Source organism: Pseudomonadota bacterium, assembly GCA_039193195.1.
Lineage (GTDB): Bacteria > Pseudomonadota > Gammaproteobacteria > Steroidobacterales > JBCBZW01 > JBCBZW01.
Genome location: JBCCWS010000036.1, coordinates 1 through 57,671, shown reverse-complemented (window position 1 = coordinate 57,671; position 57,671 = coordinate 1). Strand labels below are relative to the sequence as shown.

General features: G+C 64.3%; 39 protein-coding genes and 3 tRNA genes (1 of these 42 running past the window's edge). 27 read left to right on the top strand and 15 right to left on the bottom strand.

Annotated elements, in window-relative coordinates; translation table 11 throughout:
- Nucleotides 1-203, top strand: the 3' end of a protein-coding gene (locus AAGA68_21065) for a PLP-dependent transferase (GenBank protein MEM9387557.1). 937 nt of this gene lie to the left of the window's left edge; the window shows 203 of its 1,140 coding nt (coding positions 938-1,140); the start codon falls outside the window, past its left edge; the stop codon is at nt 201-203.
- Here AAGA68_21065 and AAGA68_21060 read toward each other — a convergent pair.
- Together AAGA68_21060 and AAGA68_21055 are read right to left on the bottom strand one after the other, a co-directional pair.
- On the bottom strand, nt 200-1,624 hold the full coding sequence (locus tag AAGA68_21060) for a hypothetical protein (protein ID MEM9387556.1): 1,425 nt from the start codon (nt 1,622-1,624) through the stop codon (nt 200-202). The genes AAGA68_21065 and AAGA68_21060 overlap by 4 nt on opposite strands.
- Before the next feature lie 65 nt (nt 1,625-1,689).
- Nucleotides 1,690-3,027, bottom strand: a complete 1,338-nt coding sequence (locus AAGA68_21055; protein ID MEM9387555.1) for a VCBS repeat-containing protein — start codon at nt 3,025-3,027, stop codon at nt 1,690-1,692.
- A gap of 334 nt (nt 3,028-3,361) precedes the next feature.
- On the opposite strand from AAGA68_21055, the gene AAGA68_21050 reads away from it, so the two are divergent.
- Nucleotides 3,362-4,291: a GGDEF domain-containing response regulator gene (locus AAGA68_21050; GenBank protein MEM9387554.1), complete on the top strand. Its 930-nt coding sequence runs from the start codon at nt 3,362-3,364 to the stop codon at nt 4,289-4,291.
- On the opposite strand, the gene AAGA68_21045 is transcribed toward AAGA68_21050, so the two are convergent.
- The 6 genes from AAGA68_21045 to AAGA68_21020 all read right to left on the bottom strand — a co-directional run bounded on the left by AAGA68_21045 (nt 4,288) and on the right by AAGA68_21020 (nt 15,239).
- Nucleotides 4,288-9,135, bottom strand: coding sequence for a CHAT domain-containing protein (locus AAGA68_21045; protein ID MEM9387553.1), 4,848 nt, complete (start codon nt 9,133-9,135; stop codon nt 4,288-4,290). The genes AAGA68_21050 and AAGA68_21045 overlap by 4 nt on opposite strands.
- Nucleotides 9,132-10,907, bottom strand: a complete 1,776-nt coding sequence (locus tag AAGA68_21040) for a ShlB/FhaC/HecB family hemolysin secretion/activation protein (GenBank protein MEM9387552.1) — start codon at nt 10,905-10,907, stop codon at nt 9,132-9,134. Before AAGA68_21040 ends, AAGA68_21045 begins: the two co-directional genes overlap by 4 nt.
- A gap of 8 nt (nt 10,908-10,915) precedes the next feature.
- Nucleotides 10,916-12,673 carry a caspase family protein gene (locus AAGA68_21035; GenBank protein MEM9387551.1) on the bottom strand — a complete coding sequence of 586 codons (1,758 nt, stop codon included), beginning with the start codon at nt 12,671-12,673 and terminating at the stop codon, nt 10,916-10,918.
- Nucleotides 12,674-12,684: 11 nt separating this feature from the next.
- A complete protein-coding gene (locus AAGA68_21030; GenBank protein ID MEM9387550.1) occupies nt 12,685-13,623 on the bottom strand; it encodes a zf-HC2 domain-containing protein in 939 nt (312 codons plus the stop codon).
- Between the two features lie 27 nt (nt 13,624-13,650).
- Nucleotides 13,651-14,514 carry a sigma factor-like helix-turn-helix DNA-binding protein gene (locus AAGA68_21025; GenBank protein MEM9387549.1) on the bottom strand — a complete coding sequence of 288 codons (864 nt, stop codon included), beginning with the start codon at nt 14,512-14,514 and terminating at the stop codon, nt 13,651-13,653.
- A gap of 248 nt (nt 14,515-14,762) precedes the next feature.
- Nucleotides 14,763-15,239: a MarR family transcriptional regulator gene (locus AAGA68_21020; protein ID MEM9387548.1), complete on the bottom strand. Its 477-nt coding sequence runs from the start codon at nt 15,237-15,239 to the stop codon at nt 14,763-14,765.
- Between the two features lie 253 nt (nt 15,240-15,492).
- Between AAGA68_21020 and AAGA68_21015 the strand changes: the two genes are divergently transcribed.
- The 4 genes from AAGA68_21015 (at nt 15,493) to AAGA68_21000 (ending at nt 21,476) form a co-directional block, all read left to right on the top strand.
- Nucleotides 15,493-16,143 carry a hypothetical protein gene (locus AAGA68_21015; protein MEM9387547.1) on the top strand — a complete coding sequence of 217 codons (651 nt, stop codon included), beginning with the start codon at nt 15,493-15,495 and terminating at the stop codon, nt 16,141-16,143.
- Nucleotides 16,144-16,204: 61 nt separating this feature from the next.
- Nucleotides 16,205-17,560, top strand: coding sequence for a ribonuclease J (locus tag AAGA68_21010; GenBank protein MEM9387546.1), 1,356 nt, complete (start codon nt 16,205-16,207; stop codon nt 17,558-17,560).
- Nucleotides 17,561-17,844: 284 nt separating this feature from the next.
- Nucleotides 17,845-20,439, top strand: a complete 2,595-nt coding sequence (locus AAGA68_21005; GenBank protein MEM9387545.1) for a hypothetical protein — start codon at nt 17,845-17,847, stop codon at nt 20,437-20,439.
- Between the two features lie 8 nt (nt 20,440-20,447).
- Entirely contained in the window at nt 20,448-21,476 is a 1,029-nt protein-coding gene (locus AAGA68_21000) for a hypothetical protein (protein MEM9387544.1), read from the top strand.
- Nucleotides 21,477-22,024: 548 nt separating this feature from the next.
- Here AAGA68_21000 and AAGA68_20995 read toward each other — a convergent pair.
- Together AAGA68_20995 and fusA are read right to left on the bottom strand one after the other, a co-directional pair.
- Nucleotides 22,025-22,603, bottom strand: a complete 579-nt coding sequence (locus tag AAGA68_20995) for a biotin transporter BioY (GenBank protein ID MEM9387543.1) — start codon at nt 22,601-22,603, stop codon at nt 22,025-22,027.
- Between the two features lie 14 nt (nt 22,604-22,617).
- Nucleotides 22,618-24,702: an elongation factor G gene (fusA, locus tag AAGA68_20990; GenBank protein MEM9387542.1), complete on the bottom strand. Its 2,085-nt coding sequence runs from the start codon at nt 24,700-24,702 to the stop codon at nt 22,618-22,620.
- Nucleotides 24,703-25,197: 495 nt separating this feature from the next.
- Between fusA and AAGA68_20985 the strand changes: the two genes are divergently transcribed.
- The 11 genes from AAGA68_20985 (at nt 25,198) to AAGA68_20935 (ending at nt 36,435) form a co-directional block, all read left to right on the top strand.
- Nucleotides 25,198-26,391 (top strand): sulfotransferase, encoded by a 1,194-nt coding sequence (locus AAGA68_20985; protein MEM9387541.1) that lies wholly within the window; start codon nt 25,198-25,200, stop codon nt 26,389-26,391.
- Between the two features lie 13 nt (nt 26,392-26,404).
- Nucleotides 26,405-26,893, top strand: a complete 489-nt coding sequence (rraA, locus tag AAGA68_20980; protein MEM9387540.1) for a ribonuclease E activity regulator RraA — start codon at nt 26,405-26,407, stop codon at nt 26,891-26,893.
- A gap of 99 nt (nt 26,894-26,992) precedes the next feature.
- Nucleotides 26,993-27,077: transfer RNA gene (locus tag AAGA68_20975), tRNA-Leu, on the top strand.
- 40 nt (nt 27,078-27,117) lie between these two features.
- Nucleotides 27,118-28,398, top strand: coding sequence for a trigger factor (tig, locus tag AAGA68_20970; protein ID MEM9387539.1), 1,281 nt, complete (start codon nt 27,118-27,120; stop codon nt 28,396-28,398).
- A gap of 33 nt (nt 28,399-28,431) precedes the next feature.
- Nucleotides 28,432-29,067 carry an ATP-dependent Clp endopeptidase proteolytic subunit ClpP gene (clpP, locus tag AAGA68_20965; protein ID MEM9387538.1) on the top strand — a complete coding sequence of 212 codons (636 nt, stop codon included), beginning with the start codon at nt 28,432-28,434 and terminating at the stop codon, nt 29,065-29,067.
- Nucleotides 29,068-29,269: 202 nt separating this feature from the next.
- The gene (gene clpX, locus AAGA68_20960; protein MEM9387537.1) at nt 29,270-30,580 is read left to right on the top strand and encodes an ATP-dependent Clp protease ATP-binding subunit ClpX; all 1,311 of its coding nucleotides are present in this window, start codon (nt 29,270-29,272) and stop codon (nt 30,578-30,580) included.
- A gap of 143 nt (nt 30,581-30,723) precedes the next feature.
- Nucleotides 30,724-33,165 (top strand): endopeptidase La, encoded by a 2,442-nt coding sequence (lon, locus tag AAGA68_20955; protein MEM9387536.1) that lies wholly within the window; start codon nt 30,724-30,726, stop codon nt 33,163-33,165.
- 124 nt (nt 33,166-33,289) lie between these two features.
- Nucleotides 33,290-33,365, top strand: a tRNA-Val gene (locus tag AAGA68_20950).
- 13 nt (nt 33,366-33,378) lie between these two features.
- A tRNA-Asp gene (locus AAGA68_20945) sits at nt 33,379-33,455 on the top strand.
- A gap of 241 nt (nt 33,456-33,696) precedes the next feature.
- A complete protein-coding gene (locus tag AAGA68_20940) occupies nt 33,697-34,296 on the top strand; it encodes a PEP-CTERM sorting domain-containing protein (GenBank protein ID MEM9387535.1) in 600 nt (199 codons plus the stop codon).
- A 240-nt stretch (nt 34,297-34,536) separates the two neighbouring features.
- Nucleotides 34,537-36,435 carry a SurA N-terminal domain-containing protein gene (locus tag AAGA68_20935; protein ID MEM9387534.1) on the top strand — a complete coding sequence of 633 codons (1,899 nt, stop codon included), beginning with the start codon at nt 34,537-34,539 and terminating at the stop codon, nt 36,433-36,435.
- A 56-nt stretch (nt 36,436-36,491) separates the two neighbouring features.
- Here AAGA68_20935 and AAGA68_20930 read toward each other — a convergent pair whose 3' ends face one another.
- Nucleotides 36,492-37,277 carry an enoyl-ACP reductase gene (locus AAGA68_20930; GenBank protein ID MEM9387533.1) on the bottom strand — a complete coding sequence of 262 codons (786 nt, stop codon included), beginning with the start codon at nt 37,275-37,277 and terminating at the stop codon, nt 36,492-36,494.
- Nucleotides 37,278-37,423: 146 nt separating this feature from the next.
- Between AAGA68_20930 and AAGA68_20925 the strand changes: the two genes are divergently transcribed.
- The 7 genes from AAGA68_20925 (at nt 37,424) to AAGA68_20895 (ending at nt 46,518) form a co-directional block, all read left to right on the top strand.
- Nucleotides 37,424-38,179 carry a methyltransferase domain-containing protein gene (locus AAGA68_20925; GenBank protein MEM9387532.1) on the top strand — a complete coding sequence of 252 codons (756 nt, stop codon included), beginning with the start codon at nt 37,424-37,426 and terminating at the stop codon, nt 38,177-38,179.
- The gene (gene rnhA / locus AAGA68_20920; protein ID MEM9387531.1) at nt 38,176-38,634 is read left to right on the top strand and encodes a ribonuclease HI; all 459 of its coding nucleotides are present in this window, start codon (nt 38,176-38,178) and stop codon (nt 38,632-38,634) included. The genes AAGA68_20925 and rnhA overlap by 4 nt, the downstream gene beginning before the upstream one ends.
- Nucleotides 38,635-38,765: 131 nt before the next feature.
- Nucleotides 38,766-39,518: a DNA polymerase III subunit epsilon gene (gene dnaQ / locus AAGA68_20915; protein ID MEM9387530.1), complete on the top strand. Its 753-nt coding sequence runs from the start codon at nt 38,766-38,768 to the stop codon at nt 39,516-39,518.
- On the top strand, nt 39,484-40,983 hold the full coding sequence (nhaB, locus tag AAGA68_20910) for a sodium/proton antiporter NhaB (protein MEM9387529.1): 1,500 nt from the start codon (nt 39,484-39,486) through the stop codon (nt 40,981-40,983). The genes dnaQ and nhaB overlap by 35 nt, the downstream gene beginning before the upstream one ends.
- A 146-nt stretch (nt 40,984-41,129) precedes the next feature.
- Nucleotides 41,130-42,440: a Vi polysaccharide biosynthesis UDP-N-acetylglucosamine C-6 dehydrogenase TviB gene (gene tviB / locus AAGA68_20905; GenBank protein ID MEM9387528.1), complete on the top strand. Its 1,311-nt coding sequence runs from the start codon at nt 41,130-41,132 to the stop codon at nt 42,438-42,440.
- A 41-nt stretch (nt 42,441-42,481) separates the two neighbouring features.
- Complete coding sequence (locus AAGA68_20900) at nt 42,482-43,489, top strand: NAD-dependent epimerase (protein MEM9387527.1); 1,008 nt, start codon at nt 42,482-42,484, stop codon at nt 43,487-43,489.
- Between the two features lie 203 nt (nt 43,490-43,692).
- Nucleotides 43,693-46,518 carry an SLBB domain-containing protein gene (locus tag AAGA68_20895; GenBank protein MEM9387526.1) on the top strand — a complete coding sequence of 942 codons (2,826 nt, stop codon included), beginning with the start codon at nt 43,693-43,695 and terminating at the stop codon, nt 46,516-46,518.
- 21 nt (nt 46,519-46,539) lie between these two features.
- Here AAGA68_20895 and AAGA68_20890 read toward each other — a convergent pair whose 3' ends face one another.
- The 3 genes from AAGA68_20890 to AAGA68_20880 are packed head-to-tail and all read right to left on the bottom strand — an operon-like array spanning nt 46,540 to nt 50,731.
- Nucleotides 46,540-47,901 (bottom strand): phosphomannomutase, encoded by a 1,362-nt coding sequence (locus tag AAGA68_20890; GenBank protein ID MEM9387525.1) that lies wholly within the window; start codon nt 47,899-47,901, stop codon nt 46,540-46,542.
- A 2-nt stretch (nt 47,902-47,903) separates the two neighbouring features.
- On the bottom strand, nt 47,904-49,337 hold the full coding sequence (locus AAGA68_20885) for a mannose-1-phosphate guanylyltransferase/mannose-6-phosphate isomerase (protein ID MEM9387524.1): 1,434 nt from the start codon (nt 49,335-49,337) through the stop codon (nt 47,904-47,906).
- A gap of 59 nt (nt 49,338-49,396) precedes the next feature.
- On the bottom strand, nt 49,397-50,731 hold the full coding sequence (locus AAGA68_20880; protein ID MEM9387523.1) for a UDP-glucose/GDP-mannose dehydrogenase family protein: 1,335 nt from the start codon (nt 50,729-50,731) through the stop codon (nt 49,397-49,399).
- Between the two features lie 158 nt (nt 50,732-50,889).
- Between AAGA68_20880 and AAGA68_20875 the strand changes: the two genes are divergently transcribed.
- The gene (locus tag AAGA68_20875) at nt 50,890-52,932 is read left to right on the top strand and encodes a hypothetical protein (protein ID MEM9387522.1); all 2,043 of its coding nucleotides are present in this window, start codon (nt 50,890-50,892) and stop codon (nt 52,930-52,932) included.
- Nucleotides 52,933-52,960: 28 nt separating this feature from the next.
- Here the strand turns inward: AAGA68_20875 and AAGA68_20870 are convergent, their stop codons facing one another.
- Nucleotides 52,961-55,369 carry a prolyl oligopeptidase family serine peptidase gene (locus AAGA68_20870; protein ID MEM9387521.1) on the bottom strand — a complete coding sequence of 803 codons (2,409 nt, stop codon included), beginning with the start codon at nt 55,367-55,369 and terminating at the stop codon, nt 52,961-52,963.
- 181 nt (nt 55,370-55,550) lie between these two features.
- Here AAGA68_20870 and AAGA68_20865 point away from each other — a divergent pair, with 181 nt between their 5' ends.
- A complete protein-coding gene (locus AAGA68_20865; protein ID MEM9387520.1) occupies nt 55,551-56,369 on the top strand; it encodes a VOC family protein in 819 nt (272 codons plus the stop codon).
- Between the two features lie 135 nt (nt 56,370-56,504).
- A complete protein-coding gene (locus AAGA68_20860; GenBank protein MEM9387519.1) occupies nt 56,505-57,305 on the top strand; it encodes a polysaccharide deacetylase family protein in 801 nt (266 codons plus the stop codon).
- Nucleotides 57,306-57,671 lie beyond the last annotated feature (366 nt).

The following is a 57,671-nucleotide window of genomic DNA, read 5'->3' as shown; positions in this document are numbered from 1 at the left end:
GGGCCGCGCGACTGATCACGCACGCAACGAGCCTAGGCGCCGTGGAGAGTACGATGGAACGGCGAGCCGCCGTGCCAGGACAGGGCGACTTGCCCCCTAGCCTGATCCGCTTAAGCGTCGGCATCGAGAACGGCGAGGACCTTTGGCGTGATCTGGCGCAGGCTTTGGCGGCTGGCGAGTCCGCGCGGACAGGCACGAGCTAGCTCGGCGGGGTATCGTCAGGCGGCGTCCGCGTCCGTGAGCGTAGGCCACGCAGCCACTCGCGCGGTCCTTGCAGACGTGGGCTTGCCTTCGGCAGCGGTGGTGTCACACCCGCTTTTGACGTAACGGCGAGGCGGTCATGCAGTTCATGCACCCAGTCGGCGAGCCTGCCTTGAGTGAGATCGGCCTTCGTACGCTCACAGTGCTCGTGTAGCTCTTCCGCGATTCGCTCGCGCTCGCTCGATGTGAGCAGGTTTTCCATCAGGGCGGCTTGCATGTCGATCGCTTGCTTGGCGCCCAGTTGGCGCAGGAGCAGGAGGCGATCGAACTCGTGGCGCAAGGGAAGCGTACACAGGGTGCGCATCGCCCGGTCTCGGCCGCGGTAGTCGTCCTCGCGCAGCAACTCTAAGTTGACCAGCTCCGCGCCGAGGAACCAGTTTGCATCGCGCCGGCGAAAGCCGCCGCCGTACACCATCGCCACCTCGAAGGCGATCACTCGGATCGCGTCACTTAGCAACTGCAGCACCTGGCGGTGGACCAGCTGCTCGGTGACCTTCTGAGCACCCTGAGCCGCGAGCTTCCCGGCCATCCAGCTCGCGCCTACCGCCACGGGGTTCGCGCCGAGGGCGAATCGCGCCACTTGCAGCACACTCAGGCCAACGTCGAGATAGGGCTTCACCTGCTTGTAGGTGCCGTAGTAGTCGGCGGCGCGGCGCAGGGTGCGATACATGGAGGCGGCGTTGTAGGACTTTAGATCCAGCGGTAGGGCGTCGACCACCAAGAGAAGGTGCAGGGCCGTGCTGCTGGCGGCCTTGGCCACCAGCTCGAGCTCCGTCTCCAGCAGGGGATGGCGCGCGTCTGGTTGGTAGAGGCGGGCGACCGTCTCGACGAACTCGCCCACATCCTTCCACACCAGCGACATGTCCAAGCTGCCCTCTTCGGCCGCGTAGCGATTGGCGAGGATATCCTCGAAGGCCTGCTGGCTGCGCCGCTCGATCAGCAGGAGTAGCTCGCGATCGTTGCGGACCAGGCGCTCGATCGCCTGCGGTGAGAGTTCCGAGTCGACGGCGTCCACGAAGCGCTCATGATCTGCAAGCTGCAGTACCCGCAGCCGGCGTGACAGGCGCTGCTCGCGAAGCTCCAGCCGGTCCGCCCGCTGGCGTAGCAGCGCTTCCTGTCGGGTGAGGGCAGCGCTACGTTCCTGCTCCGCGTTACGGGCCAATTCCTCGAGGGTTGCGGGCTGCCGCGCCCGGCGTGCAAAGGCGAAGTGCGCAGCGAGGGAGGCGAAGCTCAGGGCCAAGGCGCCGATGAGGGCTGCGAACACGGCTGGCTGGCCGGCTGGCGAGCTCAGCAGGGCCACGCACAGCAGAGCGACGGCCGCCAGGGAAGCGGCCGCGAACCAGAGGTGTGTGCGGGAGCTCATCACCCGCGAAGCGTGCCGTATCCGGCAGCCTATGGCCACCGGATACGGACGAATAGCGCTGAGCCCTACTCCTCGGCGACGCAGCCGTTGTTCATGAACACCCGCCAGCCCTCACAAAGGCCCATCACCATGTCGACGCAGCCATTGCCGTCGATATCGATGAAGGCGAAGTCGTGGGGATCGAGGCTGAAGTTGGCATTGTCCGGGAACTCGTTGTCGCGCAGACCGGAAGCACCGATATTCTCCCATAGGGTGAACTCGGTGGAGTCGCCGCAGTTGGCGATGTCTACGTCAATTGGTGCAAGACCCACGTCGAGGTCGCCATCGTTGTCCACGTCTGCAGCCTTGACGTTGCCACCGAACTGATTGGTTCGGCCGAAGGGCAAGGGACGTGTGTCGTACTCGATGGGACCGTCGGCGATCAACCCACGGGCCGTGACCAGCTCATCTCGCGAGTCTTTGACGATATAGACATCGAGGGCGCCATCTAGGTCGTGATCGTACACTGTGAACATGTACGGGTCCGTGTCGGCGATCTGCTGGTACGGCACCGTATCGAACTGGCCGTTGCCGTCGTTGAACAGGATGAACACGCCATGGGGGAAGACGGGATTGTCGAACAGCGCATTGAGCTTGACGATGTCCTGGTCGCCGTCGCCGTCCATGTCGTGGATCTCTGCGCTGGTGCCGAAGCTGATGCGTGCGTAGTCACCCAAACGGCTCTGCTCCAGATTGAAGTTGCCCGTGCCGTCGTTGATGAGAAGCAGGTCACGGGTGCCGGGCACCTCGTTATAGTTGGACAGGTAAAAGTCGACGAATCCATCGCCGGTAACATCGCCCGCGGCAACGGCGCAGATTTGAATCGTGTTGATGTCCGTCGGCACGTCGATGGTGGGCAGCCGGAACGACTCATCGGCCAGACCTCGCCAGCGGCCGTCTTCGCCGCGACCGAGGTTACGGTAGAGCTTCGGCGGTTCTTCGAAGGTATTGGCGATGAAGACGTCCGGCCAGTCATCGTTGTCCACATCGACGATAGTGACGTCTCGTGCGTCGGTGAAGTTAGTCAGAAAGCCCGGTGCGTAGCGCGCGGTCAGATCGATCAGGCGGCCACGAAAGTTCAGCAAGAGGAGGTCTTGGCGAGCGCCAGCGTTGGAGAACGGCTCCTTGCGCACGACCACCATATCGTCACGGCCATCGCGGTTGAGGTCGCCCACGGCGAAGTCCTTCTCCTGAGCATCGGTGGCGATCGTGCCCGTGCCGTCCGCGAAGGGACGTACGCGCAGGCGCGTGGCCGTCTCATCGCTAAAGCTCACCCACTGAGCGTGCACACCGGTGGTGGCCAGCAATAGCGCGCTCAGCGTGGCCAGCGCGGCGGGTCGAAGACGAGTGTTTGCGAGTGTCATGCAAGCTCCTTAGTGCTGCGTTTTTTTATATATGGCGGTTCGGCAACGTTCGGATGGGTTGTCGCCCGCATCGCCGGCCTCGGCGATGCCTCGATTCTCGTCTTTGGTACCGCCGATTTCTAGCGCTATGACAAGTCGAGTAGCGCACCGCACTGCACAAGGTGCGACTGATCGGGGGGGAAGTTGACTATGCATCGAACTCTCAAAGCTCACGAGCCGCGAACTAGAAGGTACTCGCAAGGTGATGTAGCAATAGTGCCGGGGTCGTCACACCTGTGCTCGGAACGCCGCAGTAGCGTGCTCTTAGTGTCTGCGCATCTGTTGCCGAGAGAATATGACAAGAGTGCTGCTTGTTGAGGACGATGAAGTCGATGCCCACTGGGTGCGTCGTGCATTGGCCTTGGGCCCGGAGCCGACGGAGCTGTTGCGGGCGGCGAGTGTCGCTGAGGCACGCGAACGGCTGCGTCACGCGACCTTCGATGTTCTGGTCGTGGACCTGACCCTGCCAGATGCCGCCCCCCGTGAAACGCTGCCCATGCTCTTGGCGGGCCACCAGGACCTGCCTGTGGTAGTACTGACGGGCTGTCTCGACGATGAGTTCGCCTCTGCGGCGGTAGCGACCGGTGTGCAGGACTACCTGATCAAGGGCGAGGCGGCGCCCGGCGCTCTTCGCCGTGCCCTCAGCTTTGCCGTGACCCGTTCGCAGCGCCATGCGCAGATGGCGGCGATGGCGATGAACGATGGCTTGACCGGCGTACCCAACCGCATGAGCTTCGAGCACCGGTTGGATACGATCCTCCTCGAGCGCAGCCCGACCGATGCATCCCTGCTGGGTGTCGCGCTAATCGACGTCGACGGCTTCAAGCCCATGAACGACTCGCGAGGCCATGCCTTCGGCGATAGTGTGCTGCAAGCCATCGCGGAGCACTTGGTGGCAAGCGTGCGCCGTACGGATACGGTCGCTCGCCTTGGGGGCGATGAGTTCGTCGTGATCTTGCGTGAGCTGATCGATCTCGACCACGCTCACCAGTGGATGAATCGCTTGTACGACTCCCTGCGCGATGGTCTCCTGGTCGACGGAGAGTCGGTGCCGGTTCAACTCTCGACAGGGCTGGCGCTCGCCCCGCTGCACGGGATGGAGCGGGGCGAACTCGTCGACGCCGCGGACAAGGCTATGTACGCCGCTAAGCGCGCGGGCCGTGGACGTTGGTTGCTCTCGGATGCGGTGCGCGTGCCAACATGTCTATCAGGTAGCGCCCACTAGGGCGCCAGCGCGAGGGTCGTCGCGGCGGGAATGTCGGTAGGCGACCAAGCGATGCCGTTTCGGATTATCTGAAAGCCAGCCCAATACGCTGGGTGCGCGTAGCGCTCTGCGGCGATGAGCTTGCGTTGCGCCGAGGTCAAGGCCCACCCAGGGTCGTTCCGGGCTGGCCCTTGGAGCGCTGCGTAGAAGGCGCTAAACAGCTGCGCCGTACCGTCGTCAGGCACAGGCCATAGGGACCCTGCGGCGTGGGCGGCGCCCGCGCGAAGAGCCACGCCAGCCAGCCCGATCGAAGAGCGTTCCACGCCCACCGCCGTGTCGCAGGCACTCAGCACTACTAAGGCCACTGGTTGCTGTTGGGCGGCAAGCCGTTGCAAGGGTGCAAAGAGCTCGGCGATGCCCAGTTGCTCGCCGTCTCCGGTCACCAGGTAGGACCGCTCCAAGGAGCCCGCGAAGGTACCGTGGGTGGCAAGGTGCACCACCTGTGGCTGTTTCCTACGCAGTGCTTGCGTGAAAGACAGTCGCGTGAACTGCTCGTCCCGGAGCACGCTTCGAGGCCCGCGCCAGGCAGCACCCACTCCGGCCAGCTCCTCAGGCACGAAGGGGAGGGCGCGTCGCTCGTCGCTGCCGAAGCGACTGACGCCGGCGAGCAGAGCACTCGGCGTGCCGCTCGCGGGCTGCCCAAGGCTTGCTGAGGGCGCCAGACGCTGCATGATCTCGACGGTCACCCGTTGCGCCAGCCATCGCTCACCGTCATGCAAGGCGCCGAAGGGCAGGGATCGCAGGGGTCCGTCGGGCACCACGATTAGCCGGCTAATTCGAGGATTCTCCGCGAGCAGCTCGTGCAAATCTCTGAAGGCCGTGCGGTAGAGGGCTTGGGAGGCCTCCCGACTCGCTGAACGTCTGGGGTCGCGCAGCTGCTCCCTCACGCTCGCCACCTGTTTGCGAAGTGCTTCGCGACCCAGCGGTATACTGCGCCCGCGCTGAATCCCTCGATCGGTTTGCATCAGCAGCTCCACGCGGTCGTCAAACACCACGGGGAACAGCACCGCGGTGTCGCTAGGCAGACGTAGGCGACGGGTGTCTGGCTGGGCGTCGGTACTACAGGCCTCGTCCAAGTAGTCGCGAATCTCCGCCGCGTGTAGGCGGTTGACGACCTCCCGCGCATCGAGCAGATGTTGCTGATAGAACTGGTCGTGTCCGCGCTCGGCCAGCGATAGCAAAAGGTCGGCGTACTCGAGGTAGACGGGAGCGATCTGCCTCCGAAAGTGGGCCTCTCGCGTCTGCGATCCTCGTGCGTCGCCTGCTGCCCGCGAGCTGAGGGTCATGGCACGTGCGTAAAATGCGAGCGCTTGGTCGGTCTCGCCACTCTCCCGACTCAGGCGCGCAACCTGCCGATACCAGCGGTAGGCATCGACCGTGTTCTCGCCAGCTGCCAAGGCACGATGGGCGAGCGTCATGGCGTCATCGAAGCGCTGATCTATCGCGTAGAGTTCGCTCAGTGTCCCCAGGCTCCAGGCGAGCAGATCCGCTCGGTCACTGATGCTCTGGGCCGTGGCATGCGCATCACGCAGGGCGGTCAGGGCGCTCAAGCGCGGCCAGCCAGCCTCCGCGCCGGGCAGGCCGGTTGCGCTCATCCAGGTCTGACCCACGTGCAGCATCAGCAGTGCTCGCTCGGCGCCCACGGCAAGTCGGCTAGCCAAGGACTGCGCCTCACGCAAGCGCTCTAGCGCTCGGTTGGGGTCACCGGCTAGCAGCCACGCGCGCGCCGCGTTGGCGCGCGCGCGCGCCAGAAGTGTCTCATCCTTTCGCCGTGCTGCTAAGCGAGCGGTCTCGTCGAAGGCTTTCGCTGCCGCTAGGTAATCGGCGCGCGCGTAGTCGACCACCGCTTTGGTGGCTAGGGTCTCGGGCGTCTTGGTCAGCTTGATCGCCCGATGAGCCAGGTGTTCGGCGTCGCGTAGGTCATCGGCGGCGAGGGCCGCGCGCACGGACCGGGTGCTGAGCGTGTCGGCGAGGACGAGGGATCGGCTGTGCGAGGGGGGCGATTCGGCGCTGGCGTTCAACGGCTCGGTGGCGTCCCGGCTCATGGCCAGCAGCACGCTCGCCGGAGACTCTGGCGAACCCGTATGGCGCACCCAGAGGGAGCCGGTGTGTGCTGATCGGCAGGCGCCGATTTGGGTGGAGGGGTCGATCGGCTCAGGCGCTTCGGTCACCGCGTCGATCTGCGTATTGGGGCTTTGCTCCCGCACCAGCACGGAGCCGCTCAAGCCGGCTCGATTGGATGCCGCCAAACGTGTGCCGCTGTCGCGAAGGACCGTGCCCGCCTCCACCAACACGTTACCTGCAGCACCGCCATCAGCGTTCGCGAGAAGCTGGGAGCCACTGATCACGACCGTCGAGAGATCGGGTTGTCCGCCCTGCACGACGATGCTGCCCGCCTGCTCATCGCCGGTTTGCGTCTCAGCGGAGAGTACGCTGTCGCGAATCACCGCCGGTGAAGAGGCGCCGAAACCGATCTGCAGACTTCCCCCGCCGGCCGCCCCGGAACTCGCCGTTACGGTGGCGTCGATCAAGCTTAAGGAGTCGTTCGCTTGCACCTGCACGTTGCCGCCGCTCCCGGCGCCGCGTGCCTGAGCACTGAGGACGCCGCCGGTGACACGAACGCTATCTCCGGCGAGCTGGATGCTGCCGGCGTCGCCCGAGCCCTCGGAGACAGTTGAGATGATCGCCTGCGATCCGTTCAGGTCGATCTGAGGCGCCGTGAGCGCGATGCTACCGGCGTTGCCGAGGCCCAGGCTGTTGCTGCTCACCTCGCCCCCGGTGAGGCGAATGCTCTCGTGCGCTCGAATGGCGATCTGACCGGCGTTACCGGTAGCGCTAGGTGCCGTGTCTTCCAGGAACCGCCCGGCGTCGGTGACGATTGCTGCGTCACCGGTCAAGGTCACGCGATCCGCGTCGACTCGGATGTCGCCGCCATCCGCATCGCCGAGGGCGGTGGCACTGATCAGCCCGCCATCGCCTATCTCCAGTGCACCTACCTCGATGACCAGGTCACCGCCCTGCCCCCCTAGGGCGTCCGAGGCGACGACAGCCTCCAAGGCGCCGAGCTGCGCCTGCAGCAGTCGTACCGCGCTCTCATCTTCATCGAAGGTATCGGCGGTGCCCTCCCCGAGCCCGGCCAGCCACTGGGTGAATAGTACTTCGTCGATGGGTGCGCCGGCGCCGGCGATACGCAATCGATCCGCGCGCAGCGTGAGTGTGCCGGCATCGCCACTGCCCAAAGAGTCAGCGCGGATGCTGCCGCCGTCCAGGATCTGGATGTCGGGCGCGATCACTTGGGTGTCGCCAACGCTGCCAAGGTCCGAGGCCAGTACCCCGATCAATGAACTCAATAGCGATGAGCTACCCCGCACGGTTACGCTCTCGGCGGCTTCGACGCGGACGTTGCCGCTGCGGCCGGTGCCGAGAGCGCCGGATTCGATGCGTCCTCCATCAGCGACGAGCAGGCTGATCGCCTGAACGCTGATATCGCCAGCCCGGGCACTGCTCTGGGTCTTGCTGACGATGCCCATGTTGAAGCCGCTGAGCGGAGCGCCATCGGGGATCGCGCCGGCCATCACCAGTGGCCCCTGCACGTCGATCTCGATTCGACCGCCGTCGCCGACGCCGCGCTCTCGCGCAACCGTCGGGCGGGCGAAGCTGGCGATCAGCGTTTGCGGTCCTAGGTGCATGCCTCCCTCGCCGATCAGGTAGCGCTGACTGCCGCCTTCGCCGCTGGCGGCACCCGCCAGGACGATGGCGGCGCGGTCGGTCATGGTGAACCGGTTGGTAAGGACCGTGAGGTTACCGCCGTTGCCCCCGCCCCGGGCGCCGCTGCCAATGGCGGCGAAGCGCTCCACGGGACCCTCCGGTGAATCAAGTTCGATCAACCCACCAAGGCTTATCTGATCGCGTGCCTCGAAGTGCATGTCGGCACCGTTCCCGGGCCCTAGGGTCAAGGACTGCACGGCGCCGGCGTCGAAGCTGATCAGTGGGGAGGAGAGGCGAATCGCATCGGCGTTGCTCGCGCTCCAGTTGAACGAGTTGACGTTCCCAAGGGTCGCGCTAGGCAGGCCGTTCAGTTCGATTGCACGGTTGGCCAGCAGCCAGAGCGGTCCGGGTGTGCGAGCGCGGCGGGCCGGAGGCGGTACCGTTCCGGTAAAGGGGCTCGCACCGGCCACCAGGGCGCCCTGATCGAAGGTGATTCGGTCGGCGAGGAGGAACGCGCCGCCGTCCACCTCGAGCACCGCCTCGACGCGGATGCTCCCCGATAGGGGGGCACCGTAGTCGTGCCACGCGGCAGGCGGTGCAGCGCTCAAGTTCGGTAGCGGGCCGCTCGCCGGGAGCGTCGAGCCGTCGCTGAAGGGGATGGCGTCGCCCGTACTCACGATGAGACTGCCGGGCACGCTGATGCGCGCTCGCTCTCCGAAGATCACGCCTGCGGGGTTAAGCAGGAAGAGGTTGGCGTCGTCTACGAGCAGGGACAGCTGACCGTCGATGCTGGTGACGTTCCCGCCCGTGACGCGCAGCAACACGTTGCTGATCGTGGATGAACCCGTGAGAAACAGCCCCTCCCCCTCGTCGATCTGAAGCTCCAGAAGCGAGTGGAATAGGTTGTCGCCTCGCCGCAAGCCCAGACTCTCATCGAGGATGAATTGCGGGCCGGTCAGCTGTCTGGGCAGTGAATTAGGTGTGGTGCTGCCATCGAGGATGGCGCTGCCCGCTAAACATATTGTTGATGCCGTGCCGGTGAGGCCTGCCAGCAGCGCTTGGGCGAGCCAGTAGCTTGGCTTGCGGGGGTGCTTCATCGTGCCGTCCTAATGCTCAGATGAATACCATCGTCCTGCAGAGTACCCTCTTCGGCGGTGGGCCGCGAAGATAGGGCCTGACCAGCGTAGAGGGAGACCGTGACCCTTGGGTGCTCCCAGCGCAAGCCCGCCCCGATACTCCACAGCGCATCTTCCTGCTCATCTCCTACGTCCCAAACCCGCCCTGCGTCGCTGAAGAACGCCAAGGCGAGGCGATGGGGGCCGCGCCTCAGTACGGGGATTTGCGCTTCGACGCCGGCGCTGATGCCGCTGTCGCGGATCAGTTGATTCTCCCGGTAGCCGCGCACGCTGTTGATGCCCCCAAGAGTGAACGCTTCGAGCCCGAAGAGTGGATCGCCAGCGAGCTGGAGTTCGCCGCGAACCGAGAGCAAGGTGCCGCGCCAGGGCAGGGTACGTGCCCACTGAGTCTGCCCGCGCCAAGCGAGGAAGTTGCCGTCCGGCGCGCCGTTCTGGGTGCGATCGGTGGCCTCGAGTAGCCCCGTGCCGACGCTGAAGGTAGAGCGCCAGGCGATCGCCTGGCGGGCGGAGCGGCGCAGCCAAGACTGTGATGCCCGCACGATGCTCAGGCGGTAGGCGCCGTCGTCCCCTCCGTCCGTGAAGGCGAAGGGATCGCCGAACACGAACGCACTGCTGGAACGCTGCACGAGGGCGAAGCCCAACAGTAGAGATCGGTTTGGTGATGCCCCTTGCACGGGGACGTCGAGGCGCAGCTCAAAGGTGCTCGTTCGACCGGTGAGATCGAGTGCATCGAATGGCGCTTCGACTACCTCACTCCAGCCCCCTCGTGCCGCGAGTACGAGTCGCGACCGCCCGCCTAGGACGGGACGACTATAGGTGCCCTCGGCCGTAAACAGTCCTTCAGAGGCGCTCACGGTGGCGGACAGCGCGTCTCCGCGGCCGGTCAGATTTAGGTGCTCGACGGTGGCGCCGCCGAGCAGTCCGCCCAAGGACGGCGATACGGTGTTGCCGAGCTCGCCCGAGAGGCGCCAGGGCGTTGTTTCCCAGACTAGAAGATCGAGCTTGGCGTCGCCGCCCGTTCCCGGTGTCAGGGCCGCATCCAGACGTTGTACCCGCTCATCGCCTTGCAGGCTGGTTAAGGCCGTGCGCAGCGTATTGATGTTCAGGGCGCCGTCCTCGGGACCCGGCAGTCGCGCGCGCACGTACTCGGGGCGTAGTCGGCCGCTCGCAGCGAGTGGCGCGCAGGCTCCGTCGCGAAGGGGCGCAGGCGCTGAAGGTCTCAGCACTCGGATGCAGGACTCGTCCTCGAGGTTTCCCTCGCGCACCCGTACGCGCAGCAACCCCTCGGTCGCCGATGAACTGATCAGGGTCACCCGCGTCGCTAGGTATCCAGCCGTCTGGTAGTGCGCGGCAATCTGGTCGCGCAGCGTAATGAGATCCGATTCGCCAAGTGACCTAGATAGGTAGGGGCGAACGACATCTCGCAGTTCGGCGTCGTTGAACGCGAAGTTGCCCTCGAAGACGATGCGCTCAACGACCACGAGCGATGCCTGGGTGTCGGTGATGCCGATCGTGGGCAAGGGCGGCAGCACGCTATCGCCGAGCGCGGGGGGCGAATCGAGGAGCGGGCTTGGAATGGGCAGCGGGGAGATCCCCCCGGGGTTCGCATTCGGTGAGTCGTTCGTTGCTGGACGCGCCGGCAGCGTGAGCAGTGTGGTCAGGACAAAGACCATCGCGCTGAGGCGGAGACCGTGCGCCGGGGCGCGTCGCTTGACCGATCCCTGGTGGCGCATGAACGTGCCTAGTACCCGTAGCTAGTAAGATGAAGACTGCGCTTAGCGCCCTGCCGTTCCGCCGCTTCGAGGAGGGCATCTAAGCCGAGGCGCCCCGGCGAGTCGAAGGGGACTGCCTGCAGGGCCGCGACGCGCTGCAGCGCCTGGGGCACCTCTTCAAAGGCGACGACCACTAGAAACTCCAAGCCGAAGGGGGCGGCGATAGTGATCGCCTCTTCATGGAAGGTTCGCGGTAGGCGCAGGGGGCGGCTTTGTTCGTAGCGCTCGTTCACATCTTCTCGGGACCTGGGGTAGATCAGGTTGATGTCGCCGAGAGGATCGATATTGAACACGGCCAAGTGCGCGGGGCGGGTGGGGAAGACCTCTAGCTGAATGTGATCGCGGAGCATGGCGTAGCTACGATCCGGGCGCAGTTCGAGGCGCACGTCCGCGGCTCCTGGTGCCACGCTCGCGTGCGTGATGCGATTTGCCCAGGCGTAGCGCGTTAGGCGATCTACCAGCGCGGTGGGATCGGCCACAGAGATCTCCGCGAGCAGCAGGTTGTCACCCGTACGCAGTTGCGCGTGCTCATCGCGCACCAACACCAGCACATCCGCCGACTGGTCGGCGCGGAGTACGAGATGATCCTCCGCTCCCAGGGCGCGCACTAGGGGCGTGATGTCCTGTTCTGCTCCGGCGACCCACACGCTGAGTGCTTCAGCGGGCCTCGCAGCCACCCGATCACTAATGACTCGCGTGGACTCGAACACCACGCGGTCCTCGATGCGACCCGCCGATTGGTTCGGTAGGGGACGTCGCTGGGGCATGTGGCGATAGCGCCGCGCGCTCATGAAGCTGCGCACTGCGTTGTAGAGTTCGCTGTAGGAGATCGCCCCGTTGCCGTCCTCGTCTGCGACCTGCTCGAGCGTGAGGTAGCGAAGCAGGGCGTCGGTGAACGCCCCGTGGGGACGGGCGTCGAGTGTGGGAAAGCGCGAGAGCATCGCCCGGCCGATGTCCGTCGCCTCCTCGAAGGCGCTGGCAGCACCGATGAAAATGGTTCGTTCGTAAGCGAACGCTTGTAAGGGCGTACTGGAGGCAGCGATGACACGCGCGCGGCGCTCCGCGCGAAGGATGGGCGCGGCGCCAGCAAGGCGGATGTAGCGACTCGGCAGTCCAGGGTCCAGTGCTTGATCATCATTGCGCAGGACGCTCTCGGCGAAGCAGCTGTCGATCAGTACGGCGAGGTAGCGACCGCCCTGATCCAAGGCTTGGAAGCGCGGTCTGAGGTCGCGGTCACCGAGAATCAGGCGCGAAAGTTGCTCGTCGATGCTCCCTCGCGGCACGAAGTCGACCGGGACCAGAGCGCCCGAGTCATCGGGCAAGGAAATGCCCGATGTCAAATCGTAGTCGCTCGTGCCATGACCGCTGTAGTAGACGAGGACGTGATCACCCGGGGCGGAGCGTGTGCGCAGTGCATCCAGTTCATCGATGATGCGAGCGCGTGTGGCCTGACCATCGGCTAGGGTGATGACGTCCTCTGGACGGAAGTCCCAGAGGTCTACCAGCACGTCGCGCATGGCACGCAGATCCTCCCGTGGCCCTTCCAGATCACGGGTAGCGGGGTAGTCGGAAATCCCGATCAACAGGGCGATGCGCCGTACGGAACTCCCACTTGGGGCCGCCTTTGCGTGGGGCGTCACCGCATCGTAGCGGAGCGGCTCTGAGAACGCCCAGGCGGGGTACAAGCTGATCGTGATCGTTAGGAGAGCGAGGGCGAAGGAGCGCACGGCGGCATCCGTCAAAGAACAAGGGTGCTGAGTAACGGTGGGACGCCGCGGCACACGGTGGCCGGTTCGTCGGCGACCGCGCGTGCGCTCCAGTTCTGAAACAGGCGCGCATAGCCCTCGTCTGGCGTTATCCTCGCGCTGCGCTCAGCGATGCCTTCTAGGGTGGTGATGGCATCCTGCCAGAACGCCTCGCCCATCCACACATTGCGGCCGCCCTGGGCGCTGGGTACCTCATCGCTGCGTAGGGGCTCGCAGGCGAAGTGCATCAGTACGGCCCATCGGCCGACCGCCTGATGGAACTGCGCTATCCGCCGGCACTCCCGCGCGGAGACTTCTTCGCACGCGAGGGATGGGGCCGGCGTATCGCGGCGTATAGAAGCCCATCGCTCGTCTAGGGGATCGGTCGCGGTGTCCAGCCCTTGGGCGACGCCTTTTGTGAGTGCCGAGCGCGCGATACGAGTGCGTGCCGTATCGGGAAGTCCTAGGCCGCGGGCGGCGTAGCCTTTGCGCCAGATCCAGCCGGTTGCCGAGGGGCGGTATCGACCGTCGACAACGGCCTCGCGTAGCGCGTCGTAGGGCGCGTCCATCGTGCGAACCCAATCAGGCCCACCGAGCTGCAAAGTGAGGGTGAGCAGTACGGCGGCAGCCGCTACGCCAACGCCGCCTAGCAGCGTGATAAGGCCGCGGCTTGGTCTCAGCGGAATCGGTGAGGGCTCAACCAACAGGTCTGACACTTCGGCTAGATGCAGCAGGCTACGGTAGCACCGCGGACAGTGAGCGATGTGGCGCCGAACCTGTGCCGCCTGCGCCGGGGGTAGGGAGCCGTCGAATAGGGCGGCCAGGTGGGTGTCGGGTGGGCAGGGAGAGGTCGAGCCTCGCTGCGCCCTCGACCATAAGGCGCCGAGCAGCCCGATTAGGCGCTGGCGTGGTGAAGGCGATGTCGAGTTCATGAGGTGCTCCACATGGCGTCTTGACCTTCAGGTGTCGAACGCTTGGACAAAATTGCCCAGGCGATCGTGTAGCTTGGCGAGGGCTCGGCGATAAGCTCGCCGTACCCTGTGCTCGGGCAGAGCGATCGAGCGGCCGATCGCCGCGAACCCCAATCGCTCCAAAAAGTGCAGTCGCAGGATGAGCAGTTCCTCATCTCCCAGGCCGAACTGATCGCGGCCCTGCTCGCGCAGCGCGCTGTCAAGGGGGGCAGCGCCTTCGGCGTGCGCCGCCAGAGATGCTGTGTCCTCGTCCACGGCGAGAAGTGCGGAGAGGGCGCGTAGCACCGAGTCGTCCTCCTCGCGGGTCACGCCTAGGAGTACATCTTCTTCCTCCGCGAGGCCCTGCAGGACGTCCGGCGAGACAGAGTCCGTGGCCAGATCCCCTCGCACTTCACCACAGGTTGGGATGCGCGCCTTGATCTCGCGCATGATGGCTTGCAGCTGCTGCACGTTGGCGGGCCCACCGCGCCCATAGCGTTGGATGATCGCATCAGGGTCGGCGCGCTCGAAGCACAGCATGCGGTGCACGGCAAGCCAGAGCTCGCCGGCGCGGGCAAGCCACGCGGGAGGGCGGGCGCGCCCTTCTGTTTTGCGAGAGTAGTCCTCGAGCAGGCGTTTGAAGATCACCGTCAGGTAGGTGCCCGGTCGGCTAACGCCGTCGTAGGCCTGGAGCAGGCGCCAACCGTCGGCGGAGATCTTGTCAAGCGCGTAATTGAAAGCGGCCTCTCCCTTACTCGAGCCTGCGAAGCGTCGATCGGCGATGCGCGTGAGCTGCTCGACCCGCTGCCCGTCGGGGTCGAACACAAACGCTTGCCAGTCGAAGCTAGACGTGGACGGATCGGAGTGGCTCATTGCCGCTTCCTGCGCTGAGCGTTGGCGGCATTACCTGGCCGCCAGCCTGAACTGCATAGGTCCCGGGAAGCCGTACCCCATCCGTTCGCGGGTGAGGTACGGACCGGACTAACGGAACCGACATTGATGCCTGGCGGCGTGAACGTCTGGCGCCGAGGCACTAATGGTGCACGAAGCCGCCGCTAAGTGCGGCTTCGACTTACGAGCGCGGTCGAGCAGATCAGGAGCAGGAGAGAAAAATGAACAGTCTACGAGGCGCCCACTACGCGGGCTGTCGCTTCTTCGTCGTCGTTATCGTTCATTGTGCGCGTGAGCTGCTCAAGGGAGCCGCGCAGCGTCAAGAAAGCCTCTTCACTGAGGCCGGTCTGGCACTCGACGGCGTGCTGGATGGCGGCAACCTCGTCCTGGAGGGACTGGCCCTGGGCGGTGAGGACGATGCTAATACGCCGCTCGTCGGTGCTGCTGCGATCCCGTCGCAGTAAGCCCATCTTCTCCAACCGCTTGATGACGGGTGTCAGGCTCGCAGAATCCAGGCTCAGTCGTTCCGCCAGGGACTTCAACGCCACTCCATCTCGTTCCCAGAGTGCTAGTAGCACGAGGTATTGGGTGTATGTGAGCCCCACGTCTGCGAGGCGTCGGCGGTAGGCGCGCACCACGGAATTGGTGGCCGTGTAGAGCGCGAAGCAGAGCTGGTGGCTGAGCAGTAGGTTGTTATGTCGTGGCATGGGGGACACTGGGCCTTCGTTTTGTCACAAGGTGCGTTGCAGCAAACTGTGGGGGTCGGTGAAGCGAGGAGGCCAACCCCACGGGGCCTTTGACCGCGATGGTTCCACTGGGTTCGCTCACTTAACCAATGCTCACCATTGTCGCATATGCCAAGCGGTGAATCGGTCGCTCGGCGACCCTGCCTGGTGTTCGTTCTTGGGGCAGGGCTACTATCGTTGCTCAGGAAGCCCGACGAGATCATGGACGATACACATGAAGCGTACATCGTGTCTGCTCAGCCTCGTGCTGTGCGCCAGCGCCCAGGCGGCCCTGGTCTCGCAGGACAGCCTCTACGGGCGTGATTCGGTCACCCTGGACACCGACACGGGTTTGCTCTGGTTGGATTGGTCCCAGACGGTCGGTTTGAGCGCTGAGGCGGTCGCCGCCGAGCTAGGTAACGGGGGTTTGTACGCGGGATTTCGGTTTGCCACCAACGTCGAGGTGGGTGAACTGTGGGACAACGGCGGCATCGTCGACCTGACGGCGGAAGGTCCGATCGACATCGCCCTGGACTTCACCACGGACAACTTCGCCCCAGCCGCGGCGCTGATTTCCCTACTCGGCGCCACTGACCCGCGTGGGATTTTGACCGAAGGACTTATCGCTGACGCCGGCAACAACCCGGGGACGCGCACGGTCGCCGAGTTGCAGCTGTGCACGGGAGGGCCATGCGTCAACGTGTTTGGCGCACCGCCGAACTCCGCCCTCGCTTCCCTCGGGCCGAACGATCAACCCGCGGACGCGGGCAGCATCATCATCGGTGCGGCGTTGGTGCGAGATACGGCGGTCGTTCCGCTGCCCGGAGCTTTGTGGTGGAGCCTGAGCGCGCTGGCGGCGCTCGGATGTCGCTGTCGCCGGCAGTGAGGGTGTGCGCCTACGCCTCGAGTGTCGATGAGGGCGGCTGTTGAGTACGGCGGATCGCAGGCTGACTCCCACCGAACGAGATCTCTGGTTCTTGCCCCTTGGGGGCACCGGCGAGATCGGCATGAACTTCAACCTCTACGGCCACGACGGGCGTTGGCTCGCCGTGGATTGTGGCGTCATGTTCGGCAACGAGCATGTGCCCGGGCCAGCAGTGCAGCTAGCCGACCCGGAGTTCATCGCGACCCGCCGCGACCAGCTCTCGGCCTTGGTCATCACACACGCCCACGAAGACCACGTGGGGGGCGTCGCTTGGCTTTGGAAGCAGCTACGGTGTCCCATTTACACCACGCCCTTCACCGCCCAGGTGCTGCGTCGCAAGCTGGCGGAGGTGGGCCTCGTGGATCGGGTGCCGATCACCGAGGTACAGCGCGGCGATCGGATCACCATCGATGTCTTCGACGTGCAGTGGGTAGGACTCACTCACTCGATTCCAGAGCCCAATGCGCTGTTCATCCGCACGCCTGCTGGCAACGTGTTTCACACGGCCGACTGGAAGCTGGATCCTGATCCGGTGGTGGGACAGGCGTTTAGCGAGCAGGCCTACCGTGACCTCGCCGCCCAAGGGGTGAGCGCGATGGTGTGTGATTCCACCAACGCCACCTTGCAAGGGCATTCGCTTTCCGAAGGCGAGCTCTACGCGGGACTGCACGGGGCCGTCGCCGCGGCTAGCGGCCGGGTAGTGGTGGGGTGCTTCGGCAGCAACCTAGCGCGGCTGCACACGCTGGCGCGCGTCGCGAAGAGTACCGGTCGGGCGATGGGGATGCTCGGCCGTTCCCTGTACAACATCACCTCCGCTGCACGGGCGGCCGGCTTGTGGGAGGTGGAGCAGAAGCTCATCGACGCATCGGCGCTGGGGTACTTCCCCCGCGACGAGCTGCTGGTGGTGGCGACCGGAAGCCAGGGCGAGCCCCGCGCGGCGCTCTCGCGCTTGGCGACCGATCGCCATCCGGATCTTTCCTTGGACGAGGGCGATACCGTCGTATTCAGCTCGAAGGTGATTCCGGGCAACGAGCGATCGGTCGAACGGCTCATCGCCCGCCTTGAGGACATGGGCGTACGGATTGTGATGAGTGAGGACTCGGAACTTCCGATCCACGCATCTGGCCATCCCGGCGCTGAGGAGCTAAGGCGCATGTACGGCTGGGTGCGGCCGCTGATCGCCATTCCAACGCACGGCGAGGAGAAGCACCTGAGAGCCAACGCGGCAATCGCCGGCGACTGTGGCGTGCCCAGGCAGCTGCTCGGTACCAACGGCGATCTTTACGTCATCGCACCCAAGCCCGATGTGCGGCGAGGCGCCGCACGCACAGGGCGCTTGGGGCTGACACCAAAGGGGCTATCCGCCGTTGCCACTTAGCGCTGCGGTGCAGGGCGGCTGACGAGGAGATCGCGCGGGACATCTATGTGAACCCGGCGCAGGGATCGGCCCGGAGTATCTAGAGGTGCCAGCGTTAGCAGCCCGGGAAGGCGCTCGTCGGTGTCTCCGCCCGGCCGCCCACCGATCGGGTGAGCGCAGTGGGATTGGACCCAGGCCGTATGGCGTCGCTATGCTCTAGGCATGACGAGCCTTGATCCTCAGGGGTTTGCCATGCTGAGAAACGTGGCTGCGCGTATCCCACATGGCCCCCAGCGGAGTGTTCCGTGGACCAGCTGGACCTGCTGAAAAAAGTACTTCGCCTGCCCCAGCATTGGCAGGTGGTAGACGTCGAGGCGGACGAGGAGACACGCCAGCTGACGGTGAGCCTGCACTTCGTGCGCACGCGCCGGCGCTTGCTCGGGGGCGAAACCAACGCGTGCGCGCGCTGCGGCCAGTCTCTCGCGCCTACGCCCGCCAGCCGTTACCTGCAGCTGCGCCATCTTCCCCTGGGGGATTGGCAGGTGCATCTGCGACTGCCTGACGCCACCGCAGGATGTGCCGACCGGGCCTGTCCGGCGGCCGCCGAGCTGGCTGAGCCAGGCACTCGAATCTCCCACGCACTGGCGAGCCGCATCGTCGCCTTGTACACGGGCGGTGCTTCCTTCGTGACCACTGCGGCACTGCTTGACGTGGAAGTCGCCGATGTCGCCGTGGTGCTCTCTGCACGGGGGATGCCGGTCGATGCCCTGACGGGCGAGATCGCGCTGGTGGAGGGCCTACTGCAGGAACAGCAGGACGGTGAAGGCGCTGAGGTGGCGACCCACGCGGTCGACGCCCTCGCCGATCGCGAGGCGAAGCCGCCGCCGCCGCGCCAAGCTCAGAGAGAGCCTGAGTCCGCGCAGGCCAGCGATCGCAAGGCACCCTCTCTGCCACCGATTGCCGCGTCCGTGCCGGCGCAGTTGCTGATGCCAAGCCCGGCGTCGGGCGAGGAAACTGCGAGGACCGGCGACGCCACCGCGATCGAGCCCGTGCCATCGTCGTCGCCGCCGCCAGCGATACCGGTGCCGCAGCCTGTTCCCACGAACACGCTACTCGCGGCGGATGAAGACGAAGCGCAGGCGGTATTCGAGCGCGCCATCGAAGGCGAGACCGACGCGCTCGCGCACGCGTCGATCGACGAACATACGCAGACCGACGTTGCGCTGATCGATGTGGAGGCGGCATCGCCGAAGCTTCACCAGGAAGCCGGCGCAGACGACTCGCCAGTCGAGGTGGCGGCGGAGGCGTTGGAAGAGCCTACCGAGGAGATCGACGCGGCCGGCAGCGCCGCCGCCGCGCCCGATAGGACGAATGCTGAGCAGGCGAGTGCCGCCGCGCCGGTGGCAGTGGGCCAGGAACGCTTCGCGCCGCCCACCGCTGAGCACGAGACCGGCGCGTCGAGCGACGCCTCTTCCGAAGAGAGGCCGGCGCAAGAAGAAGGCGCTGCGGCGGTTGACGGCGTCGCCGCCGAAGGAAGGGAGCGCGATGTCGAGGCGACACCGCTGGCGAATGCCGACGCTGCCGTGCAGGCGGTCGAGTCGCCGGAGCCCTCGGCGATCCCGGTGTTGCCTGCGCGGGCGCAGGTCCCCACCTTGCCGGCGGTGGACCATCCCATTTGGGTTGCGTTGCTTAGCGGTGATCTGACCTTGGAGACCAGCGCGCTGGCGCTGCAAATGCTACTCGCTCGCCTGCGCCAGTTTGTACGCAGCAGCGATGATCGATCCGCCGTCTCTGCCGCCGCGCGCGTACTTCACAAGCACCTCGGGCAGAGCGCGCAACGCTACGCTGACGAGCGCGCTCAACTCTTGGCCGCGGCGTCCAACGTCACCGCGGGCACATCGGCGCCAATTGCGGAGCCGACCGGGCCTGCTCCCAAGGCGTTGCCGGCGGCTCACGACGCCACAGTGTTGATCGATGACCCCAGCGCCATCCCCACCTTGCAACCGCGAGCGGTGGCATCTGCGCCGCCTCCGGTACCGCCAGTCGATGATCCAATATGGGCAGAGCTGGTGACTGGTGAGCGTCCCCTGGACACGTCGAGCGTCGCGCTGAAGATGATGCTCGAACAGATCAAGCGTTCAGTGCAGAGCGACGCGTCCGACGCCACGCGCCTTGCGGGCGTGCGCCTGCTGCACACCTTCTTCAGCAAAACGGCACGGCAGCTCTCCAGCGAATTGCGACAATTGAATGAGGGTTCAACGACCCCTCAACCTGCTAGTGAAGCGTCGGCTGCGGTGGGCGCGGAAGAGGAATCAGCAGCGGTGGAAGCGGTGCCCGTCGTGCAGCCGCGAATCCCGCCGGAGACCTCGGCAAGCTGGCAGGCGCTGCTGGACGGCCGGGTGGTGCCATCGCAAGAGGATCCTGGCCTCAGCATGCTGCTCGAGAAGGTGCGTCGCGTCACCAGTCAAGGTGAGACGTCCGGTGAGGTTATGGCCGCTGCCGCACGCGTGCTCCGGCGCTACCTGGCGCGATACGCGCGGCGCCATGTTGATCTCTTAGCTGATCTGAATTCACTCGATCTGTCGACGACTACCCAGCAACGAACAAGCCGCCTGAGTCGTACCTGGCGCGGCGGTGGTCGGCGCACCGCGTCAGCGCCAGCCGGCAACGTGGACGTGCCGCCCGTGGATGATCCGGTGTGGCGGCGATTGATGGATGGTGACCTGTTGCTGGAGACCGATGCCTTCGCCTTGCGCATGATGCTCGAACGTATCCGACGCTCCGTGCGCCGCGATCCGAGCGAAGGCAATCGCCAAGCAGCTGCCCTGCAGCTACGCGACTACTTTGTGAAGCACGAGCGCGTTCATCGCGCCGAACTCCAGCGAATCAGGGCGGCCTGAGGAGAAGCATGGACCCAGCACAGCGTACCGCTTCGCCCCGCAGCGAAATCGATTCCCGGCTCGCTACCGTGGAGGAAGTGTCCGCGGCGATCAACGAGGGGAGGATCCTCTGGCTGGCGGGTGACGAGAGCCTTCTGGCAGCCCTGCCCAAGGGGCGATGGATCGGAGGTTCGATCCCCTACTTCATGACTCGCGAGGGGGGCAATATCTCGCGCGAGCGCCTATACGTGCGCGAGCTTGACCCCGCGATCGCCGCGTCCATTCAAATCCGCTTCTACGACAGCACCAACATTGACCGCGTCGCCGCCGACTCGCCTGAGTCTGGCCTAACGGTGCTGTTGATTCCGGCCAGCTCCGAGACTCACCTGCGGTACGCGCGCGAGGCGCCGGACTTTGAGGACATGTTCCTTAAGCCTGTCGTTGGCTGGATTACAGGCGTCCATTTGAATGACCTTGGCACAGTGCGTCCAAGCGTATTCAACGGTGTGCTGGGAAGCCAATCCTACGATCAGGCGGTGGTGATGCACATCACCTTACCGGCGGGGCGCTACGCCGAGGTGGGGATCGTGAACACCCTGCGCCAGGGTGACGGCGATGAGTTCGAGTTCAGCGAGACTGGATTCAGCGTGAAGGACTGCCTGGTCAACGGTGTTCAGTGCAACTTCTACGACTACATGAAGGAGCACGATATCGATACGCGTTACCCCTTAGTCGCTGACTACTCGGGTGCGATGATCAATGTCTCCTTCCAAGAACTCAACGATACGGACCGTACGGTGCACCTCTATGCGCCGGTGTTCGCTGGCGTCAAGTACCGGATCGCCTCGCCCCTGCACAACTACGTAGAGGACTTTACGGCGGCCGTGCCCGAGCTCGAAGGGGACGCGGTGTTCTCGTGCAACTGCATCCTCAATTTCTTGTACTCGGAGCTCGAGGGTAAGCGTACGGGGGAGATAACTGGGCCGATGACCTTTGGGGAGATCGCCTACCAGTTGCTCAATCAAACGATGGTGTACGTCACCGTACGCAGCTACTGAGTATCCTCGCCGGGCTGCCCTGTGCCGTTGTCGAGAGCCCACGGCAAGACGCAAGTGATCTTTGATGCCACGGCTCGGCCCATGACCGAAGTTAAACCTAAGGTCGTCGAAGGGTGCCTCACCCACAGAGTGATTCGAGGCCTGCGAAGAAACTCCAAGCGAATTGGCGCGCCGAGTCGCGTCGATCGTGGCATCCACGGCGCTTAGCTCCCCGAACTCCGCCCAGGTCGCTCGCGTACGCCCAGTGCACAGCACGTTCTCCAGGGCCCTGCTCACCCAGCTATCGCCCGTGCCGAGGGTTCGGCCCGAGAATACGCTGTACTTGGCGTGCTTGCTGCGCCCTTTCGGGTCAGCGTCAGGCAGCTGGTATCCGTTAAGGAAGAGCCCGTTGGTAGTGCCCGCGCGATTTGCTCGTTCAGCGCGTTTCCGGGCGGCGCGCGTGCGTAGGTCGCGGTCGGTTGAGCGTGGTTGATGCCAGGAATCGCAAGGCAGATCAGCATCCATATCCATCGAGGGCGTGGGCGATGATGCGTGCGCGGCCTTGCGAGTCAAACAGGTGGGAGCAAAAAGCTTGGCACCCGCAGCCGCGTACGGATCTGGCGCCAGATCCACAGTAGCAGCGCTGCGGCGACGGACTTCGCGAGGGCGCCGAGGAGGAACGGCTCCACGCCGCGTTCGAAGGCGTTGACGTAACCTATCGCTTGAGAAAGGTGCCACCATCCTGCCGCCAAGACAACCGTATGGGCGAGGAGGGCGCCGAGCAGCAGGGTGGCGAGGCCGGCGATGGACCGTCGCACTGGCCACAGGCCCATGACAGCGGCCGCGCCGACGAATCCCCACAGGTAGCCAGCCGTGGGGCCAGTAAGGCGCGCCCACCCTGCCCCATCGTCGGCGAAAACAGGTACTCCCGCGACACCTAAGCCGAGGTAGGCGAGCACGGCCAACACCCCGGCGAAGGGCCCGAACAGTCCACCGACCAGGAGCACTGCCAACGTCTGCAGCGTTTGCGGAATCGAGGTGCCGGGAAGGGAGAGCCGGATCTCGGCGCCGCCTGCGATGAGAGCGGCGCCGAGAGTTATCGAGATGACCAGGCCCAGGAGCGGGCCTAGCACGAGCCTACCGAGCATGCCGCTGCCCGCGATTAGGAGGCCTTCTTGCGCTCCTCGGCTTCGGCGATGATCGTCTCGGCGACGTTGTTCGGGCACGGCGCGTAGTGCGCGAACTCCATCGAGAATTGGCCACGCCCGGAGGTCATGGTGCGCAGATCACCAATGTAGCCGAACATCTCCGACAGGGGCACGTCAGCCTTCACGCGAACGCCGGTCGGGCCGGGCTCCTGGGACTTGATCATGCCGCGGCGACGGTTGAGGTCACCGATGACGTCACCCACGTGATCGTCCGGCGAGAACACGTCCACCTTCATGATCGGCTCCAGCAGCTGCGGGCCGGCCTTCGGCATGGACTGGCGATAGGCTGCCTTAGCCGCGATCTCGAAAGCGATCGCCGAGGAGTCCACCGGATGGTAGTTACCATCCATCAGCGTGACCTTCACGTCGAGCATCGGGTAACCGGCAAGCGGTCCCTTCTCAAGGCTGGAGTGGAAGCCCTTCTCGATCGCCGGCCAGAACTCCTTCGGCACGTTACCGCCCGTCACCTTGGACTCGAACTCGAAGCCCGTGCCGGTCTCGGCAGGCTCGATCGTGTAGTCGATCTTGCCGTACTGACCGGAACCACCGGTTTGCTTCTTGTGCGTGTAGCTATCGTCGATCGGCTTAGTGATGGTCTCGCGGTAGGCCACCTGCGGCTTACCGACGGTCACTTCCACGCCGTGCGTGCGCTTGAGGATGTCCACCTTAATGTCCAGGTGCAGCTCGCCCATGCCCTTCATGATGGTCTCGCCGGACTCCTCGTCCGTTTCAACGCGGAAGGAGGGGTCCTCGGCGATCATCTTGCCCAGCGCAATGCCCATCTTCTCGGCGCCGCCCTTGTCCTTCGGCGCCACGGCGATGGAGATCACCGGATCGGGGAACACCATGGGCTCTAGCGTCGCCGGGTTCTTCTGGTCCGCCAACGTGTGCCCGGTCTGCACGTTCTTCATGCCGATGATGGCGATGATGTCGCCAGCTTGGGCGCGATCGATGTCCTCACGCGAGTCGGCGTGCATCTCCACCATGCGACCGATGCGCTCGGTCTTGCCGGTGTAGGTGTTGAGGATCGTGTCGCCCTTGTTGATCGTGCCCGAGTAGACACGGGTAAAGGTCAGGGCGCCGTAGCGGTCGTCCATGATCTTGAATGCGAGCGCGCGCAGGGGGCGCTCGGGATCGACGAGCGCCAGCTCGCCAGTCTCGTTGCCTTCCAGGTCCACCTCCGGCTGGGGCTTCACTTCCGTCGGGCTCGGCAGGTAGTCCACCACGCCGTCCAGCACCAGCTGCACGCCCTTGTTCTTGAACGAGGAGCCGCAGAAGGTGGGGAAGAAGTCGAGGTTGATCGTGCCCTGGCGAATGCAACGCTTGAGCGTATCGACGTCCGGCTCTTCGCCTTCCAGGTAAGCGGACATCACGTCCTCGTCTACTTCGACGGCGGTCTCCACCAGCTTCTCGCGCCACTCCTCGACCTGGTCCTTCATGTCCTCCGGCACGTCCTGCAGCTCGTACTTGAGCGGGTCGCCCGAGTCATCCCATACCCACGCCTTGCGCGTCAGCAGATCGATGACGCCGGTGAAGTTATCTTCGATGCCGATCGGCAGGGTCATGACCAGCGGGTTGGCCGCCAGCACGTCTTCCACCTGCTTCACCACGCGGAAGAAGTCGGCGCCCACGCGGTCGAGCTTGTTCACATAGATGATACGGGAGACTTCCGAGTCATTGGCGTAGCGCCAGTTGGTCTCGGACTGGGGCTCCACGCCGCCGGAGCCGCAGAACACGCCCACGCCACCGTCAAGCACCTTCAGGGAGCGGTACACCTCGATGGTGAAGTCCACGTGCCCCGGGGTGTCGATGATGTTTAGGCGATGGTCATTCCAGAAACAGGTGGTGGCAGCGGACTGAATCGTGATGCCCCGCTCCTGCTCCTGCTCCATGAAGTCCGTCGTGGCCGCACCGTCATGCACCTCACCGATCTTGTGGATCTTCCCGGTGAGCTTGAGGATTCGCTCGGTGGTGGTGGTCTTACCGGCGTCCACGTGAGCGAAGATGCCGATGTTCCGATAGCGGGTGAGGTCTGTCATGGGTTTTTCTCTAATACGGTTAGCCGCCACGCTGTGAGAATCCTTTGGGTTCTCGCGTGTCGGTGTCGGGAGGCGGCCTTTGGTCCTGTCGGCCGGACGACGGCCCCGGGTGCTGGATGCGCCCAAGCCCCGGAGCGGGCGGTGGGTCATCCCTCGCGCGGGGCGAAGTTTAACGTCCCCGCGGTGGCTTGCAAGCAAAGCAGTTCCGCGCCGCTGGGCTAGACTGCCAGGAATGGGGGATGATTATGACGCAGCGCACGATCTGGCGTCGAACAGCGGTTGATTCAAGGGGCACCGACTCGGTACCCGGGAACGCTGCGCAGGTCGCGGCGAAGCGCGCGCGAATCGGGTAAAACCCAAGGCGCTAGGACGGTGTATGGGACCGCGTGTCGCAGGTGCGGCGCCATCCCCCTGATGGTCTCGTGGTAGCTGGTGTTCGACCAGCCTTTGCCGCAGACTGCCGCGGCTCGTCGACGCCCAGGAACCACAAGCAGAATGGCAAAACGCGAACTTGCGCGCGACGCGGGGCCCTTCGACTCCGCCGAATTGATCGAATCGGCCCGCCGTGAGGCTGGCGTCGATGACGCGTCGTACTTGGAGACGCCCGCCTTTCAGGCCCTGTGCGACGGGCTGACAGCCTCTTCTGATCAGCTCCACTTTATCGGCCGGCGCCGCGCGCAGCGGATGGTGCTCGAGACCCTGGTCAAACGCGTGCGGTTACGCGAGTTCAGCCGCCGCTACCCAGAGATCGCGGCGGAGCGGCTGGAGAAGCCGATCTTCCTCGTGGCGCCCTTCCGAACCGGCACTACGTTTCTGCACCGTCTCCTAGCGCAGGACACCAGCGCCCGTACACCCCGGCTGTGGGAAGCTCTGCAGGCGCCGCCGGCCGCGCCAGAGTATCGCGGTGAGCTGGCCTACTTCGAGGAGGACTACCGCGTAGAGCAGGCGCGCAAGTATATCGAGGCGCGGGAGAAGTTCACGCCGGAGTTGGCGACGATTCACCCGTCTGGCGTGGATGTGCCGGAGGAGTGTTTCGGCCTGCTCGAGACCGCGTTCATGTCGCATTCCTTCATCTTCTACGGTCCGTGCGGCGGCTACCTCGACTGGCTGGACACACGGCCGGCACGAGAATGGGTGCAGGCCTACGAGATCTACGCTGACCAGCTCCGCCTGCTCCAGTGGTGGTACCCGGGGGAGCGGTGGGTGCTCAAGACCCCCTTCCACATGTGGGCGGTGGACGCGATCTTGGCGGTCTTTCCCGACGCGCTGATCGTGCAGCAGCACCGGGATCCGGTGAAGTGCGTGGCGTCTTACTGCAGCCTGACCGCTGCCGCGCACGGTCCGATCATGACCAAGGTGGATCCAAACAAGGTCGGCGAGCTGGCCCTGCGCTACCTGCGCGACGCCCTTGCTCGTAACGTGGAGGCCCGGCGCCGCTCACCCGCCGATCGCTTTATCGATATCGACTACTCCGATCTCATGGCGGATCCGATGGCGTGTGTCGAACGCGTCTACGCTGCGGCTGATCTCGACCTAGCCACCGAGGCGCGGCAGGCTATGGAGCGTTATCTGGCCGAGGAGCGGGCAAGCCACCCCTCACGCCGCCACGCCTACTCGCTCGCGGACTACGGTCTGGACGAGGGTGCGGTTGCCGACGCCTTCGCCGAGTACGCCACCTTCGTGCGCTAGTGCAGGAGCGCCCATGACTGAAGAGGACTTCGCCACCGCCGACCTGTTCGACGATCACGGGGATCGCCTGCAGATTGCCCTTCCTGTGTTTCGCGATTTCGGTGGAAGGATCCGTTTCCACGGGCCGATCAGCACGGTGAAGGCGCTCGAGGACAACTCCCGCGTGCGCGAGGCGGTGAAGTCCCCTGGTGCAGGGCGTGTGTTGGTGGTCGATGGGGGCGGTTCCCTGCAGCGGGCGATGCTAGGCGACTTGCTGGCCGCGGATGCGGTCGCCAACGGCTGGGTGGGCGTGGTCATCCACGGGTGCATCCGCGATAGCGCAGCCATCGCCGGCATGTCGCTTGGCGTTAAGGCGCTAGGCGCTTGCCCCGCCAAGACCGACAAGCGGGGTGAGGGCTTGGTCGACGCCCCGGTTCGCTTCGCCGGGGTGACCTTCAGTCCAGGCCACTACCTCTATGCGGACGAGGACGGTGTCGTGGTGAGCGAAGGCGCCCTGCACTAGTTCCGTCGCCCCGATTCAGATCATCAGCGTGTTACACTGGTGGATCGCTACCGGGTCCCCGGTGCGGCGGGCGTGTCCTGCGAAGAAAACGTCCCCGATGCGAAAGTGGCGGAATTGGTAGACGCGCTGGATTTAGGTTCCAGTGGGGTAACCCGTGAGAGTTCGAGTCTCTCCTTTCGCACCATTCTCCAACCATCACCTCATTGAAGGAAACACAACTACCCATGCAGGTCTCTGTGGAAAGCACGGGCGATCTCGAACGCCGGATGCGCGTCGAAGTGCCCCCGGAAGACATCGAAAAGGAGATCGAGACGCGGCTCCGCTCCTACGGTAGGAACGCCAAGATCAAGGGCTTTCGTCCTGGCAAGGTACCGATGAAAGTCATCCGTCAGCAGTACGGATCGCAGGTGCGGGCCGAAGTGGTGAACGACCTGATGCGTTCGAGCTTCGCCGAGGCGGTCACCAAGGAGCAGCTGCGTCCGGCCGGCGGCCCGACGATCGAACCGGACGGCGAAGGGGAGGGCCTCGCCTACGTGGCCACCTTCGAGGTCTACCCGGAGATCGAACTGCATGGTCTGGAGAGTTTGGCGGTGGAGGGCGTCACCGCCACGGTCGAAGACGCCGATGTGGAACGCGTTCTGCAGAACCTGCGCGAGCAGCGCGCCGAGTGGAATGCGGTGGAGCGTAGCGCCGGCGAGGGCGATCGCCTAACGGTCAACTTCAAGGGCACGTTGGACGGTGAGGCCGTGGAGGGTGCTGAGGGCGAGGATCACACCTTCGTACTCGGCGGTGGTCAGATGCTAGATGGCTTCGAGGCGGGGCTTACGGGCGCTGCCGCAGGGGAGGACCGCAGCTTCCCTGTCGATTTCCCCGGGGACTATCGCGCTGAGGAACTTGCCGGCAAGACTCTGCAGTTCGAGGCGCAGGTCACGGAGGTGGCGGAGCAGTCCCTGCCCGAGATCGATGATGACTTCTGCCTCGCCTATGGCATCACGGAGGGCGGTGTCGAGACCTTGCGAAGTGACGTGCGCGACAACATGACGCGCGAGATGGAGAAGAAGAGTCGTGGTGACCTCAAGATGCGCCTCCTCGACGCGCTTGCGCTAGCAAACCCCGTGCAGGTGCCGCAGAGCCTCGTGCAGGAAGAAATCCAGCGCATGCTTGAAGACATGAAGGAGCGTCACCATCTCTCTGACGAGCAGCTGCCCGAGCCGGACAAGCTGCAGCCGCAAGCGCAAAAGCGGGTGCAGCTCGGGTTGCTGGTGAACGAGGTGATTCGCGCGAAGGAGCTGCGGGCAGACCCGGCGCGGGTCGAAGCGCGCCTGCAAGAGCTGGCAGCGGAGTACCCAGATGCTGACCAGGTCGTCCGCGCCTCGCGAGGGAACCCCGATATAATGCGCAGCATCGAGTCTTACGTGCTCGAAGAGCAGGTGGTCGATACGCTGTTGGAGACGGCCACAGTGAACGAGCGCACCGTGCCGTTCAACGAGTTGATGCAGGGTTAAACGACCCCGCCCTTAGGAGCAGAGGAAAAGCGAATGACACAAGGTGCTGGTGACGCGACGGCGCAGCTCGTACCCATCGTGGTCGAACAGACGGCCCGCGGTGAACGTTCCTACGATATTTTCTCCCGCCTGCTCAAGGATCGAGTGGTGTTTTGCATCGGTGGTGTCGAGGATCACATGGCCAACCTGATCGTGGCCCAGCTGCTGTTCCTCGAGAGCGAAAACCCGGATAAGGACATCCACCTGTACATCAACTCGCCGGGCGGCTCGGTGACCGCCGGCTTGTCGATTTACGACACGATGCAGTTCATCAAGCCCGATGTGAGCACGATCTGCCTCGGTCAGGCCGCTAGCATGGGGGCCCTGCTGCTCGCCGCTGGCGCCAATGGCAAGCGTTATTCACTGCCTCATTCTCGCGTCATGATTCACCAACCGAGCGCCGGCTTCAGCGGCCAGGCCTCGGACATCGATATCCACGCCCGGGAAGTGCTGACGCTCAAGGAGCGCCTCAACGCCATCATGGCGAAGCACACGGGGCAGCCGAAGGATCGAATCGAGCAGGACACGGACCGCGACAACTTCATGAGCAGTGCCGCGGCGCTAGATTACGGCATCGTGGATCGCGTACTGACAGACCGCTTTGAGCTGCCGACTGAGGAGAAGTCCTGAGGCAGCGCTGGGGCTGGGGCGGGGGACCCGTCGCAGGGGGCGAATTTGCCGCCTGGCGCGCGGTCATATTTCCCCAAGTGTGATCCAGTTCGGATGCTCGATACCGGACCGGGCCGGCAGCTTTGCCCGCCTGACCCGACGTGCTATATACACGGTGGCGGCCCCGCGTGTGCGGCCGCGACATCGGCAAGAGAGGTAGAAGATGGCGGACGACCGTGGCAAGAACGACGACGGCAAACTGCTGTACTGCTCGTTCTGCGGCAAGAGCCAGCACGAGGTGCGCAAGCTCATTGCCGGGCCTTCTGTCTTCGTGTGCGACGAGTGTGTCGAACTGTGCAACGACATCATCCGCGAGGAGATGGAGGAGCGCGGCGAAGCCAGCACGGACAAGTTGCCCACCCCGCACGAGATCAAGGCGGTCCTCGATGAGTATGTGATCGGCCAGCAGCGGGCCAAGAAGGTGCTTTCGGTAGCGGTGTACAACCACTACAAGCGCCTAGAGACCCGAATGAACGATCGCAGCAAAGACGAGATCGAGCTCTCCAAGAGCAACATCCTGCTGATCGGCCCGACGGGCTGCGGTAAGACGTTGCTAGCAGAAACGCTTGCTCGCCTGCTCAACGTGCCCTTTACGATCGCGGACGCGACCACGCTTACGGAGGCGGGCTACGTCGGCGAAGACGTCGAGAACATCATTCAAAAGCTTCTGCAGAAGTGTGACTACGACGTAGACAAGGCCCAGACGGGCATTGTGTACATCGACGAGATCGACAAGATCTCGCGCAAGTCCGACAACCCCTCGATCACTCGCGACGTCTCGGGCGAGGGCGTCCAGCAGGCGTTGCTGAAGCTGATCGAAGGGACGGTAGCCTCCGTGCCCCCGCAGGGCGGACGCAAGCACCCTCAGCAAGAGTTCCTGCAGGTCGACACCTCAAATATTTTGTTCATCTGCGGCGGTGCCTTCGCCGGCCTCGAGAAGGTCATCTTAAATCGCTCTGAGAAGAGCGGAATCGGCTTCGTTGCCAACGTGCGCAGCACAGACAGCGAGCGTCGCGTGGGCGAGCTCTTGCACGAGACCGAGCCAGAGGACTTGATCAAGTTTGGGCTGATCCCGGAGTTCGTGGGCCGCCTGCCGGTGGTCGCGACCCTGGAGGAGCTCGACGAAGACGCGCTCATATCGATTCTCGTCGAGCCCAAGAACGCGCTGGTCAAGCAGTACCGCAAGCTGTTCGAGATGGAAGGCGTAGAGCTTGAGTTCCGCGATGACGCCCTTCTCGCCGTAGCTCGCCGCGCGATGGAGCGTAAGACCGGCGCCCGCGGCCTGCGGACGATCCTCGAAAACGTCCTCCTCGACATCATGTACGACCTGCCCACCATGAACGACGTGAGCAAGTGCGTGGTGGACGAGGCCGTAGTGCTGGGCGAGACCAAGCCCTTCATCATCTACCAATCGGAAGATTCGCAGTCGACCTCCGCCCCGACGGGAACCGGTTCGTCGGCGAACCTCCGCTAGGTCTGCAAAATGTAAGGCCTGCTCTGGGAGCGGGCCTCGTTTCCGAAGGCGGGGGCCGGCACCCCGAGCTCCATGTTTTTGTTCGGTCGAGCAGCGGTGGGATTACCGCATCGACCCAAGTGTCACCAGGAGCGACCCCTTAAGTGTCATCCGAAGACGGATCCGAATTGCCTTACGAAAACCTTGACGACGTGCCGGTGCTGCCGCTACGCGACGTGGTGGTGTATCCGCACATGGTCATCCCGCTGTTCGTCGGTCGGGAGAAGTCCATCGAGGCACTCGATCGCGCCATGCAGTCGACCAAGCAGATCTTGCTGGTCGCTCAGCAGCAGGCGGACGTGGATGCGCCGACGCCCCAAGACCTCTACGAGGTTGGGACGCTCGCCAACATTCTGCAGCTGCTGAAGCTTCCCGACGGTACGGTCAAGGTGTTGGTGGAGGGACGCGACCGAGCCCGCATCGAAGAGATGCGCGTGGGCGAGATGTTCACGGCTAGCGTGACTGTCATCGAGGAGCACGGCGACTCGGATGCCCGTGAGACCACAGTCCTGAGCCGGGCGGTGATTTCTCAGTTCGAGCAGTACGTGAAGCTCAACAAGAAGGTGCCGCCGGAGATTCTGACGTCTCTGCAAGGCATCGAGCAGGCGGGCCGCCTAGCGGACACGATCGCCGCTCACATGGCGCTCAAGCTCGATATCAAACAGAAGATCCTCGAAGTGCCGGACGTTCGCGCGCGCCTCGAGCAGGTGCTGGCCTTGATCGAGGGCGAAATCGACGTACTGCAGATCGAGAAGCGCATCCGCGGGCGCGTTAAGCAGCAGATGGAGCGCAGTCAGCGCGAGTACTACCTCAACGAGCAGATGAAGGCGATCCAGAAAGAGCTCGGGGACATGGAAGATGCCCCCAATGAGCTGCAGGATCTGGAGAATCGTATCAACCGCTCGGGTATGCCGAAGGATGCTAGCGAGAAAGCCTTAGCCGAACTCGGTAAGCTGAAGCTCATGTCGCCCATGTCCGCGGAAGCCACCGTGGTGCGCAACTACATCGACTGGTTGCTCAAGGCCCCCTGGAAGAAGCGCTCGCGCATCAAGCGCGACCTGGCGGAGGCGGAACAGGTGCTCGAGTCCGATCACTACGGGCTGGAGAAAGTGAAGGAGCGGATCGTCGAGTACCTCGCTGTGCAGCAGCGGGTAAAGAAGCCGAAGGGACCCATTCTCTGCCTGGTGGGCCCACCCGGGGTGGGTAAGACATCCCTCGGCCAAAGCATCGCCCGGGCGACGAATCGCAAATTTGTGCGCATGTCTCTCGGGGGAGTGCGCGACGAGGCGGAGATCCGCGGCCATCGACGCACCTATATCGGCTCTTTGCCGGGCAAGATTCTGCAGAATCTCGCGAAGGTGGGAACGCGCAACCCACTTTTCCTCCTAGACGAGATCGACAAGATGTCCATGGACTTCCGAGGTGACCCATCGTCGGCCCTCCTCGAAGTGCTAGATCCGGAGCAGAACCACACCTTCGCCGATCATTACTTTGAGGTGGACTTCGATCTCTCCGAAGTGATGTTCGTTGCGACCGCGAACAGCCTCAACATCCCGGCACCACTACTTGATCGCATGGAGGTAATCCGCATCCCCGGTTACACGGAGGATGAGAAGCTCAACATTGCGTCGCGCTACCTGGTGCCCAAGCAGCTTGAGGCATCCGGCCTGCACTCGCGTGAGCTCGAGTTCTCCGATGCGACCCTGCGCGACATCATTCGCTATTACACGCGCGAAGCGGGCGTGCGCAACCTCGATCGAGAGATCTCCAAGGTGGCACGTAAGGTGGTTAAGCAGCTATTGCTCAAACCACGCAAGTCCGCGGTGAAGGTCAAGCCCGACTCTCTGGATGGCTACCTTGGCGTGCGTCGTTATCGCTATGGCAGCGCCGAAGAGAACGATCAGGTTGGGCAGGTTACCGGTCTTGCCTGGACCGAGGTGGGCGGTGAATTGCTCACGGTCGAGACGGCGGTCGTTCCAGGCAAAGGAAAGCTGACGCACACGGGTCAGCTCGGCGATGTCATGCAGGAGTCCGTGCAAGCTGCCCTCACGGTGGTGAGGTCTCGGGCAAAGGTGCTCAGCATCGAAGAGGACTTCCACCAAAAGGTCGACATGCACGTGCACGTGCCCGAGGGAGCAACGCCGAAGGATGGGCCCAGCGCCGGAGTTGCCATGTGTACGGCGCTCGTGTCGGCGCTAACGGGGGTAGCGGTCAAGGCCACCGTTGCCATGACCGGCGAGATCACCCTGCGCGGTGAAGTGCTGCCGATCGGTGGCCTCAAGGAGAAGCTCCTGGCGGCTCACCGTGGAGGCATCACGGTGGTGCTGATTCCCGAAGAGAACCGAAAGGATCTCGCGGACATTCCAAAGAACATCACCGACAAGCTCGACATCCATCCGGTGCGTTGGATCGACGAGGTGTTGGACGTCGCTCTCGTGCACCATCCGGGCACGACGGCGGCGAGTGACCCTAAGTCGGGTGCGGTTAAGAGCTCATCCCGCAAGCGTAAGGATCCGGCCGCGGGAGGCCCTGCACGGCCCCATTAGAGGTCACCGTTTAGGGTGTGAACGCGGGCTTTCCATCCATGGGGGCATGCCGTACACTACGCCGCTCGGTTGCACTGGGTAACGCAGTGTAGCCCGCCTAAGAGGGCGGTCTGATCCAGTCCCTGGGTGCTTAGCTCAGTTGGGAGAGCATCGCCCTTACAAGGCGAGGGTCGGGGGTTCAAGTCCCTCAGCACCCACCATCGTTGCAACTCAGGAGTGGTAGTTCAGCTGGTTAGAATACCGGCCTGTCACGCCGGGGGTCGCGGGTTCGAGTCCCGTCCACTCCGCCAATGCTAAGGCCCGTGAGTCCCACACTCACGGGCCTTTTTCTATTCGGTCGGCAGAAGCTGGGTGCTTTCAATGGATTGCGTAGCTGCCGGATCTCTTTACAGCCGGCGAGTGATGAGGGCAGTGATTTCAGAAAATTCTTTTAAAAACAATCAGCTGTCGACTTGGCATGAAGTCTGCTAGGGATAAGCTGGTTTCGAATCACGCCGGAAGCGCCGCAAGAGCGCCATTGGAGGCACCAAGATGATCAGGACTATCGCAAAACTCGCTGTGATCGGCGTTTCGCTCTTAGGGGCGAGCGCCCACGCGGCGCTCCTAGAATACGGCTTTGCTGACGGCATGGGGAACCGTGAGGCCTCGGGCCCGTTGACCTACTCCAGCAATGGCGTCGATGTCACTATCCTGGGCTCTCGCGGCGGCGTTGAGCAAGCCATTCACATCAATGGCGACACTGGCCTGGGCGTGGCGGGCAACGCCGATGCCGAGGGCAACCGTATAGGCGTGGGCGAGGGCTTGGTGCTCTCCTTCTCGCCGGCGCCGGTGACCCTGCTACGCGTGATCACCTTCGACACGATCGACAACAACGAGCCAGTGGCCTTCGCCCTGTTCGTCGACGGTGTGATCGCGGGGACCTTCAACATCACCCCCGACCTGGAGCTGTTTCAGTCGGTGGATGTGAGCGGCTTTGGGACACGAGGCAGCGTCTTTACGATCCAGGGCCTCGCGGGCAGCGAAGGGTTCCGCGTGGCCGGCATTCGCGCCCAGGTTCCCGAGCCTGGCCTGCTCGCTTTGTTCGGTCTCGGCCTGTTGGCCATGGGCGCTGCGCGCCGCCGCGCAGCCTAGCGGGTATCTCCTGCTGGCGGGCGCCTACCCGCCAGCGGAGCGCTTCTCGACACTGCCTCGGTGCTTTCGTGCCGGGGCAGTGTTGCTTTCAGGACCCGTGGGTCGCTCGACTAGCGGGTCGATCGTGAGTGGTCTATGGCGCCCAGCGCGGCGTTGGTGTAGGTTGCCGGTCTTCCCCGTGACCACGGCGCGGGTCAGTACCCCCAAAAATCCAGTCTAACCAGTTGAATCCGTAACGCTATGCTCCAACAGCTTCGCGAGTACGCCACGGGGCCCGTGGCATTCATTTTGCTCGGTACCATCGCCCTGTCCTTCGTCTTCTTCGGCATCGACTTCGGCGCGGCAGGCGCGAATGTCGCCATGCGTGTGAACGGTGAGGAGATCCCGCGGCAGCAGGTCGAGGCGCTCGTGCGCCAAAACGTGAACCGAATTGCACAGAGCTCCCAGGGCGCCCTGACGCCAGAGCTAGAGCGGTTGGTGCGCACGAACTCCATCAGCTTACTAGTGAACCAGACTCTTGTAGAGCAGGCCGCACAGCGCCTCGGCTACAGGGTGAGCGATTCGCAGGTTGCCGAGGAGATCCGTTCGGTACCGGACTTCCAGCTCGACGGTGAGTTCGACCGACAGCTTTACCTCGATGCGCTAGCCGCCAACAACCGTACGGCGAGCAGCTTCGAGGCGCAGGTGCGCCAAGACATCGAGCGACGACAGATTCTAGCCTCCCTCGAACAGACTTCCTTCGTGACCACGGCTGAGGTGCAGCAGCGCGTGGCCCTGACCAATCAGACCCGCACGATCGATTACGTCCAGATTCCCGTAGGCTCGCGCGATGGGATCGAGGTGACCGAGCAGGAGATTCAAACCCGATACGAGGAATTCGCCGACGTCTACACGCAGGCCGAGACGGTAGAGGTGCAGTACGTAGAGCTGCTGCTCGCCGACGTCGCTCAGTCGATCGAGATCGATGAAGCAGAGCTGCTTGAGGCTTACGAAGCGGACAAGGAGGTCCGGTACCTCACCCCTGAGGAGCGCAGCGTTAGCTACATTCTGGTGGAGGGAACGGACGAACGTTCGCCGGTTGAGGCCCGTGAGTTGGCAGCCGAGCTCGTGACGCAACTCGAGGGCGGCGCCGACTTCGCGGAGCTTGCCGCCGCCCAGGCGGAAGATGCTTCGATCGTAAGTGGCGATCTCGGTTGGGTCAGTCCAAGGGGCCTCGACGAGGCGCTGAGTGAAGCTGCCTTCGCGACCGACGCTGGCGCGGTGACAGGTCCGGTGCAGACTAGCTTCGGTTGGCACGTGCTCAAGGTGAACGATGTCCGCGGTGGCGACTTGACGCCCTTCGAAGAGGTGCGAGAGCAGATCCTGACGAGCCTACGCGAGGCACGGGCCGAGGGCCTGTTCATCGATCGCGGCGATGAACTCGCCGAGCTGATCTTCCAGAACGCCGGCAGTCTTGAGCCCGCGGCCGAGGCGCTCGAGTTAGAGCTGAAGACAGTGGCCGGCGTCAGTGAGATCGCGGGCGCTGCCGTTGCCGCCAACTCGGATGTGCGACAAGCCATCTTCTCCGCGCCCGTACTGGAAGACGGTCTGAACAGCGACGTGATCGAACTGAAGTTCGGGCACCTCGCGGCGGTGCGCGTGATCGATCGCACGCCTGCGAGTCTGCGGCCACTGGACGACGTTCGCGACAGCATCGTGTCCGTGCTCTCCTCTCAGAAGGCTCAGGAGGCCACGGTGGCGCTTGGGCAGGAGGTCGAGGAGCGGGTGCGCGATGGCGAGTCGCTGGAGACGCTCGTGGAGGAGCTAGAATCCGTGCAAGCACCGGCGCTCGCGGTCGACATCACGCGTCGCTCTCGCGACGTGCCGTCGCAGCTGGTCAACGAGGTGTTCGCTCAGCCCGAGCCGGCCGAGGGTGGCGAGCCGGTGGTCGGCGGTATCGCACTGTATGGCGGCAACTACGCGATTTATCGCCTCACGGGCGTGAAGGATGGCGAGCTGTCGGCCGAGGAGGGTGCCAGCTTGCGCGCACAGCTTACCCGCGAGGCAGCGACCCAGGAGTTCGAGGTGTTCGTGGAGTCACTGCGCGACCAGGCGGACATCTTCGTGGCCCGCGACTATCAGGACGGGGTCACTCCCTAGCACATCGCGCCTGAGGGTCGGTCGCGCATGACGACACGACCGACCTGATCACTTCGTTAGTCGTCCATCATCATGGCGACGGTGCTGTAGCCCCCGTCGACGTATAGGATTTCGCCCGTCACGCCGGCCGCCATATCCGAAAGCAGGAAGGTAGCGGCATTGCCGACGTCCTCGATCGTGACGTTGCGTCGTAGGGGCGTGTGCGAGGAGACGTGCGTGAGCATCTTGCGGAAGCCACCGATACCCGCCGCCGCGAGCGTTTTGATCGGCCCCGCCGAGACACCGTTGACTCGGATGCCCCTAGCCCCGAGGTCCGCGGCCAGAAACCGTACGTTGGCTTCCAAGCTGGCCTTCGCAAGACCCATCACGTTGTAGTTGGGCACCGCGCGCACGGCGCCGAGGTAGCTCAGGGTCACCACGCTGCCACCCTGCTCGCTCATCATAGGAAGAGCGCCATTTACCAGGGCAGTCAGGGAGTAGCTGGAGATGTCGTGGGCGATTCGAAAGCCCTCGCGTGAGGTCTGCTCGGCGAAGCTGCCCTGGAGCTCTTCCTTCGGCGCAAACGCTACCGAGTGTACCAGCGAGTCGAGACGGTCCCAGTGCTGGCCGAGTTCGGCGAACACCTGGTCGATTTGTTCGTCGTGCGAAACGTCCAAGGGAAAGCACAGGGTCGACCCGAGCGCCTGCGCCATTTTGCGCACACGCGGTTCGAGCTTGTCGTTCTGGAACGTGAAGGCGAGTTCCGCGCCCTGCTCGTGCAGCGCCCGGGCGATGCCGAAGGCGATGGAGCGTTCGGAGGCGAGCCCTACGACCAGGGCCCGTTTTCCTTCCATCATGGCCATGTGATTCCTCAGGTGTACTGCAAGGGAAAGCGCGCAGTATGGCGTGCCCGATGCCGGTGCCGCCAGCCTACGCGCCTGCGCGCGACTTGCTATGCTCGTACTCTCGATCAAGTCACCGGGATCCCGAGGGGTCCGCAGGAGAGAATGTGAGCAACCCGCAACAGTGGCTCGAAAGCCCCCTCGGCCAAGCGATGCTGGAGCAGGAGTGTGCGCTGACGGCGGAAGTGTTGGGGCGCATGTTCGGCCTGCAGCTTGTGCAGCTCGGGCAGTGGGGCCCCTCTGGCGCGTTGATCGAACAGGCCCGAACCGCGTACGCCAGCGTAATCGCATCACGCGAGGAGGAGGACACGGTCGCCCTACACAGTGATCCCGCGCAGCTGGCGTTAGCGCCGACCAGCGTGGACGTCGTCGTGTTGCCGCACACGTTGGAGCTGCACGATTCGCCCCATCAGGTGCTGCGTGAAGCGGAACGGGTGCTGGTCGGTGAGGGCCGCCTTGTCGTGTTGGGCTTCAATCCCTTGAGTCTGTGGGGGGCGCGGCACATTCTCACCCGCCGCCGATTCCTTGCAGGAGCTCAGCGCCTGGTGGCGGAGCATCGCTTGAGTGACTGGCTCAAGCTGCTCGGGTTCGAGATCGAACGGGTGGCTTGGCACAGCTATCGTTTGCCCGTGCACAACGTGGTGCCGAGTGGCGAGGGACGCCTCGAACGACAGCGCCCCGCCCTGCGGCCGAGCATGTTGGCGGGTGGCTACCTGCTGACGGCGCGAAAGCGAGTCTACTCGATGACCCCTGTGCGGCCCGTGCTGGTCCCCAAGAAGGCCGTCATTGGCGGGCTGGTGAGCTCGATTCCGCGTCAGGGCGTTGCCGCACTCGATAAGCCGCCGAGCGAGCCTCGCCGTTGAACGCAGTCGTCGACGCAGACGTCGAGATCTACACCGATGGCGCCTGCAGCGGCAATCCCGGCCCTGGCGGATGGGGTGCGCTGCTCACCGCCCGCAACGGCACCACACGAGAGCTCTCCGGAGCGGAGCCAGAAACGACCAACAACCGCATGGAGCTGCTCGCCGCCATCCGCGCCCTGGAGGCGCTGAAGCGACCCTGCCGTGTGGTGCTGCACACGGACTCCACTTACGTGCGCCAGGGAATTACGGAGTGGATAGCGAACTGGAAGCGACGCGGTTGGCTCACGGCAGCGAAGAAACCGGTCAAGAACCAGGATCTGTGGCAACTGCTCGACGCCGCCATGGCCCCCCACGAGGTGGACTGGCGCTGGGTTAAGGGCCACGCGGGGGTGCCCGGCAACGAGCGGGCTGACACGCTCGCGCGTGAGGCGATCGGGTCCCTTCGCCAGCCCTGAAGGCCACTAAGCTGCGGCGTAGCGATCCGCGACCCAACGCACGTGCTCGGGTGTGGTGACTGGGCTACACTCCACTTGTCTTAACTCCACGAATACTCGGCGCGCGGGATGCTGCCGGAAAGGTATGTTCTTTGCGTCAGATCGTCCTCGACACGGAGACAACCGGTCTCGAGCCCGAGCAGGGGCACCAGATCATCGAGATCGGCTGCGTGGAGCTGGTCGACCGTCGGCGCAGTGGCCGTACCTTCCACCGGTACTTACGGCCGGATCGGGAGATCGACCGGGCCGCCGTCGACGTGCATGGCATCGATGCGGCCTTCCTCGCGGATAAGCCCCGCTTCGCTGAGGTGGCGAGCGAGTTTTTGGAGTTCGTCCGCGGTGCTGAACTGATCATTCACAACGCAGACTTCGATATCGGATTTCTGGACGCGGAGTTTGCGCGCCTGGATGGAGGGCACGCGCCCCTGCGCGAGCTTTGTCCCGTGCGAGACACGCTGCTGCTGGCGCGACGGCTGCACCCGGGCCAGCGCGCCAGCCTAGATGCTCTGTGCGGTCGCTACGGCATCGATAATTCCCGACGGGAACTGCACGGTGCCCTGCTAGACGCGCAGATCCTGCTCGACGTTTATCTCGCGATGACGGGCGGGCAGGTTGCCCTTTCCCTCGACGCCAATGACGGCAGCGGAGCGAGCGCCGGGAGTGCGCGACGACGAATCGATCGATCGGCGATCACCCTCGTGGTGCGCCGGGCGACTGAGCAAGAACGTCAGGCGCACGAGCTTCGACTCGACGGCCTGGAGAGTAGATGCGGCAGTGCCAGTGTTTGGCGACGGTTGGAAGGAAAGCTCGATGGCGAACTCGATCACGGCGGAACTCTGGGATAACTTCCTCGGCAATTCGCCGGGTTGGTACAAGAAGGCGATCGTTGGATTCCTGATTCTCAATCCGATCGTCTTCCAGATCAATCACGGTCTGGCCGGCTGGCTGCTGGTCGGCGAGTTCATCTTCACCTTGGCGATGGCCCTGCGCTGCTACCCGCTGCAGCCTGGTGGGCTGCTGGCGGTGGAAGCTGTCGTCATCGGTATGACGTCTGCGCACACCGTCTACGAGGAGACGGTGACCAACTTTCCCGTCATCCTGCTGCTAATCTTCATGGTGGCGGGCATCTACTTTTTGCGTGAGCTGCTGCTGTTCATCTTCACGAAGTTGGTGTTGGGCCTGAAGGGCAAGAAGCCCCTATCGCTGGTCTTTTTGGTGGTGGCGGCCGTACTCTCGGCGTTCCTCGATGCGCTTACCGTAACCGCGGTGGTGATTACCGTTGCCCTAGGCTTCCACGCGGTCTACCACAAGGTAGCCTCGGGTAAGCACTTCCACAGCGACGACCACGACCACACGGCCGATCACGATGTGGGTGACAACCACCGCGCGGATCTCGACCAGTTTCGCGCCTTCCTTCGCCAGCTGGTCATGCACGCCGCGGTGGGCACGGCGCTTGGCGGTGTGGCGACTCAGGTGGGAGAGCCGCAAAACCTGCTCATCGCCAAGAAACTCGATTGGAACTTCATCGAGTTCTACCTGGCTGTGGCTTATGTCTCGATTCCCGTACTGATCGCTGGGATGTTCGTTTGCTGGGGGGTGGAGCATTTCCGCATCGCCGGATACGGCGCCACCTTGCCCAGCAATGTGCGCCGCGTGTTGGAGGAGTACGATGCTGAAGAGACTCGCAAGCGCACGCCCAGTGATGTTGCCGTGCTCTGGGTGCAGGGCGCCACCGTGTTGTTCTTAGTCATCGGGCTTGCCCTGCACCTAGCGGAAGTGGGCCTGATCGGACTCACCGTGATCGTGCTAGCCACGGCGTTCACAGGGGTCATTCAGGAGTCGCGCATCGGCCACGCGTTCGAGGAGGCACTGCCCTTTACGGCTCTGTTGGTGGTGTTCTTCGCCATCGTCGGCGTGATCCACGATCAGCACTTGTTTGAGCCCGTCATCGAGTGGGTGCTGCATCAGCCGATCGACAGTCAGGCGCCCCTGTTCTTCATCGCCAACGGCGTGTTGTCTATGGTGAGTGACAACGTCTTCGTGGCGACCGTGTACATCTCCGAGGTAGAGGCGGCGTTCAAGGCGGGTGAGATCAGCCGCGAGCACTACGAGACCTTGGCGGTGGCGATCAACACCGGTACGAACATTCCGAGTGTCGCCACGCCGAACGGGCAGGCGGCCTTCCTGTTCCTGCTGACCTCGGCCCTGGCTCCGCTCCTGCGCCTGTCCTACATGAAGATGGTGCAGCTGGCCCTGCCGTACACGATCGTTCTCTCCATCGTCGCCTTGATCGCCGTGATTTTGGGCTAGACACCACCGCTCCTCGCCCCCGATCGCCGGTGATCGGGGGTCGAAATGGCCCAATCGGGCCTTTGTGAGCATCGCCGCCGACGTTGCGGCTCGGGTGCGGTATATTCCGGCGCCTGTACCATCCCGACCGTCGTGAGGTGTCGAAAGTGGAAGCTGCTAGCGCTGAGGAACCTGCCGCGCTAACTCAACTGAAGGATCTTCGGGTCGCCGTGATCGGTCTGGGCTACGTGGGCCTGCCGCTCGCTGTGGCCTTCGGACGCCAGGTGCCGACGGTCGGCTTCGATATCAATGCCCAGCGGGTCGACGAGCTGCGCGGCGGGCACGACCGTACGCTCGAGGTGGACGCGGACGAGCTGGCCGAGGCGGAGCATCTCAGCTACAGCGCAGACCTCGAGGCGCTGCGCGCGTGCAACGTCTTCATCGCCACCGTACCGACCCCGATCGACGGCAACAAGCGGCCGGACCTAACGCCGCTGATCCTCGCCAGTCAGACCATCGGTAAGGTGCTCAGCCGGGGCGACGTGGCGATCTACGAGTCCACGGTGTATCCCGGGGCCACCGAGGAGGTCTGCGTGCCGGTGCTGGAGCAGATGTCCGGTCTGCGCTACAACCACGACTTCTACGCAGGCTACAGCCCAGAGCGCATTAATCCCGGGGACCGCCAGCACCGCATCAACAACATCGTCAAGGTCACGGCTGGATCCACGCAAGAGGTGGCCTCCCTGGTCGATCAGCTGTACGGGTTGATCATCGACGCGGGCACCTACCAGGCGAGCAGCATCCGCGTGGCTGAGGCCGCGAAGGTGATCGAGAACACCCAGCGAGACGTGAACATTGCCCTGATCAACGAGCTTGCGCTCATCTTCAACCGCCTCGGTCTCGATACGGAGGAGGTGCTCAAGGCGGCCGGTACTAAGTGGAACTTCCTCCCCTTCCGCCCTGGATTGGTCGGCGGGCACTGCATCGGCGTCGACCCCTACTACTTGACGCATAAGTGTCAGGAAGTCGGCTACCACCCCGAGATGATCCTCGCCGGGCGCCGGATCAATGACAACATGGGCCTGTACGTTGCAGGTGAGCTGACTCGCCTGATGATGCGCAAGCGCCTGCACGTGACCGGCTCGCGTATCTTGATCATGGGTCTCGCCTTCAAGGAGAACTGCCCGGATGTGCGCAACACGCGGGTGGTGGATGTGATGCGCGAGCTGGAGTCTTACGGGGCGACGGTGGACGTGCATGACCCGTGGGTGGATGCGGCCGAGGTCGAACACGAGTATGGCCTGACCCCAGTTAAAGCGCTGGAATCTCAAGCCTACGACGCCATCGTAGTGGCGGTCGCCCATCGGCAATTCCAGGAGATGGGCATCGAGGCGATCCGTGCCCTTGGTAAGCCCAATCACGTGCTCTACGACATCAAATACGCTTTGCCTGCCGAGCAGGTGGACGGTCGGCTCTGAGCCCGCGTCCAGGTGACAACCGAACGAGAGAAGGGACGCGCATGAAGATCATGGTAACCGGAGCTGCAGGCTTCATCGGGTTCCACACGAGCAAGCGCTTGCTCGAGCGCGGGGACGAGGTGGTAGGCGTTGATAATGTCAACGACTACTACGACCCAAGCTTGAAAAAGGCACGCCTCGCTCAATTGACCGAGCACGGCAACTTCCGCTTTGAACGCTTGGCGCTCGAAGATCGTGACGGCATGGCCAAGCTGTTCGCGAGCGCCGGCGTCGAGCGCGTTATCCACCTAGCAGCGCAAGCAGGCGTGCGCTACTCACTGGAAAACCCCCATGCCTACATCGACAGCAACGTGGTGGGTACCACCAACATCCTGGAAGGCTGTCGTCACAACGGGGTAGAGCACCTGGTCTACGCATCTTCCAGCTCCGTATACGGCGCCAACGAGACGCAGCCATTCTCGATCCATCACAACGTGGACCACCCGCTCTCCCTCTACGCGGCGACAAAGAAGGCCAACGAGCTGATGGCGCATACCTACGCCCATCTGTACGGTCTGCCCGTCTCCGGCCTGCGCTTCTTTACCGTGTACGGCCCCTGGGGACGGCCCGACATGGCCCTGTTCCTTTTCACTCGCAACATCTTCGCCGGCCAGCCTATCGATGTGTTCAATCATGGCCACCACCGCCGCGACTTCACCTACATCGACGACATCGTGGAGGGAGTGATTCGGGTGATGGACCGGGTGGCGACGCCGAATCAAGCGTGGCGCGGGACTGAGCCCGATCCTGGCACGTCCTCAGCGCCCTATCGCTTATACAACATCGGCAACAACTCGCCGGTAGAGTTGATGCGCTACATCGAAGTGATCGAGGAGTGCATTGGGCGTAAGTCGCAGAAGAACTTCCTGCCGAAGCAACCGGGGGATGTGCCGTCGACCTCAGCGGACATCGAGGACCTTGCAGCAGATGTGGGCTACCGACCGTCCACGCCCGTTGAAGTGGGCGTCGCCCGTTTTATCGAGTGGTATCGCGCCTACTACGGCGTCTAATACGCGGCAGGACGCGCCGGCAGACTGTCCACTACGCCCAAGCCTGCGCGTGCGGTGTCGTTGCTTCCCCGCGCATCGCTACGTAATATCCCCCGGGTTTATCGGCAGGTGCCCGCTGTAATGCGGTTCCCTCTCTTAGGGGCGCAAGGAACAGGTTGACCTCGCCGCGACGTTTCTAGAGCCCTTGGAACGACACTAGCGCAATGCTCGAGCCAACCCCCGGATCAGCGAACTCACGTCGCCGCGCTACCTCCTTGCTGTTGGCGGGCTCCACCTTGCTGCTCTCGATTCTGCTCCCTTGGGCAAGTGTGGCTCAGTCGGTCTCGCAGGCGCAGGTGCAACGGCTAATGCAGCTGCCGCCCGCCGAGCGCGAGCGGTTGATGCGCTCACTAGGCTTATCGCCCGCGGATCTTGCCGCCCTCATCCCCGGGGGCGTTGCCCTAGAGTCGGAGGCTGGCAGCACCAGCGACGCCCTCGATGGAGCGAACCCATTGCTTGGCGAGCCCCGAGCGCAAGAGGAGCTGACGCCCGCTGCCGAAGATACCCTCGAGCCGGAGTCCACGCTGCTGATCGGGTTTGCGCCCGTCGACCCACGAACCATAGACCCAGGCAACACGGACGAGGACGTCGATTTGCTGCCGGGGTTCCTGATGGAACTCGTCGGACAGCGCCGCTACGAGCTGGATCGCTACGGTGTGCTCCACCTGCAGCGCGTGTTCCACATCGAGTTGGCGGGACTTACGGCTAAGCAGGCGGCGATGCGGATCCAGGCTGAACCGGGCTTAGACGCCTTCGTGGTCTTCGTTGAGCTTCTGCCGTTGAAACGTACGGGAACGGACGCGCTCGCGCTCTACGGCAGCGACTTCCTGTCCCGGGCCGATACGCTGTTATTCGACCCTGCTGCCACGGCTGTACCGGGCAACTACGTCGTCGGGCCCTCCGATGTGTTGCTAGTTAGCTTCTACGGCGCGGACAGCCAGAGCTTCGAGCTTACCGTCGATCGAGAGGGCCGAGTCGTGCTTCCGCAGATCGGGCCGGTTACCGTGGCTGGGCTTCCCTTGGACGATGTGCGTGATGAGATCCGCACGCGGGTCGCCGAGCAGATGATCGGCATCAACACCACGGTAACCATCAAGCGCCTGCGGGCGATCCAGGTACTCGTGACTGGCGATGTGAAAGGCCACGGCGTCATCACCGTCGACAGCCTCACGACCATCGCCAACGCACTGCTCCTAAGTGGTGGCGTAGAGGACAACGGTTCCCTGCGTCGCGTGCAGCTCAAGCGCGATGGACGCGTGGTCACCACGCTCGACCTCTACGACCTGCTCCTCAGGGGCGATACGCGGGACAACCAGCGTCTGCGAAGCGGGGACGTGGTCTTCGTGCCACCGATTGGCCCCGTGGCAGGAGTGGAGGGGGCGATCAATCGTCCGGCACGCTACGAGCTGCGTGGCGAGACCACCGTCGAGCAGTTGCTGGCGCTCGCGGGCGGAGCGAGCGCTGAGGCGCAGCTCGGCAACGCGCGTCTGGAGCGCATACTGCCCAGCGGCGGACGTACGGTGATCGACATCGACCTGAGCCGCGATTCGGATCGACGTCTGACCGTGCGCAACGGCGATGTGCTGCGGGTGATACCGGCCCAGAGCCTTGCGCGCGGCGTGGTTTCCTTGCAAGGGCACGTGCGCGAGCCGCGCGAGTTCCAGTGGCGTGACGGCATGCGCCTAACAGATTTGATCACATCGGCAGCTGACCTGCGCGAGTTCGCGGATACCAACTACATCTTGATCCGTCGCCTGGACGAAATGGGGCAGCTCTCGGTAGCCACCGCCGATCTGCGCCAGGCGCTGGTGGCGCCCAGGAGCGCTGAGAATCCGTTGCTGCGGCCTGGCGATCACGTCACCGTATTCCAGCTCAACCGCGATCGATCCGGGGTGATCGGGCCCTTGCTCAAGGCACTGGACGATCAGGGCCAGTTCGGTACACCGTTGGCGGTGGCGGTGGTGGTCGGTGAGGTCCGCGTCTCAGGGCGCTACCCCATCGTTCCCGGAATGCGCATCAGCGATTTGCTGCGCGCTGCGGGCGGCCTCGGCGAGAACGCATTCACCAGCGCCGCGGTGTTGACGCGTCGAATCATCGTGCCGGGACAGGATGCGGATACGCAGTTTCTCTCGGTCGATCTCGATCGCGTGCTGGCGGGCGATGAGCAGGCGGATCTGATTTTGCAGGCGCGTGACCATCTCCTAGTCAAGACGGTGCCCGAGATCGCCAATGCCGATAAGGTGACCTTGAGCGGTGAGGTGCGCTTTCCAGGTACCTACCCCGTAGCACGAGGAGAGACTCTCGCCGACCTCGTCGAGCGTGCCGGTGGACTCACGGACTACGCCTTCGCCGCCGGCGCTACGTTCACGCGGGTCGGGCTACGCCAGCGCGAGCAGGAACGCTTGCAACAACTCGCCCGGCGCCTCGAGTCGGATCTCGCAGTGGCTGCGGTGCAAGGTGCTCAGTCACCGGCAGGTGGTGGGAACGCTGGGGAAGCTCTGCGACTAGGTCAGGAGTTGCTTGAGCAAATTCGCGAGACCCCTGCGGTCGGGCGCCTGGTGATCGACCTAGAGCGCCTGGTCAGCGAGGGGCATGGGTCGCCCGCCGATCTCGTGCTTCGCGACGGGGACCAGCTGATGGTGCCCGAGCTGTCTCAGGAGGTGACCGTCATCGGCCAGGTGCAGTTCCCTGGTTCGCATCTGTACGATCCGCAGAAGGTGCTCGAGGAGTATCTGGACAAGGCCGGCAATACCACCAAACAGGCCGATCGCAAGCGAATCTACGTGGTGCGAGCGAATGGCGAAGTGGTCACCTCGAAGAACTCGCGCTGGTTCCGGGGGGACCAGATTCCGATCTCCTACGGCGATACTATCGTGGTGCCGCTGGATGCCGATCGCATGCGACCGCTAGCCCTTTGGAGCACGATCTCCAGCGTGCTTTACCAACTCGGCCTTTCCGCAGCCACCGCACGGGCAGTGGGCGTCTTCTAGAACCACCGATTTACCCTCCCGCTAGCCGTGACCGTCGATGGCGGCTAAGAGTTCGGCAGTCTTCGCGCGCATCAGATCTTCATTCCCGCGGCTCTCCACGTTGAGCCGCAACAGCGGCTCCGTGTTGCTGGCACGCAGGTTGAAGCGCCAGTCGTCGAAGGCGAGGCTTAGCCCATCCACGGATTCCTCGCTCACGGCTGCATCGCGGTAGCGCTCACCGATGGCGGCGATGACGGCGGTGGCGTCGCTGACGCGGCGGTTTATTTCGCCGCTAGCAGGGAATTTAGCGATCCGTTCGTCCACCAAGGCGGCGAGGGGTTGGCCCGTGTGCCCCATGATTTCAGCGATCAGCAGCCACGGGATCATGCCGCTGTCCGCGTAGGCGAAGTTGCGGAAGTAATGGTGGGCACTCATTTCACCGCCGTAGACCGCGTCCTCGCTCCGCATACGTTCCTTGATGAAAGCGTGACCGGCCTTTGTTTGCACGGCCGTGCCGCCGGCGCTGTTCACCACATCCACCGTATTCCATACAAGTCGGGGATCGTGCACGATGCGGGCCCCGGAATCCTTGGCCAGGAAGGCGCTCGCCAGCAGGCCCACGATGTAGTACCCCTCGATGAAGCGGCCCTTGTGGTCGAAAGCAAAACAGCGATCGAAATCGCCGTCCCAGGCGAGACCGAGGTCAGCGCCCGCGTCGAGGATTGCCTCGGTGGTGGGTGCTCGGTTGTCCGGCAGTAGTGGGTTGGGCACGCCATTCGGAAAGCTCCCGTCAGGCGCGTAGTGCAGCTTGATGAACTCGAACGGCAGCAGGGGTTCGAGGGCGTCGAGGACAGCCCCTGCCGTACCGTTGCCCGGGTTGACGACGATCTTCAGGGGCGGCAGCCGTTCGAGGTTCACGTAGGTGAGCAGGTGTTGGATGTAGGCGTCGCGGGAATCGTAGGGCTTGCGTGTACCTGGCGTATTGGCGGCGGCTGGGAACTCGCCGGCCTCTGCGAGGCGACGGATATCCTCCAGTCCCGTGTCTCGGCTGAGTGGGCGGGCGCCCTCACGCACGAGCTTCATGCCGTTGTAGTCTGGGGGGTTGTGGCTGGCGGTGACCATGACGCCGCCGTCGAAGCCACCGTTGAAGCAGGCGAAGTAGATCTCCTCCGTACCGCACAGGCCGATATCGCTAACCGCCACACCGCCCTCGTTGAGCCCGCGCGCGAGGGCGTCCGAGAGGGCGTCACTGGAGCTGCGCATGTCGCGACCGATCACCACAGACTGAGGGCTCAGGTGGGCCGCGAACGCCCGACCGATGCGCCAGGCGATGTCCTCATCCAGCGCGCCGGGGACCTGACCGCGGATGTCGTAGGCCTTGAAGCAGTCGATCTGCCGGTGCATGGCTATCGGGCCCGTCCGTAGTTGTCCTGGAAACGCACGATGTCGTCTTCTCCGAGGTAGCTACCGGACTGCACCTCGATCAGCTCCAGGGGCAGCTTGCCCGGATTTGCCAGGCGATGTTGGGTGCCGATCGGGATGTAGGTGGATTGGTTTTCCGTGAGCAGGAAGACCTTGTCGCCGCAGGTCACCTCCGCTGTGCCGCTGACCACTATCCAGTGCTCTGCGCGGTGGTGATGCATCTGTAGTGACAGCTCGGCGCCTGGCTTTACGGTGATACGCTTGACCTGGAAGCGGGTGCCGTTGTCCACGCTGTCGTAGGAGCCCCAGGGGCGGTAGACTTCACGGTGCAAGCTCGCTTCTTCGCGCCGGCGCGCCTTGAGTGCGTTGACCAGCTTCTTGACGTCTTGCGCCCTGTCCTTGGGCACCACGAGCACGGCGTCCGACGTCTCCACGATCACGTGCTTCTCAACGCCAACGGCGGCGACCAAGCGGTGCGAGGCGCGCACGTAGCATTCGGACGTGTCCTCCAGCAGCACGTCGCCGGTGCTGACGTTGCCCTGCTCATCGGCTTGGCTGGCGTCACAGAGCGAAGACCAGGTGCCGACATCGCTCCAGCCCGCGTCCATCGGGACCACCACCGCGTGGTCTGTCTTCTCCATTACCGCGTAGTCGATCGAGTCACTCGGACTGGCTTCGAAGGCAGCCTCTTGCAGACGAACGAAGTCAAGGTCGCCGCTGGCGTTGGCGCAGGCTTGCTCACAGGCGCTCGCGATCGGTTGCGCAAAGCGCGCCAGCTCCTCGAGGTAGCGGCGCGCGGAGAACATGAAGATGCCGCTGTTCCAGAGGTAGTCGCCGCTCGCCACGTAGCCCTTAGCGGTGGACTCATCCGGCTTCTCGACGAACTGGGCCACCTGACGTACGCGATCGCCGAGATCTGCGACTGCGTTGCCTGAGCGGATGTAGCCGTATCCCGTCTCTGCGCGCATTGGGGTAATGCCGAAGGTCACCAAGTGACCTTCGCTCGCGGCAACCGCTGCCTGCTCCACGGCCACGCGGAAGCGCTCCGCATCGAGGATCACGTGATCGGCGGGTAAGACCAGCAGGGTGGTGTCTTCGTCGTTGGTCTGTTGAGCCAACCAGTGGTAAGCCGCCACGGCCACCGCTGGGGCCGTGTTGCGCCCGACCGGCTCGAGCAGGATCGCCTGTGCCGCGTGGTCGATCTGGCGCAGTTGCTCCGCCACGAGAAAACGGTGGGCGTTGTTGCAAACCACCATGGGCGCTTCTAGTCCGGCGAGCCCGTGCAGACGCAGGATCGTGTCCTGCAGCATCGTGTGCTCCGATACCAGGGGGAGCAGCTGCTTTGGATATAGCTCGCGTGACATCGGCCACAGGCGCGTGCCTGAGCCGCCTGAGAGCACCAGAGGAGTGATGGTCATCTTCGGATACCCCGGGGGTCGGCTTGGTGGCAGGAAATCGCCACCGCCTTGCCTTTTTGTTAGTTGAGAATCGGTTCTCGGCCTACCGAGTGATACTTAAAGCCAAGCGTTCCAAGGAGCGCAGGGTCGTAGAGGTTGCGCCCGTCGAAGATCAGCGCTTCGGACAGCTCCTGTTTGATGCGATCGAAGTTCGGGCTGCGGAACTCGTTCCACTCGGTGATGATCACCAGGGCGTCAGCCCCTTCCAGCGCGTCCATCGCGCTTTCGCACAGGGTGAGGCCGGCCTGTTCTGGGTATAGGCGAGCGGCTTCCTCACGGGCGACGGGATCGTAGGCGCGGACCCTGGCTCCGGCGGCCCACAAGGCCTCCATCAGCACGCGACTCGGTGCCTCGCGCATATCGTCCGTGTTCGGCTTGAAGGCGAGGCCCCACAGGGCGAAGGTCTTGCCAGCCAAATCACCCCCGTACTGCGCGCTGATCTTCTCGAACAGCCGCTCCTTCTGTCGGTCGTTAACGTCGTCGACCGCTTCGAGCAGGCGCGCCGGGTAGTCCAGGTCTTGGGCCGTGCGGATGATGGCGGCTACATCTTTCGGGAAACAGGATCCTCCATAGCCCGCGCCAGGGTAGATGAAGTGATAGCCGATGCGCGGATCGGAGCCGATGCCCTTGCGCACTTGCTCGATATCCGCGCCGCAGCGCTCGGCGATATTGGCCATCTCGTTCATGAAGCTGATCTTGGTGGCGAGCATTGCGTTCGCCGCGTACTTGGTCAGTTCCGCCGAGCGGACATCCATCATGAGCAGGCGGTCACGATTGCGCGTGAAGGGGTCGTACAGGGCTCGGAGCAGCTCGCCCGTACGCGGGTTGTCCGTGCCGACGATGATCCGGTCTGGCTTCATGAAGTCGCTGATCGCCGCGCCTTCCTTGAGAAATTCAGGGTTGGAGACGACGTCGAAGGCGACGTCAGCGTCTCGTTGGGCCAGCTCCGCGTCGATCGTCTCGTGCACCCGATCAGCCGTGCCCACGGGCACCGTCGACTTGTCGATGACAATGCGGTAGGCGGTCATGTGTCGACCGATGTTGGAGGCCACGCTGAGCACGTACTGCAGATCGGCGGAACCGTCCTCATCCTGCGGCGTGCCCACGGCGATCACCTGGAACAGGCCATGGGCCACGGCTGCGGCCACGTCCGTGGTGAACTCCAGGCGACCGGCAGCGACGTTGCGCTCCAGCATGTCGGCTAGGCCCGGCTCGTAGATGGGCAGCTCGCCGCGCTTCAAGCCCTCGATCTTTGCCGCGTCCACGTCCATGCAGACGACGTGGTTACCGGTCTCCGCGAAGCACGTGCCCGTGACCAGGCCCACATACCCAGACCCGAAGATGGTGACATTCATCAGTAGGAGGTTCCTTCGCTCAAGCCCGATGGGGCGAACAGGGAGTCGCGGAGTGTAACGTTGTGCCCCCATAAAGCGCGAGTGCACTGTTCCCACGGCGTAAATCCGGCTCGAGCGCGGTTGGTTCACCTGTTGGCGGCTCGCTACAATCGTGCGGAATGAGTACTCAACCAAGCCCGCAACTGCCGGTCGACACCCCTACGCCCTTCGATGAAGCGGCGGAGGTGCTCGCCCCCGGCGTGCGCGAGGCGCATGCGCCAGCCCCTGGCGTCGGGGAGCTGGGTCCAGGCGAGCGGTTGGCCAACGGCGAACTCATCGAGCGGTTGACAGGTGATGTGCAGTGGATGCGCCAAGCGTTTCAATCGCGTTACCAGCCGTTGCGTGCCGGCCGCCCAGCATGGGTGGTGACCGCACCGGGCCGGGGTTTTGGCAAAACCCACTTTTTTAACGCGCTTGCCCAACGCTTGGACGGCGACGCGGTGGTGATCGCGGTGGGACCGGGCGTGATGCCAGGAAGCACCCCATACTGGGAGCGAGGTGCGCTCGGCGCGCTGGTGCAGGCCCTGGACCGCGCTGAGGCTGGTGGTGCGCTGGCGCCGGCCACCACCACCTTGGCCGCCGATCGCGCGACCACGCTAGCGATCGAGTCTCACTGGACGGCTCTCGCGCGCAGCGTTTTGGCGGGGGCTGTGCGTGAGCTGTTGGCCGCCTCCGCGGAACGCGCTGGGGAGCGTACCCCTGCCTCCAAGCGCCTCCACGAGGCGGCCCAGCGATTGCCGCCAGACCTAACGCGCTCCGCGCACTGGCAGACGCTGCTCGATCACGTCCTGGGTAAGCCGGCGCTTCTCGACGCGGTCGCCGATGCGCTGCGTCTTCGCGGCGTGGTAACCGAGGCGCGCTTGAGTACGTGGCTCAACGTCTTCCACACGCTCCTGTTCGCCGATGATTTGGAGCTCAGAGCGGCCTGTCGGCGCTGGATAGGGGGCCATCCTGTGGCCACCGAGCTGTGTGACCAAATGGGCGTTGATGAATGCGATCGCCTCGTACTCGAAGGCGACGGCGAAATCGCACGGCAGCAAGCCCTTGAGCGCATCGCCGACCTCTCGCACTTCGCGGCCTTCTACGTGCCCTTGGTGTTCTGCGTGGAGCATCACGAGTGCGTCAGTGCGGGTGGTCGTGACGACGCCACCGGACGTTCACGCCGCCCCCTGCCGCGCGAGCAGGATCCCCTGGCACAAATGCTCGAAGCGATCGCCCCGTCGCTTGCTCACGCGGTGCTCGTGGTCGCCTTGGACCAGGTGGCCCACGCCCGATGTGTCGCCCAGTGGAGCGGCGATTTGCAACGGCGTTGGCGATCCCCAGTGTCGCTGCAGGGACTCGGAGTGATCGATGCGCAGCGACTGGTCGACGCGCGCTTGCGCGCAGCGGGCGTCACCCGTGTCGAAGCACAGGCGATGGTCGGTGATGGTGAGTGGCTGCGATCTCACCTCGCCAGCGATGGGAGCGGTCCGTCGTCCCTGGGCGCTCGTCGATTTCTCGCCAGCTGCGCTGAGCGCTACCGAAGCGAAGTGTTGGGCATGTCGGTGGCGCCACTGGCGGACCGACAGGCGCCCTTGAGCGAGGGCGCCGCGGCTGTGGATTCCTTCAGCGCCGCGTGGGAGGCCGCACGGGAAGAGGTTGCCGAGCCAACGCCCGTTCAAGTGCACGACGCCTTGGTCCCCCTGTTGAGACTGCTCGGCGACCGGGTAGTCGACGGAGTCGATGTGATCGCTGGGGATCCGCCCCTTACTCAGCTGTGCTGGCAGGGGGATGATATGCGCTACGGCATTGCCGTCGGGGTCGCCGACACCCGTCAGCGCTGGGGGCAGCTCGCGCGGCGCGCGTTGCTCGGCGAGCGCACCGTCACCGTGTGCCTGCGCTTGCCCGGTGAAATGGACGTGCCGAACCCCGCTTGGCCCGTCGCCGCATCGATGCTGGAGCGTGCGATCAGCGCCGGACGACTTCGGGTGGTGCGTCTCACGGCCGAGCAATGCACTGAGGTCGCCACGGCCGCGCTCCTGCACGAACAGCTGGAGCCGCGCCTCGATGAGCCGTCCCAGGTGCACGCTTGGGCCTTGCTCGGCGAACGGCTGAGGTGGTTGTCCGAAGCGGTGCTCGCGTCCCGGGACGACGCCAAAGCGCGACCCGCCGAGGAGCACTAGCGGGCGCGCGAGACGCGTCGCAACTCGGTTACGGTGCGGGCTTGCCGATCGAACTTTCGAAGAGCTTAAGGATGCGTCGGTACTGGTCCAGCCAGCTCGAGGCGTGGATATAGCCGTGCGGCTCTAGGGGGTAGGAGGCGAGTTCCCAGTCGGTCTTGCCAAGGTCGATCAGGCGTTGGGCTAGGCGCACGGAATCCTTGTAGAACACGTTGTCATCCAGCATCCCGTGGCTGATCAGCAGATCACCGCGTAGACCGTGGGCAAACTCGATTGGTGAACTGCGCAGGTAGGCCTCCGGGTCGACCTGCGGGGTGTTGAGGATGTTGCTGGTGTAGGGGTGGTTGTAGTGGGCCCAGTCGGTCACCGGGCGCAGCGCGGCCCCGGCGGCGAACACCTCCGGCGCGTTGAACATCGCCATGAAAGTCATGAAGCCGCCGTAGGACCCGCCGTAGACACCGATTCGGCCTGGGTCCGCATCGTGCTCTCGAATCAACCACTGGGCCCCGTCGATTAAGTCTTCGAGCTCCGGGGTCCCCATCTGGCGGTAGATGGCGGCGCGCCAATCACGGCCGTACCCGCGGCTGGCACGGTAGTCCATATCGAGGACGTGGTAGCCGAGCGAGGTGAGCAGCGTGTGGAACATCTGCTCGCGAAAGTAGTACGGAAACTTGTGGTGCGTGTTTTGCGTGTAGCCGGCGCCGTGCACGAACAGCACTGCCGGGCGCTTACCGCCTTCGCGCGCCTCGCCGCGTGCGGGGTAGAATTTCGACCAGACCGGCGCCCCAGCATCATGGCTCGAGGGGACGGCGACGTAGGCGGGTGGCTGCCAGAGGATCTCGCGATAGGCCGGCGTGCGCGTGTCCGTCAGCTGGCGTACGAGCCCCGTGCTGCCATCGACCAGGGATGCCTGGGCAGGCAGGTAGGGGCCGGAGTGGCGCACGAGCACGTGACCGCTCGCTCCGGGTAGGCGAGCGTAGTCTTCCACGCCCAGCAGTTCCGTGAGTCGACTAGGCTCTCCGCTCGCGAGGTCGATACGATACAGATCGTACTCGGTGGGGTGGGTGAGGTTGCTAACGGCGAGGACGGTGTCGCCGCTGGCCTCCGGGGTTACCTGAGAGACTTCAAAAGTGCCATTGGTGATTTGGCGAAGAGCGCCGTCTTCTAGATCGAGCGTGTAGAGGTGGCTGTAGCCCGACTCCTCGGACAGTAGCCAGAGGGTGCCGGCGGAATTGGCCGGCACCCAACCGAACTCGTTGAAGGAGTAGCTTACCCAGGCTGGATCGTGCAGGCGATGGCGCTCGCTCATTGCGGGGGCGTCGCCGCGGGCGTCCACCGTGATCAGCCAGCGGTCCTTGTTGTCGACGGCGAATAGCTGCACTGCCACAACAGCTTCTGTCCGGTGCCACTGCAGATCGCTGATGTAAACGGGGCGCGGGTTGTCACCATCGTGTGGCGTTAGGGCTTGGGCTCTTTTCAGACTGGCGAGGGGGTCGACGTCCGTGCCGCTCAAGGTCGTTAGGTCGATGGGGTGTTTGGTGCGCGTGTGCAGGTCGAGCAACCAAAGGCTTTGGCCTGCACGTGCGTTGCGTCCGACCAGCTGGCGCACGTCTTCCACTTCCACGTAGCCGGAACGGGTGACGAACTTCGCCATTTGATCCTGCTTGCCTTCGTCCTCCTTGGCGGGGCCGATCGCTGCCAGTAGCCAGCGACCGTCCGCCGACGGCGCGGACGCGATGAGCCGCATACCGGTGCCGAGGTACCACGGCGCTGTGGGGCGACCCGCGTCGAGTGCGGCCGCTGTCTGCGCCTCCTCGTGTGCCGCGCGCTGCGCCTCGACGGCGTCGGCTACCTCGACGAAAAGGCGCACCTGATCCGCCGCTAGGCTGCCTTCTTCGACCTCGTAAGGTGGGTCTTCAAACTTCAGCTGTGCTATGGCGTGCGCCACACCGGTGTCCAAGTCCTGCTGCCACCAGCGACCACCGCGTTGGAAGTGCACCGTGGACGGTTCAGCCCCAAAACGCGGTGAGGAGACCGGCACATCGGCGCTTGAGAGCTGACGCAGGTCGCCGCTGCGCAAGTCGCGCAGCCAGAGGCTGCCCTCGCGGGTGAAAAGCGCCCGTTGCCCCCGAGCGTCGATGACAGGTGATGCGCCGTCGCTGCTCGCCTGTGCAGCGAAGTCGAGTACGCGTGACTCGCCGTTCGCGAGGTCGACGGCGATCACATCGGTGGCGCTGGAGCCCGAACGCTTCACGCGATAGAGCGCACGTGAGCCATCGAGCTGCCACCAGAGCCCCTGTACCGGGCTCCCGATCCAATCTGGATCGGCCATGATTTGCGCGAGATCGGCGGGCTGGCTCGAGGCTGCGTTCGCCATCGCGGTAAGTACCGTAAGCAGCGATAGGCGGTAAGCGCGCGCAATGGGAGTGGTGAGTGGCACGAGGGCAGGCTCCAGCAATGGATTCGCCGGCAAGCATACACGGCGAGCAGCGCGATAAGGGCGAGCGTAGCGACGCACGGCACGAGTGCTCGTGTCGAGGCGGATCCAGCCTATACTGCTCCCGTATCTGCCGACCGATGCGGTACTGCCGCCGCCTCGGGCCACTGGGAGCGTGATCGCGATGAGCGTAGTCAGCCAACGCCGCTTCGGCGATTTTAACTGGGTCGACCTGTCCTCGCCGGACTACGCGGCGTCCAAGGCCTTCTATGCAGGCCTGTTCGGTTGGGAGGCCATCGACCAGCCGTCACCGCCCGAGGGCGATCACGGACCCTACGCCATGTTCGAACTCGACGGCGAAGTCGTCGCCGGGCTCGGCGAGCTCCCGGAGGAAATGGTCGCCGCGGGTGCGCCCGTTTGCTGGAACGCCTACGTGCATGTGGATGACATCGATCGCGTGGTGGCGGAGGTCACGGCGCGGGGCGCCTCGGTCGTGGTGCCGCCGAGCGAAGTCGGAGAGCATGGTCGCCTGGCCTACTTCGCCGATCTGGAAGGTGCGGTAATCGCCCTTTGGCAGAGTGGCTCGCACTGCGGTTCTACGCGCGTGGATGAACCGGGCACTCTGTGTTGGGCGGAGCTGGCCACGCGCGGGCTGGAGGCGGCGTCTCGCTTCTACTCGGAGGTGTTCGGATGGACCACCCACAGGCGAGGTGCGGTAACACCGAGCGCCTACCTGGTTGCCCACGATGGCACGGAGGATATCGCCGGTATGCTCAAGATGACCGATGAGTGGGAGGATATGCCCGCTCACTGGTCGGTCTATTTCGAGGTCTCGAACGCTGAGGAGTCCGCGGCCAAGGTGAAATCCTTGGGCGGCGAGGTGAGGTACGGCCCGTTTGAAGCGAAGGGCGTCGGCCATATCGTGGTGTGCCAGGACAACGTCGGCGCCCACTTCCACCTGATGCAGCTGGACGCCGAGCGCAGGGCAGCACGGCGAGTCTAAGGCACGCTGTGAAGCCCCTGATGTCACACCGCTGCCGCCGCGTATCCGTCCCCTTGCGATGAGCTTCGTGACGTCGGTGTTGTGCGGTCGGTGCGAACTTCGCTCTTCGGGCGCACCTTCTGGGGTGTGCCCGCATTGAGTGCGACTGCTGTCGGCGCGCGCCGGCGCTCAGGGTTGCGGCGGCGCCTATGGACGCTGATCGGTACCTTAGCGATGCTCGTGAGCACAGGCGCCGTCGTAGGATGTGCTTCGGTTGTGCGGGTGGCCGGGCCCGCTATCGGCGGCGCCGCGCTTTACCGTGCCCATTGCGATGAACGTGTGATCGCACTCACGCTCGATGATGGCCCCGTGGTAGGGAGTACCGAGGGGCTGCTGGAGGTCCTTGCCGCAAACGACTCCCACGCCACCTTCTTCCTGATTGGTGAGCGTGCGCAGCTGCATGGGGAACTCGTTGAGGCCATCTTGGCCCGGGGGCACGAGATCGGCAATCACACCTACGTCGAAGCCCCCACCTTTCGCCTAGAGGATGCGCAGGCTCGAGACAGCATCGAACGTACCCATGCTATCTTGTCGTCCTATGCGGACATTCACTGGTTCCGCCCTGGGTCCGCGCGTTTCAACGACGAGATGTTGGCGGTGGCGGGCGAGCTGGGCTACCAGATCGCCCTCGCTGACACCTTCCCCTACGACACCTTCATCACGTCCACGAGCTTTCACGCTTGGTATATACGTCGGTCCGTGCGCCCAGGGTCGATCATCGTTCTGCACAACGCCCACGGGCGCGGCGTGCGCGCCGCCGAGACACTCAGTCGCGTACTCCCCTTGCTGCGAAAGGATGGCTACCGTGTCGTTAGTCTGGGCGAGCTCGCCGCCGACCCCACGTGCACACTTCCAATCGATCCGCCCCGCGACCCAGTGGGCCGCTTGGTAGATTAAGGTGACGCTCAGCGAGTAGCACGGGCGCCAGGGCAAGGCGGTCGAATGCAGCCCTAGCCGAGCTACGGCTGCATTTGACCAACGCCGCGATGGCGCCCGTGCTACTCGGCCTTCGGGTCTGCCCAGGGGCAGCGTCCGCGGCGTTGCATCGCTTGCCAATGGCGATGCCATTGGCTGCGCGACGCGCCTTGCTGACGCTGCCCCTACGCAGACTGAGCGTTACCTTATCTACCAAGCGGCCCACTAGCCTGCTTTATTCATGAGGTGTGGCGTTGAGCCCCTGAGATGAGATCGTAGGGCGTTGACCGCAGCTGAGCGAGTGCCTGTGAGGCGTTCTCAGGGTTGAGGCCGGCGTTTTCCGAGTGT

Coding starts and splice junctions, on each gene's coding strand:
- AAGA68_20985 (MEM9387541.1), top strand. CDS start 25,198: ATGGCAAAACGCGAACTTGCGCGCGACGCGGGGCCCTTCGACTCCGCC.
- AAGA68_21055 (MEM9387555.1), bottom strand. CDS start 3,027: ATGACACTCGCAAACACTCGTCTTCGACCCGCCGCGCTGGCCACGCTG.
- fusA (MEM9387542.1), bottom strand. CDS start 24,702: ATGACAGACCTCACCCGCTATCGGAACATCGGCATCTTCGCTCACGTG.
- AAGA68_20930 (MEM9387533.1), bottom strand. CDS start 37,277: ATGGCCATGATGGAAGGAAAACGGGCCCTGGTCGTAGGGCTCGCCTCC.
- AAGA68_20995 (MEM9387543.1), bottom strand. CDS start 22,603: ATGCTCGGTAGGCTCGTGCTAGGCCCGCTCCTGGGCCTGGTCATCTCG.
- AAGA68_21050 (MEM9387554.1), top strand. CDS start 3,362: ATGACAAGAGTGCTGCTTGTTGAGGACGATGAAGTCGATGCCCACTGG.
- AAGA68_21060 (MEM9387556.1), bottom strand. CDS start 1,624: ATGAGCTCCCGCACACACCTCTGGTTCGCGGCCGCTTCCCTGGCGGCC.
- AAGA68_21015 (MEM9387547.1), top strand. CDS start 15,493: ATGAAGCGTACATCGTGTCTGCTCAGCCTCGTGCTGTGCGCCAGCGCC.
- clpX (MEM9387537.1), top strand. CDS start 29,270: ATGGCGGACGACCGTGGCAAGAACGACGACGGCAAACTGCTGTACTGC.
- AAGA68_20900 (MEM9387527.1), top strand. CDS start 42,482: ATGAAGATCATGGTAACCGGAGCTGCAGGCTTCATCGGGTTCCACACG.
- AAGA68_21000 (MEM9387544.1), top strand. CDS start 20,448: ATGGACCCAGCACAGCGTACCGCTTCGCCCCGCAGCGAAATCGATTCC.
- AAGA68_20895 (MEM9387526.1), top strand. CDS start 43,693: ATGCTCGAGCCAACCCCCGGATCAGCGAACTCACGTCGCCGCGCTACC.
- AAGA68_21040 (MEM9387552.1), bottom strand. CDS start 10,907: ATGCGCCACCAGGGATCGGTCAAGCGACGCGCCCCGGCGCACGGTCTC.
- AAGA68_21020 (MEM9387548.1), bottom strand. CDS start 15,239: ATGCCACGACATAACAACCTACTGCTCAGCCACCAGCTCTGCTTCGCG.
- AAGA68_21045 (MEM9387553.1), bottom strand. CDS start 9,135: ATGAAGCACCCCCGCAAGCCAAGCTACTGGCTCGCCCAAGCGCTGCTG.
- AAGA68_20935 (MEM9387534.1), top strand. CDS start 34,537: ATGCTCCAACAGCTTCGCGAGTACGCCACGGGGCCCGTGGCATTCATT.
- AAGA68_20875 (MEM9387522.1), top strand. CDS start 50,890: ATGAGTACTCAACCAAGCCCGCAACTGCCGGTCGACACCCCTACGCCC.
- rraA (MEM9387540.1), top strand. CDS start 26,405: ATGACTGAAGAGGACTTCGCCACCGCCGACCTGTTCGACGATCACGGG.
- AAGA68_21030 (MEM9387550.1), bottom strand. CDS start 13,623: ATGAACTCGACATCGCCTTCACCACGCCAGCGCCTAATCGGGCTGCTC.
- tig (MEM9387539.1), top strand. CDS start 27,118: ATGCAGGTCTCTGTGGAAAGCACGGGCGATCTCGAACGCCGGATGCGC.
- AAGA68_20880 (MEM9387523.1), bottom strand. CDS start 50,731: ATGAATGTCACCATCTTCGGGTCTGGGTATGTGGGCCTGGTCACGGGC.
- AAGA68_20890 (MEM9387525.1), bottom strand. CDS start 47,901: ATGCACCGGCAGATCGACTGCTTCAAGGCCTACGACATCCGCGGTCAG.
- AAGA68_21025 (MEM9387549.1), bottom strand. CDS start 14,514: ATGAGCCACTCCGATCCGTCCACGTCTAGCTTCGACTGGCAAGCGTTT.
- AAGA68_20885 (MEM9387524.1), bottom strand. CDS start 49,337: ATGACCATCACTCCTCTGGTGCTCTCAGGCGGCTCAGGCACGCGCCTG.
- AAGA68_20940 (MEM9387535.1), top strand. CDS start 33,697: ATGATCAGGACTATCGCAAAACTCGCTGTGATCGGCGTTTCGCTCTTA.
- AAGA68_20865 (MEM9387520.1), top strand. CDS start 55,551: ATGAGCGTAGTCAGCCAACGCCGCTTCGGCGATTTTAACTGGGTCGAC.
- clpP (MEM9387538.1), top strand. CDS start 28,432: ATGACACAAGGTGCTGGTGACGCGACGGCGCAGCTCGTACCCATCGTG.
- nhaB (MEM9387529.1), top strand. CDS start 39,484: ATGGCGAACTCGATCACGGCGGAACTCTGGGATAACTTCCTCGGCAAT.